This window comes from Undibacterium sp. MH2W, from assembly GCF_049340215.1.
Lineage (GTDB): Bacteria > Pseudomonadota > Gammaproteobacteria > Burkholderiales > Burkholderiaceae_D > Undibacterium.
Map to the genome: position 1 here is coordinate 748910 of NZ_JBMPPA010000001.1, position 57671 is coordinate 806580.

Sequence of the window (57671 nt, forward strand, 5' to 3'; positions counted from 1 at the left end):
TGGTCTTATGAAAATACAAGCGAAAACCCGTGCGCAGTTTAAGCATTTTCTTCCCATAACGACGCGCTGGATGGATAACGATGCATACGGTCACGTCAACAACGTCGTCTACTACAGCTGGTTTGATACGGTTGTGAATGAATTTCTGATTGGCCATGGCGTCTTGGACAGTGAAAAAAGTCCGGTCATTGGTCTTGTCATTGAAACACAGTGCAATTACTTTGCTTCCGTCGCTTTTCCCGAGCCCATCGTTGCCGGCTTGGCGGTCAGTAAGCTTGGCAATTCAAGTGTGCGTTACGAACTCGGTATTTTTAAAGGCGATGAGCAACGCGCTTCAGCCCAAGGTCATTTTGTCCATGTGTATGTGGATCGTGAAGATCGCCGTCCAGCGACGATTCCCGATCCCATGCGCAATCTCTTAACAACCATTCATGAGTGATAACGATGATTCATTCCCAAGTACAGCAATGTGTCGATGATGTAATTACCGGTCGCCGTTCGATCCGCGCTTTTCTGCCTGATCCTGTTACAGAAGAAGACGTGGAAAAAATACTTGATGTTGCACAGCGCGCACCTTCTGGGAGTAATACGCAGCCGTGGAAGGTCTATGTGCTCATGGGTAATCGGCTCAAGGCCTTGTCTTCAGCGATTTTAGAGGCCCATCAACATCCGTCTGCTGATTCACCGCATACCGAAGAATACAACTACTACCCTGTGTCCTGGGTGAGTCCTTACCTGGAACGTCGCCGTAAAGTGGGTTGGGACCTTTATGCATTATTGGGGCTTGGGCGCGAGAATAAGCAAGGAATGCACGCCCAGCATGGCCGTAATTACTCCTTCTTCGATGCACCTGTTGGTTTAATTTTTACGATCGATCGCGTCATGGAACAGGGCTCTTGGCTCGACTATGGCATGTTTTTGCAAAACATCATGATTGCGGCAAAGGCACGTGGACTTGATACCTGCCCGCAGGCGGCATTTACGCAATACCATAAAATTATTGCCGATCAGTTAGCTCTGCCTGCTAACGAAATGCTGGTTTGCGGCATGGCACTTGGTTATGCCGATCACAGTAAAATCGAAAATACCTTGATTACTGAACGACAACCAATCCAACAGTTTGTGACCTTTCTGAAGTAAGTCACTCCTTGAATACTTTGTGCTAAGTCTTTAATTCTCTTGCGATTTTCTTGAGATTTGCTACACTCCATTTAAATATTTGGCACATTTTATTCGAGGAGTTCTAGATAGTGAAATTTGCCCGTCAAGCATGTTTGTTGTCCATCGCGGTTTGCTTGCCGCTGATGTCTTTTCCGTTGGTGTCGTCTGCAACTGATACTGACACCCCGCCCCAAACGAAGCACGTCACACCCACAAAGCACACTGTTAGTAAAAAGCATACTGTCACCAAAAAGGTCGCCGCTCCGGCGCATGTCGCTGCCGCCAAACCAGTAAAACGGTATGTCATGGTCCATGGTAAACGTCGTTTAGTAACACAAAGCGTCGTAGCGGCGGCGGTCGTTGATAAGCCGAGCGTGGGCGATGCCGAGGGTTTAAATCGCTTCAAAGATCCATTGTCGTTGCAGTCAAATGTTGCCTACGTTGTCGATCAGACGAGCTCCAAAGTGTTGTTTGAGAAAAATCCTGACGTGTCCTTGCCCATTGCGTCGATCACCAAGCTCATGACGAGTCTGGTTGTTGTTGAGGCAAATCAGGACATGAATGAGGAAATCGAAGTCACGAATGACGATATCGATAAAGAAAAGGGAACCGGCTCGCGTTTGAAAATCGGTTCTAAGCTCTCCCGCGCAGACATGTTGCATATCGCGTTGATGAGTTCAGAAAACCGTGCAGCGTCGGCATTGGGCCGCAATTATCCGGGCGGACGTCCTGCTTTTGTTGCAGCGATGAATGCGAAAGCGCAGCAGTTGGGCATGATGGACACGCACTACGTTGATTCGAATGGGCTATCGAGCCAAAATCGTGCCAGTGCAAAAGACCTTGTGAAGTTGGTCAATGCGGCGTACCAGTATCCGATCATTCGCCAGTATTCGACGGATTCACACTATGTCGTCAATCCTGGTGGTGCGCCTTTAGAATATGGCTCTTCCAACAAGCTGGTTTCTAATCCATCATGGGAAATTGGTTTGCAAAAGACGGGTTTCATTAACGAAGCAGGGCGATGTCTCGTCATGCAAGCGATGATCGAAGGCCGCGCCGTTGTGATGGTATTTCTGGATTCAAAAGGAAAATACTCGCGTCTTGCAGACGCTGGTCGGATCAAGAAATGGCTTGAAACAACGAAACCGCAATTGTAATTGTGCGTAGGTTTCCAAATAAAAACCGGATCTCGATCCGGTTTTTTTGTTGGTGCGTTGTTGGTGATTCAATGTTCTGAGGATTCCTCTTCCGGAAAGAGGGTTAGCCATAACGCGCGTGTCGCCGCAGCTTCTTCAGCGATCTTTGTATGGGCAATGCGTGCCCGCTCTTCACCTTGCAAGCGGATACTATGTTGCAGCTTACGGAACCACCGGTAGGCGGTTGCCGTGCGTGCAGCAAGATCTGCATCAATCAATCCTAACTCGCCACACCGTTTTAATAAGGCGATGTTGCCACTATTGGCGGTGAGTTGGGGATATTGGTGGGCATAGCGCAAGACCAGATGTTGCACCATGAATTCAATATCGATCATTCCTCCTGCATCATGTTTCAGATCAAATAGCGTCGTGCGATTGATATGCGCATCATGCATTTTTTTACGCATCGATAAAATCTCATGGGACAAGGTATTCACATCGCGCACTTGTCGTAGAACCTGATCTCGGATCTGCTCGAAACGTTCTCCGATACGACTGTCGCCAGCGCAGTAGCGGGCGCGTGTCAGTGCTTGATGTTCCCAGAGCCAAGCAGATTTTTCTTGGTATTTAGCAAAGGAGTTCACCGATGACACCAACAAGCCGCTTGCGCCATCTGGCCGCAGCGCGATGTCAATATCAAACAAAATGCCTGCAGGCGTATGGCAGGTCATCCAGGTGATAAAGCGCTGTGCGAGTTTGGCGTACAGAGCGGGGGCTTCCTGATCGTCATCATCGTATAAGAAGATAACATCCAGATCCGACGCGTAGCCTAACTCTTTTCCGCCCAGTTTTCCGTAAGCGATCACTGCAAACTGCGGCACTGGACGATGACGATTGGCGATCGTTTCCCATACGGCCTGTACGGTGGCGGCGACAATGTGATCAGCGAGCTGCGAGAGTTCATCAGCAAGATGCTCGACACTCAATTGTCCTTCCAGATCCTGCGCAAGTAGACGGAATTGCATGGCATGATGAAGTTCGCGCAGCACTTCCATTTGTCGTTCGGTGTCACCAGCATGTTGCGCTAGCTGATGTTCAAGGTCGCGTTTAAATGCGGCCCAGTCGGGGCGTTGGTGTAGCGAGGATTCGTCCAGTAACTCATCCAGCAAAATAGGATGCCTGGTCAGAAAGATCGCCGCCCACTCACTAGCACCCATCATTCGGACGATACGCACCAAGGCATGCGGATATTCGGTGAGAAGGGACAAGTAGGCAGAGCGACGTGCAATGGCTTCCATGAAATCAAGCAAGCGATTCCAACACACCAGATGGTCGGTTTCTTGGCTGGCGATGAGCGTTAATGCGCTGTTGACCAAGGCAACTAGTTTTTGTTTGCTTGATTCTGATAGGGCTTGGATTTTGCTGGAATTCCAGGTTGCGGTCAGTCGGCGTGCCGCGCTGATTGGATCGGAGAAGCCGGCTTTACTCAACTGGGTTGCGAGTAAGTCATCATTGTCAGTACTGGCAAGATTGGCAGCCAGTAGATCCTGTTCTGCTTCGTCACTACTATTGGCCTTGTCTTTAAACATGGCATCAAACTGTTCCGCGACAAAGGTGCGGTGCGGGTGTAATTGTGCCAATAGCGCCGGGACATCGGCACATTCCATCATGTGCGCGATTTTTAACTGGTCTTCATGGTGCACGGGGAAGGTATGCGTTTGTGCATCATCCAGATATTGCAATCGATGTTCGAGGTTGCGTAGGAAGGTATAAGACGCGAGTAGTTGCTCAACAATGGATGGCTCGAGTATGCCTTTTTCGGCGAGTGTGGTGAGGGTGTTACGCGTTGACCGGTCTCGTAAACTCGCTTCTCGACCCCCACGTATCAATTGGAATACTTGTGCGAGAAACTCGACCTCGCGAATCCCGCCGCGCCCAAGTTTGACGTTGTTGCTGCGCTCAGGATGTTTCGTTTCTTGCCGCACGACTTCCGCTCTGATTTGTGCATGCATTGAGCGTAACGAGTCGATGGCACCATAATCGAGGTAGCGACGATACACAAAGGGCCGAATTATTTTATCGAGCGCTGCAATATCGTTCGGTGTGCCAGTAATTGCGCGCGCTTTGACCCAAGCATAACGTTCCCACTCCCGCCCCTGAATCAGAAAGTATTCTTCAACCATGCCAAAACTGGCCACTAAGGGACCTGAATTCCCGTTCGGACGTAGTGCCATATCGACTCGAAAGCTAAATCCATCCTCCGTGATTTCAGAGATCGCAGCGATGAGTTTTTTGCCAAGTCGATTAAAAAATTCGTGATTGGATAGGCTTCGTTGTGTGGCATTGGTCGTTTTTGTTTCACCATCTTCGGCATAACAAAAAATCAAATCGATGTCAGATGAGACATTGAGCTCATGTCCTCCGAGCTTTCCCATCCCTAAAACGATCATTTCCTGCGCGGTACCACTCTCATCGCCAATCGGTGTTCCGTACAAAGCCGTGAGTTCTGTATGCAATTCTCGCAAGTGATTTTGGATCACAAAGTCTGCAAATTCGCTGATTGTTGTTATAACTTCGTTTAAATCAGCGTGATGTTCCAGATCCCGTTTAATCAGTGTACAGATCACTAGGTTGCGTAGACGGCGCATTGCTTTGTTGAGTGTGGCGCCGCTTTGAATCTCTTTTTGTAAAATTTGAGCAAAAATGGCTGGGCTCAAGGATAATCTCGAGATCTCATTCAATGTTGCCTCTCGTTCCGGGCTTGCCGCAAGCCAACGTTGTAAAAAACGAGAGGCCTCAAGTGGGGCAGCAGGGCGGGATAAGGTCGTTGTCATGGCGCCATTGGTCACGTTGAAAAGTTTTGTTTTAATTTTAAGTCATCTCACGGTGACTGGTGTTGCATTTCTGAAAGAATCGACGAAAATGTCAGGTGGTTTTTATATACTGCAGAGACGTTTTTATTTGCTGGTTTTAACACGTACATGTCATAGGGGAGTAAGTTGAAAATAAGGGATCGTTCAGTGACTTTGACCATTGTTACTGCAGTCAATAGCTACTGCCCGGAATGACATCAGAGATCGCTCACTCAGCGTCTGAGCCTGATCCGCATGCAAACCCACCCGTTGCTGATGTACGCGGTTGGGGGAAGATGCGACGAATCTTTGCACATACGACTCGTGCTTGCCATAAAAGCATGATGGTGTTTTTGCGTCTGTTGTTCGCTGTCTACGTCCTTTTTTGCTGTGTCGTATTGATTCTCCGTTATGTTGTGCTTCCTCATGTTGCAGACTATAAGCCGGAAATTGAACAAGCCATTGGTAAAGCCGTAGGGCGTCAATTACATATTGCATCGTTGGAGGCGTCTTGGCATGCGCTCAATCCCCGTCTTGCATTAAAAAACGTCGTTTTGCTCGACACGTCGGGGCAGCCTGCATTGACCTTGCCAGAGGTGAACGCAACGCTATCTTGGTTATCAGTTGCTGTCGTTGATCTTCGTTTTGAGTCGATTGAACTGATTCGACCTGATCTTGATATCGTTCGTGATACCGCTGGGAAAGTTTATGTTGCAGGATTTTTGATCGACACAAAAAGTGGAAATCGTGCCGATAGCAAAGGACTTGATTGGTTATTAGCGCAGCGCCAGATTAGTATTCGTGATGGTGCCGTGCGATGGAATGATCACCTTCTTGGTGCACCTGAGCTGGACCTACGTCAGTTGAATTTTGTGCTTCAGAACAGGTGGCGCCATCATCAGTTTGCTTTGCATGCGACACCCCAAGCATCCATCGCTGCACCGCTCGATATCCGAGGCGATTTTCAGCATAAGGCATTTGCAAAAAGATTGACCGATATTGGCGTTTGGAGCGGGGAGCTTTATGCCGATCTTCGCCAAGCGGATTTACATGCACTCAAAGCGTATATCGATTATCCCTTGCAGATCGATAAGGGATTTGGCTCAGTGCGGTCATGGTTGCACTTAGATGCCGGTCGGATCGCCGACTTCACCACCGATCTGCGTGTCGCGGATGTGCAGGGTAAGTTTCCTGATAACGGCTCAGAGCTTGATATGACGGAGATACGCGGTCGCGTATCCTTGACGGAAAAAGTCGATCTAGGAAAAAAATATCTACCTTCTATTTTTGGTAAGGCTGGTCATACTATTTCCGTCAGTGGTTTCTCGATGCTAGCGCGCGATGGTTCTTTGTTGCCCGCTACAACGATCACAGAGAGCTTCACGCCAGGAGAAAAAGGTCAGCCAGAGAGTGTTGAACTTTATGCCAAATACCTTGATTTACAAGTACTTGCTAATTTTGCTTCACATCTTCCTTTGCCACAGGATCAACGAGAGATGCTCGCTGATTTTTCGCCTTCTGGACAGCTAAAGGAGTTCACCGCTACGTGGCAGGGGACTTATCCCAATATCGCTGCGTACAAAGTCAAAGGATTGTTCACTAATCTGTCAATGCTCGCTCAGCCAGCCCAGCTCGGACACCCAAAAACAGCAACGACACCAGCGAAGGCGGCGGTTCCAGCCATCCCAGGATTTAACCATTTATCCGGTAGCCTCGATGCCAGTGACAAAGGGGGGCGTTTTATCCTCGACTCTAGCGACTTGACCTTGAACTTGAGTGGTTATTTTGTTGATCCGTTGATGCCATTTAATCGCTTGCAAATGGACGCGGATTGGCGGTTTGCGCCGGGTGATCAACTCATTTTTCATGTCGCAAAGATGGAAGCGCAGCAAGACAAAATGCACCTGAGTCTTTCTGGTAAGCATATCCTGCCACTGCTCAAGTCATCGACTTCTCAACCGGGCGAGGCAGATATCACTGCGCAAATCACCGGTTTTGACCTCAAAGAACTGGATCGTTACATTCCTGCTGATACGGAGATCAACCTCCGAAACTGGTTAGTGAAGGGCATTCTTTCCGGTACGGCCGACCACGTGACTGCGCGGATTAAAGGTGATCTTGCTTATTTCCCCTTTTCCTCGAACGACACCAAGGCGCGGAGCAAAGGCGAATTCATCGTCAAAGGTAATCTGATTGATGCCAAGCTGGACTTTACAGCGGGCGCGTTGTCCGATTCCGGTAATGCCCCGCTGTGGCCTTTCATTGAAAATATCAAAGGTACTTTCGTTTTCGATCGCAATCGGATGGAAATCGACGGGAAAACGGCGAAAACGCAGGGGGCAGACCTCCGCGACGTCAAGGCCATCATCCCTGATTTATTAAGCCATAATCCGCTACTGACGATCGATGGCAGCGTGAATACGAACCTGCAAACGATGTTGTCTTATGTGGCTGCGAGTCCCGTCGACAATTGGCTGGGACACTTTTTAAAGGACACCAAAGCAACTGCCAATTCTGGATTGCGACTCAAGTTACAGTTGCCGTTGCAGCACAGCATTGACGCCAAAGTATCCGGTACGTTGCAATTCGCAAACAACGATGTGCAACTCCAGCCCGATATCCCATTATTAAAATCGGTCAATGGCAAACTGGAATTCAATGAGCGTGGTGTCAGCATTGATATGCTGAAAGCCAACGCCCTCGGTGGCCCGGTCGTGATCAGTGGTGGCAGTCAGCGTGATAACAGTATTCGAATTCGTCTTGACGGGACAGCAACCGGAACGGGTCTTGTCGATTATTTACCTACTAATGTAAGACCGCATCTGAGTGATAAGCTCACTGGCGCTACTCGCTATTCAGCACTGATTGCGGTTCGTCAGCAGCGACCAGAAATCACCATTGAATCGGCGTTGCAAGGCTTGGCGATGAATTTCCCTGCGCCGCTGAAGAAAACGAGCAATGAGCTACAACCTTTGCGGATTGAATTACTTCCAGTGATTAACAGCGGAGTAGATTCGTCGAAATTCATTCAGGATGATCTGAAAATTCAACTTGGCTCCATGTTACGTGCCCGATATCGGCGACAAAAAAATGTCGATAGTGATAGCGACTGGCGGGTGTTGTCAGGCGGCATTGGCGTCAATGTTCCCGCGCCAGAGCCAGACAAGGGGCTGTCGGCCAATATTGAGACCAAAGTCTTGAATGTGGATGAATGGCGTGCTTTGTTCAACTCGACCGGCGGGACGCCGTCGGCAGGAGGGAATGCTAGTAATACATCGACCTTTGATCTGAGTCCGTATGTGAGTGCCGATACCATCGCGGTGCGCACGGGTGAGTTGCACATCGTTGAAAAGCAGTTAGACAATGTGGTACTTGGCTTGTCTCATCGCAATGCAACGTGGCAGGCAAATATCGATGCCAAACAAATTTCAGGTCATGTGAATTGGAATGAAGGCACGCCTGGCAAAGAGATGGGTAACGTCACTGCACGGTTAAGCCAGCTCACTATTCCGCAGTCGGCGGCCTCAGATGTCAATGATTTATTGACGGGTAAGGCGACAGGAATGCAAATGCCGGGCCTTGATATCGTTGTTGAAAATTTTGAGCTTTTCAATAAGAAAATGGGCTATCTCGAATTGGCTGCCAGTAATCAAATGAATGCTGGCGTCAGCGAATGGATGCTCGGTAAGGTCATATTAAAAAATCCCGATGCCGAGCTCAAAGCGAGCGGGAAATGGACGAGCCGAGAGGGTGTGGGAACGACGCAGCTTGATTATGCGCTGGAGTTGATGAATACCGGTCAACTCTTAGACAGGCTGGGATTCGCCAATGTCATGCGAGGTGGTCGGGGCAAATTAAGCGGTAGCTTGCAATGGCATGGTCTTCCCTACGATATCGATATTCCGAGTTTGGGCGGGAAGATTGAGTTAGATCTTGCCGCTGGGCAGTTTTTGAAAGTCGATCCTGGTGCGGCTAAATTGCTTGGCGTGTTGAGTATGCAGGCGTTGCCGCGCCGTTTGACCTTGGATTTTCGGGATGTGTTTTCGGAAGGATTTGCATTTGACGCGATCACAGGTACAGCCCTGATTGAGCAGGGGACGGCAAAAACTGATAATCTGAAAATGCGTGGCGTCAGCGCGACTGTGTTGCTAGGAGGAACGGCCGATATTGCCCATGAGACGCAGCAAATGCAGGTCGTTGTCATTCCCATCGTGAATGCGGGTGCGGCGTCCGTTGTGTATGGCTTGGCGGTCAATCCGGTGATCGGCGTTGGAACATTTCTTGCACAATTGTTTCTACGCGAACCATTAGCGCGCGCCTTCACATTTGAATATGCCGTCAGTGGTCCGTGGTCAGCACCTTTGGTGACCAAGATTGATCACCAGCAAGCAATTGATGCAGCCAACGCCATGCGTCAGGGACAAACAAAGAAAGGTGAATAATGAAAGTCGCAGCAATTCAAATGGTTTCTACCCCCGATGTCCACGAAAATATGGCGACGGCTAAGCGTCTGCTTCAGGCCGCTGCACAGCAAGGGGCGCAACTCTTATTGCTTCCAGAATATTGGCCTTTAATGGGGATGAACGAAACAGATAAGCTTGCGATTGCAGAACAACCCGGTCATGGTCAGTTGCAATCATTTTTGTCTGACATGGCACAAACCCTGGGCGTGACCATAATTGGCGGCAGTATTCCATTGATTTCTGATGTCGAGGGGAAGGTACTCAACACGACCCTCGTGTATCAGGCGGATGGAAAGACCAGTGGGCGCTACGATAAAATGCATCTGTTTGGTTTTCGGAAGGGCGATGAGTCGTACGAAGAGTCTCGAACGATCAGCGCAGGAGATCAGGTCGTGGTGGTTGAGACAGCCGCGGGGCGCGTCGGGTTGGCAATTTGCTATGACTTGAGGTTTCCAGAACTGTTTCGCGCGATGGGGCAATGCAATCTCATTGTCGTCCCCTCTGCTTTCACGTACACCACTGGAGAGGCACATTGGGAGATTCTGCTTCGTGCACGGGCCATCGAAAACCATTGCTATATCCTCGCGTCTGCACAAGGCGGAAAACATGTCAACGGACGTCGTACCTGGGGACATAGTATGCTGATTGATCCTTGGGGCAAGGTGATTGATGAGGTTGCCGAAGGGGAGGGTGTGGTCTGTGGTGATATCGATTTACAATTCATCGAGAATGTCAGAACGAGTCTGCCAGCATTGCAACATCGTAAATTAACCTCATCCCTTGGTTGAAACGTCTCATGCACTGAGGCGATTCAAGACTTCTCTTGACTAGTGCTTCATTGTCACTCCGACGAGTGTTGTAAAAATAATACTAAGCGGCGCGTCGGATGGCGACTTGTTTTTGGCTCCGTTTTCTTACTCCTCGGGGATGAAATCAAGTGCAAATCGTTTTTTGCCTGGGTTGTCTTTTTGTTCGATGAATGTGGATGATCAAGTGATCATGATGCAGTAAGTCGCTATACAAGGTAGACTGGCTCTGATGAGCTTCATTTTTATATAATGCGTTAAATATTTTTAGTATTGGTTAGTGTCTATGATTCTCTATGATCCCTCTCTGAGCCACCTGGCGATTGCCCGTGATGTCTTGTTGACGCCTTTTGGTTTGGATGAGCATCATTTGTCGAAAGTGCTGGGCTCGATGTTCACGCACAAGGTCGATTATGCCGATTTGTATTTTCAATTCACCCGCAGCGAGGGCTGGAGTTTAGAAGAAGGTATCGTTAAAACCGGTAGTTTTTCGATTGATCAGGGTGTCGGTGTACGCGCCATTTCTGGCGATAAAACAGCGTTTGCCTATTCAGATGAGATTTCTGAAAAGGCCTTGTTTGATGCCGCGAAAGCGACCCGTACTATTGCAACGCAAGGCAAAGGCAAGATCAAAGTTGCCTCTGCTTTTCAACCGAGCAATGGTCGCAACCTCTATTTACGGGATGACCCCCTGCATTCGCTCGATGCCAATCAAAAAGTGTTATTGCTGGAACGGATTGAGAAAATTGCACGTGCCAAAGATCCGCGAATCGTTCAGGTGATGGCTGGTCTGGCAGGCGAATATGACGTCGTATTGGTTGCTCGTAGTGATGGCTTGATTGCAGCGGACATCCGTCCTTTAGTGCGCATTTCCGTTACTGTCATCGCTGAACAAAATGGTCGCCGCGAAACCGGTTCGAGTGGCGGTGGCGGTCGGTATGATTATGCCTATTTCACTGATGCGTTGCTTGAGCAATATGCCGATGAGGCGGTCAAGTCTGCCCTAGTGAATCTGGATGCGCGACCAGCCCCTGCGGGTCCTATGACGGTGGTACTTGGCCCTGGTTGGCCGGGCGTGCTGCTGCATGAAGCGATTGGACATGGACTCGAAGGAGATTTTAATCGCAAAGGCTCCAGTACTTTTTCTGGTCGTATCGGCGAGCGTGTGGCAGCGAAAGGCGTCACTGTGGTCGATGATGGCACGATGCAGAACCGTCGCGGATCACTGAATATCGATGATGAAGGCAATTCAACGCAATGCAGCACCTTAATCGAGGACGGTATTCTCAAGGGCTACATGCAAGATACGATGAATGCGCGACTGATGAAAATGAACGTCACAGGGAATGCCCGACGTGAATCTTTCGCACATTTGCCAATGCCTCGGATGACCAATACTTACATGCTCGCTGGAGATAAAGATCCTGAAGAAATTTTGGCATCGGTTAAAAACGGACTCTACGCCGTCAATTTTGGTGGTGGACAAGTGGACATCACTAACGGTAAATTTGTGTTTTCGGCAAGTGAAGCGTATATGATCGAGAATGGCAAAATCAGTTACCCCGTCAAAGGCGCGACGCTCATCGGCAACGGACCCGAAGTGCTCAATCACGTCTCGATGATCGGTAATGATTTAAGACTCGATTCTGGTATTGGTGTCTGCGGCAAAGAGGGCCAGAGTTTGCCGGTAGGTGTTGGTCAACCAAGTTTGCGCATCGAGGGGCTGACTGTTGGCGGTACTGCTTGAGAGCGGGCTTGATCCCTACCGCTGAGGAAATGCTACTGCACGTGTCTGCATCTGGTTGACGGAAAAATTTGTCACGCTTCTTGATGTGCCTCAGTATCGAAACGAAGGATACGTGCATTATTGTTATTCATTTTGATTTTGGAAATCTCCCATGTTTGTAATCGCCGTTGTTTCCGCTAAAGGTGGTGTAGGCAAAACTACGATATCGGCAAATCTAGCTGCCGCGATTGCGTTGACAGGGCGTCCTGTGCTGGTTGTTGACCTTGATCCTCAAAATGCCATGCAGTGGCATTTAGGCGGATTGAATCAGAATGACTGCAAAGGGATTAGTGCATTAAGCACTCAACGGATGGGTTTGGCTGAGGTATCACACCTTAGCCCCTACGGCGTTAGCTTTACACCCTACGGAAATGGCGGCGAGTCAAATCGTATCCGGTTTGAGGCAGTGTTGGAGGAGCAAGAAGGCTGGTTGTTGCAGGTGTTGAAAAGTGCGCAGTTGAGGCACGATACCGTTGTTATTTTAGATACGCCTCCGGGGCCTTCCGTTTATCTCAAACAAGCAGTCAATGCGGCACAGCTATTGCTCGTCGTGATGCTCGCGGACGCTGCCTCGTACGCAACGCTGCCCGAAATTGAGACATTAATTGCCTCATATGGTCGAGACGCACATAAGCGGATGGACTCTGCTTTTATTATTAATCAAGGCACCAATCATCAACTGGCAAAGGATGTGACTACCTTGTTTGCCGAACGACTTGGCACGCGTATGGTTCCTTTCGTTGTACCGGAAAACCCCGCCGTTGAGGAAGCACTTGCTTGCGAGAGACCTCTGTTGTCCTATCAACCCGAAAATCCTGCCGCTACATCGCTGCGCGCGGTCGCAAATTGGCTTTTGCCTCGCATCGGAACGTGATTCTCCAACGCTTACTCTCTGTCCGAACACCTGATGACACGATCATTCTGTTAAGCAATTGAAAATTATCGTCACATTATTTATCTTTTTAGAGCATTTGTTGAATTTTTTGCTTATGCTGACGTTAACAAAAAAACGTTGCTCGCTGACTGTATTCAGCTATCTACGAGGGGATATGGCGAGAGTAATGCAGTCTCGGTTGTCAGCAAATTCGTGTCATTTTTGCTTCTTTTTTTGACCAGAGTCGATTGCCTTGTAGGTTGCCACAAAGACGAAAATGATTTATTAATTTGGTAATTAAATAGTCATTTAGTTGACAATCGATGTTTAAATGCACATGTTAGTAAGAAAATGATCGAATGATGATTTTCTTTACCGTATTAAACCGTCAAACTACGGGATGAGCGCTCATGCTGCGCATGACTGAGATGTATTTCGAAAAATAAAGAATTTGTTTCTCAAAAGTATGATCTTAGTACGAAATTTACTTTAAAAATGCACGTGAGCACTATTTTTATTACAAACTGTTACTTTTTATAAATGATTAACATTTCTTCAATGAGGGTAGGTATACTTTCAATAAGTTGGAATGATAGAGTGACAACTAAATTAGTTTTGTTCATCAGTATGTTTTTCACCACAGAATTGATACAGGGAATCGCGCAACCATGTCGATAAAAAATGTCAGTTATTACGAAGCTCAGCAATGCTCGCTCCAATGGAAAGCATTCCTGAGAGCATTTTCGACTGAATTTGCATCCAAAGGCGACGTCAAAGATCTTCGGGCCTTTATGCACCAGATGGGTAGAACGATGGCGGCTAGCTTTTCGATCGGTGACGGCAGCAGTCTCATCGCATTAGAAGACGGCATGAACCGCGTGTGGTCTGAATTGAACTGGGGCTGGGTTGAAATTGGTGAAGAAGTCGATTGTTTGTTAGTCGTGCATCATGCGTCTCCGTTAAAGGTCGCTTTTGGTGAAGACGCGCTGACATGGTCACCTGCGCTTCTAGAAGGAATTTATTCTCAGTGGTTTGAAGGGTTGGGCATGGATAAAACATTGCGCTTAACCCAACGTGGCACCGCTCTCGAGGATGGGCAGTTATTTGTTTATGAGTTGAAAAAGCAAGTTGAAGAACCGTCTTATTTCACACGTCGCTAATCGGTATCTACGACGTAATGAGAAATTGAAAAGAACTGGTGACAATGATGGATGATGACGTAAAGAACCTTTTTCAAAAATTTGGACAGTCAACAAGTGCTTATCGCGAGGTGAATCGTGATCTCGACAGCGAGCAAGCGAAACAGCGTTGGCCGTTACTACGTGATATCAGGGTCTCTGAAGTGCCTGCTCATTTCAGTCATGACGCCGATCCACAATCAATTGCGCCCGCCGCCACCCCTGAGGCAGGAATGGCTACGCCAAAAGCAGCGTCTCCATTCTTAAAACACCAACCACCAGTGCCGGCGGCAAGCGAGGCAAGGGTGCCAGCGGCACCAGGCCCATTTGCTGCAAACTTGTCCACGACCGTTGGGTGGGAGAAACCAGATCAGCAGCTTTATCCGGCTGTCGCGCAATCTGCAGAGAACCGGGTAACGTCACCGCTCTTTACGGACGTATCTCGCACTGATGTGAGTGGAATAACGCCAGGAGCATTTGCTGCCCAGCCAGTGTCGCCAACACCTCAGCAGCCAATGAACTTGACTGAGCCATCGTCGGTAGTAGCACCCCAGGGTGTTCCTGCATCGACGAAGTCGAAGTCTGTCACGGATGTCTTTCAGCGATTGGTTGATCAAAAGAAACCACAGGCGGCGAGTGAGTCGCCAGTTAACTCGTTTTTCAAGAAAATTTTTAGGTCATGAGGGTTGTCGCAGTAATTTCTCCCAAAGGAGGGGTGGGTAAAACGACTGTGACTGCGAACCTTGCTGTTTCTTTACAGCGGCTTGGTGGCAAAGTGACTGTTGTTGATCTCGATCCTCAAAATGCACTTCGCTTGCATTTCGGGATGGCGCACGACGATCCCCTTGGGATAGCGTCAGAGAACCTGCCAAACAACCAATGGCAATATGCATTAATGGAGAGCCGTTACGGCGTTGATTTTTTACCCTATGGGATTGTCAACGAGCGTCAACGAGATCGGTTCGAGCAGGCGATCAAAGCGAACCCAGACTGGCTGTTGATGCACTTGAATTCTCTTGGTCTCGGTGAGACGGACGTGGTGCTTATTGATACGCCACCAGGACCAGGGATCTATTTACAGCAAGTATTACGGATTGCCAATATCGGTATCGTTATCCTCAAGCCTGATGCTGCCTCGTATTCGACTGTGCCGGCGATTGAATCTTTAATTGCACATTACACCAAAGATCGTCGGGATTTTCTGGGACATTGTTACGTGTTAAATCAGATGGATGCCTCGAAACAGTTAAATCGTGATGTGTTCGGGATGTTGCGTGCACAACTAGGATCACGATTTGTGCCATCCGCGATACACCGTGACGAAGCGGTCAGTGAGGCGCTCGCATGTCAATCACCTGTTTCTTATTATGCGCAATACAGCTCGGCGACACACGACGTTCAGTATTTGTCAAACTGGATACAACAAAACTTTGGACTGGTTGACTAATGCGTTCAATATTAAATTCTCGCTATGTGTACGGTCGGCTCAACGAGCTAGGACTGTCGTTAGTCAACTGGCCAGGTTGGGAGCTTAAGCTTCCAAGAACAATAGCCACGATTGTTGCGGGATTACTCTATTGGACCGCGATTAGCGTACCGATGGATTTGCCTTTACAGACATTCTTTTCTGTGGCGATCTTTTCTACCGCATTATTTATTCGTCGTTATACCGGCACGCTCGTCTCCTTAATTATGGTGATGTTCTCGGTATGTGCGACGAGTCGTTATATTTATTGGCGTATTAATTACACGATCGATACAACGAACATCTTTGATTTGTTTTTTGCGCTTGTGTTGGTTGGTGCCGAAATCTACGCGTGGCTGGTCTTGTTGCTCGGATATTTGCAAACGGCATGGCCACTCAAACGTAAGCCAGTCATGATGCCTGCCGATACATCAACATGGCCGACGATTGATTTATTTATTCCAACGTACAACGAAGATTTGAGCGTTGTGAAGCCGACTGTGATGGCAGCGATGGGGATCGATTGGCCGCGTGATAAATTAAATATCGTCATTCTCGATGACGGTAGGCGTCCTGAATTTGCTGAATTTGCTCGAGAAATCGGTGTTCAGTGCTTTACACGTAGCGATAACCGCCACGCCAAAGCCGGTAACATTAATGCGGCACTCAAACGGACGAATGGTGAATTCGTTGCGATTTTTGATTGCGATCACATGCCAACACGATCATTTTTGCAATACACCATGGGCTGGTTTTTGGTGGATCCGAAACTGGCAATGATTCAGACGCCCCACCATTTTTTGTCGCCTGATCCATTTGAGCGTAACTTGCAAACATTCCGCAATGTACCCAATGAGGGTGAACTCTTTTACGGGTTGATCCAAGATGGGAATGATCTTTGGAATGCAACGTTTTTCTGCGGCTCATGCGCAATTTTGCGTCGCACTTGTCTTGATGAAATTGAAGGTATTGCGGTCGAGACGGTCACAGAAGATGCACATACCGCACTAAAGATGCAACGTTTGGGGTATAACACGGCCTATCTCTCTTTGCCTCAGGCGGCGGGATTGGCAACGGAAAGTTTGTCGGCACACGTTGGGCAACGTATCCGATGGGCGCGTGGGATGGCGCAGATTTTTCGGGTCGATAATCCCTTATTGGGCAAGGGGCTGAGTTTTGGTCAGCGCCTTTGCTACAGTAATGCGATGCTGCATTTCTTTTATGGCTTGCCGCGTATGGTCTTTTTGCTGGCGCCAATTTCGTACTTATTTTTTGAAGTACATATTATCAAGGCATCTGCTTTATCGATCGCGGCCTATTCCTTACCGCATTTATTACATGCCAACTTAACCAACTCTCGAATTCAAGGTGCACATCGGCATTCTTTTTGGGCTGAAGTGTATGAAGCCACACTTGCTTGGTACATTTTCCGTCCTACGCTCGTCGCATTAGTGAACCCGAAAGCGGGTACCTTTAACGTGACGGCCAAAGGTGGTCTTGTTCAGGAAGAGCATTTTGACTGGGTGATTTCTAAACCCTATCTGGTGATGCTGGCACTCAATGTATTGGGATTTTTGATCGGCATCGGGCGAGCGATTTGGTGGAATACGTTTGAGCTTGATACGGTGATCCTGAACATGCTGTGGACGATTTATAACCTGGTTATTTTGGGCGCGACTTTGGCAGTGGCGACTGAAGCGAAGCAAGTTCGCCGTACACATCGTGTGAGAGCAATATTAAACGCGACATTACGCTTACCTAATGGCCATTCGATTGTTTGTCAGACGGAAGATTTTTCAATGGGTGGAATGTCGTTGAAAGTGCCTGACGGATTTTCGATGCAAAAAGGCGAAGAACTCATGGTGTCGTTGTACGGTACAAACGGTGAGTGTTTATTTCCATCGAGAGTCATTTTCTCGAAAAAGAGCGTATTAAGCGTACAGTTTTTAGCATTAAATCTCCAGCAAGAAAAAGAGTTAATTAGTTGTACCGTGGGACGCGCCGACGTTTGGCTGAACTGGTCTGATAGTCGGGATATTGATCATCCTTTAAATGGTTTGAAAGAAATTGCTTCTCATAGCCTCCAGGGTTTCGTCAGGTTTGGTGATGGCCTAAGGCAACAATGGGAGAAGAGGTCGTAGCGTATGAATACTCAACATAAAACTGACATCGTGAAAAAAGACAAAATGAAGCTATCTTGGAAACGTGCGGCCAAAAGCACACTCGTTCTCGCACTTGCAGCTGGACTGTCAGTCTCAGGTCATGATCAGGTTTACGCGAAATCGAAACAAAGTAAATCAAGTCATCAGGAGAGTGTGGACAAGGATGCTGATGCATCGACTGACACTGCCGCATCTTCTGTGGCAGCTAAGCCGTCAGCGGCTGTTGCCAACCAAAAGGTCTATACGATCAGCTTAAAGCAGATGGGACAGGACTCCAGTGTTGAGATTCGTGGTATCGAAGGCGAACGCAGTTTTCCGTTCACGGTTCGCAGTGATGAAGTGATTACGTCTGCGAAAGTAAAATACGGCATTTCTTATTCGCCCGCCTTGTTGCCTGACTTGTCTCACATGAAGGTATTGGTAAACAACGAGTTGGTCAGTGTTGTTCCCTTACCGCACGAGACATCTAAAGGCATTGTGCGTGAAGATTCCATTGATCCGCGTTTTTTTGCCGATTTTAATCAACTCAAATTTAAACTGATCGGTCACTACACTCGCGATTGTGAAGATCCTTATCACTCGAGTTTGTGGGCGCATCTCAGTAATACGAGTTATCTGGAGTTGACGGTCAACGCGATCGATTTGGCTAACGATTTATCCATCTTACCTGCGCCCTTTTTTGATCGTCGGGACTCAACCTTATTAGAGTTACCATTCGTGTTGCCGCAGCAAGCATCGTTAGATATGTTGCGAAATGCGGGTTCTGTCGCTTCTTGGTTCGGTCATCTTGCGTCTTACCGTGGTGCCAATTTCCCAGTCGCTACCGACGGGTTACCGAAGAAACATGCGATCGTCTTTGCAACAAGCAAAGAAGCGCCCGCAGGCATTCAATTACCAGTCATTAATGGTCCGACATTAATGGTTGTTCCTAATCCCGCCAATCCGAAATACAAATTATTGCTGGTGTTGGGACGGGACAATGCTGAATTAAAAGTCGCAGTACAAGCCTTGACCTTGGGACAATCTGTTTTGTCTGGGCCAAGTGCTGTCATTAAAGATTTTAAAGAGCCGGAATTACGTCAGGCTTATGATGCCCCTAATTGGTTGCCTACCAATCGTCCCGTGAAGTTTGGTGAGTTATTGCGCAATGAAGAGTTGCAGGTAAGTGGTCTCAATCCTGATGCGATTCGTTTGAATATGCGCGTTGCACCAGATTTATTTACGTGGCAACGTGATGGTGTGCCGATTGACCTGCGCTATCGCTTTACACCACGTCCAACGCTCGATAAATCAACGCTGAATATCGGTATCAATGGTGGCTTCGTGCGTTCGCTGTCGTTGTCGGGTGCTGAGACTGAATCCGGTAAGATCAAAGAATCGGTGATGCTGTTCTTTAAAGAAGGCCATCGTTTCGCACAAGAAGAAGTGCAAGTGCCGTTGTTCCGCATTGGTGCAGAAAACCAGTTGCAATTCCAGTTCTATTATGACTATCCGAAGCAGGGTGCATGTAAGGATGTCTATCTGGATAATGTCCGGTCTGCCATCGATCCTGATTCGACCATCGATTTTTCGCAGATGCCACATTACGCTACCTATCCTAATTTAGCGTATATCGCCAATGCGGGATTTCCATTCACAAAGTATGCAGACTTGTCTCAGTCGGCGGTGGTGATGCCTGATCGACCAACTAATGAAGAAACGCAAGTATTTCTGAACTTGATGGGGCGTATGGGCGAATCGACCGGCTACCCAGTAATTAATAATTCAGTCATTCGTTCTGTCGATGTCGATAAACACAGCGATAAAGATTTGCTGATTATTTCGACGAATGGCAATCAGCCGCTCTTGAAACAGTGGGGTAAATATATGCCACTGTCCATGGATGAGACGGGCAATCATTTACAAATACCGCGTGGATTTTTGAGAGTCCTGTACCGTTGGGCGGGTAAAGACCTGGATGAAACGGCGCGTCGTTCTGGCGAAATGTTAGCCAAAACGGGTAATGCATTTGGTGCCATGATGCAATTTGAATCGCCTCTTTCTTCGGGACACTCGGTGATTGTCGTCACAGGAGGCGATGGTGCAAGTTTGCTGGATGTCACGAATGGCTTGAATAAGGCTGACCTCCGCAGTAAATTCCAAGGTGATTTGGTGTTGATCAAGGGCGACAAAGTCGTGGATGCGCTGATTGGAGATACCTACTACTCTGGCCACTTACCTTTATGGACTTGGGTGAAGTGGAGCCTCTCGACGCGTCCAGTCGTGTTGATTTTGTTCTTAATGATTGCTGCGTTAATTGTGGCAACGATCTTGTTCCGTTTCCTCAGAGCGAAAGCGGCGAAACGTTTGCAAGTGGATGATCACGAATAACATCATCAAAGCAACACAATTCTGAACGGTTGCAAGCAAGTTCACTAATAAGGCCGCTTTAACGCGGTCTTATTAGTTAAAATATCAAGAAAAGCGGAAAGCGGGTTTGACTGTCATTTCAAGAAACGAGGAGGTTGCGATGCAGTCCGCACCCGTCGTTATTGATGCGATGTCAGCCAAGTACGTTGCAGTAAATTAGGTACCTAACAGGGGATATGAATGGTTTTCAAAAGAAAAGCGATGGTATTGGCGCTTTTGTCAATGTACATTGAGTCTGATGCTGCTTTTGCAAACTCCCCGTTGCAACAAAAATTACTTGAACAGGCGCAATTTTGGGAGCAGCGTGGACGCGATGATAATGCGGCCGATGCTTGGGCGAAATTGCTGAAAGTCGATCCCGATAATATCGATGCACTGGTCGCCCTCGGTATGCATGAAGCACGGACCGGTCATCCAGAGCAAGCGAAGATTTACTTAAATAAACTCAAAGACCTGAAGGCGAGCCAAGCACAAATCCGCCCCGTCGACGAAGCCATTCGACGTGGTGCTGTGAATCTCAATAGCCAATTGAATGATGCACGTAAGCTGGCGCAGCAAGGCGACGTCGAGGCTGCGGCCGATAGCTATCGCTTGCTGGGTGATCCTGGACGCCTGAAGGGCGATGCTGCACTGGAATATTATCAAGTGCTGGCAGGGACAAAAAGCGGGTATAACGAGGCGAAACAGGGATTAGCTAAGCTCGTCAAGGATAATCCTGGCAACGTGAAATACGCGTTGGCATATGCACAGGCACTGACGTATCGCGATGCCACTCGCCATGAAGGCATTGCCATGCTGGATAACTTGAGCACCAAGCCAGAAGTAGCGCGCCAAGCCAATGAATCCTGGCGTCAGGCGTTAATCTGGATGGGGGCAGAGCAGAGTAATAGTAAATATTACCGCGCTTACCTTGATCGCCATCCAGACGATAAATCGATTAAAGATAAACTCAACAGCGCTGGGAAGACAGTGAAGTCGGATGCTGTTGAGCCGCGTCGACCACAGAATAAACCACAGGTTGAAACTGCATTTGCCCGCGGGCAGTCAAAAGGCTTTGCGGCCCTCGATGCCAACGATGTGCCGGCAGCGGAAAAAGAATTTCAGGTATTAATCAAGTCGCATCCCAAAGATTCTGTCGGCTACGGCGGCATGGGTCTCGTCAAAATGCGGCAGGAAGAATTTATCGAGTCACGTAAATATCTCGAAAAAGCCGTCAAGCTCTCGTCCAAAAAAGGCAAATCAAATTGGACACAAGCTTACGAGGGAGCCAGTTATTGGGCGATCGTCGAGGAAGCACGTACCGCATTTGAAGATGATGATAGTGCCAAAGGTATTGCGTTATTACGCAAGGCCATTGCGCTCAATGGCAAGGAGCATTCAGGCATTTTGCAATTGGCGGATGCGCTCAAGGCTGATAACGATATGGCAGGCGCGGAAGAAAATTACAAGCGGGTCTTTAACGAAGATAAGACCGACATGCGCGCATTGGATGGTCTGGTTGGTATTTACGATACGCAAAAACGACTTGCCGACATGGAGGCACTCACGCCTTACATGTTGCCTCGTCAGTTGGCGATTTTGGATAACCTCAAAGCCTCTATCCTGACTGAGAAAGCCAAGCAACTCGAAGCATCGGGCGATATCAATGGTGCACAGCGAGCGCTGGAGGATGCGATTCTGATCAAATCAGATGATCCTTGGTTGCGGATGGCATTGGCAAAAATCTACCTCAAGCGGAATATGCCCGGTCAGGCGCAAGCCCTCTTGGATGCCCTCACCAATGTCGAAAAACCCGAAGCTGAGGCACTGTACGTGAGTGCACTGCTGAGCCAGTTGCAGCAGTTGTGGTGGGAGGGGATGATTACCTTGGAACGCATTCCCCCCAATGCACGCAGACCAGAAATGTTCACGTTACAAAAACGGTTGTGGATCCGCGTTCAGCTTGATCGGATTGACGTGTTAAACAAGCGTGGTAGAACCGATGAGGTCAAACAGATTCTTGGTGCTATCGATGCTGCGGCAGGAAAAGACCCTGAGTTTATTGGCACGTTAGCGGCACTGTATATCAAGTTGGGTGATACCGACCGTGGCTATGCCATGATTCGTCAGGCGGTACAAGATAGTCCTAAACCCTCTGCCAGCCTGCTGTTAGAGTACGCGACGACATTGATGCAAGTGAATCAGGAAGCAGAGCTTGAGGCGGTGATGCGCAAAGTGGCAGCGATGCCTAATCTGACTGAAGACGAAGTCAATTCGTTTAAACAGTTGCAAAAATCCCTCGCAATGCGTTACTCAGAACGTGCTCGCGAGGCAGGCGATTACGCGTCAGCGTATACCTATATTCAGCCTATGCTGATCGCGACACCTGATGACAACTTGCTGTTGCTAACGCTGGCACGGATTTATTCGTCATCTGGCGATATTGATTCTGCCACCGAGTTGTACACCAAAGTATTGAAGACTGAACCTGACAATCCGGAAGTATTGCAAGGTCTCGTTTTCGCCGCCATTCAGGTTAAAGACTTTAAAGGGGCGGAAGAGAATCTGGATAAGTTGATGACCTTGCAACCGAATAATCCACGATTTGTTGCCCTTGCGGGTAACGTTGCACGAGCGCAAGGACAAAATAGCAAAGCATTGGGCTATTTCAAAAAATCACTCGCCATGGAACAGGCGCAACGCCCACTGTCCTCTGGCTCGGCAACAACAGGCGCCGGTGGGTTACGCTTGGTCGAGCCTGCACCGACGGTCGTTAACGTGGGTGATTTTAAAGTCAATCCATTTGCCGATCGCAAAGCAGATGCGACCCAAGACAAGCAGACGCCGGGTCCCGTCTTGCGCGACGTGCCACAGTTGGCACCGCAATACCAGTTACCCGCACTCACTGCGGCCAAGGCAACGCAAACAGCATCCGTTGCCTCTGCACCAGCGGTGGCAAATAGTACTGTAGCGCCAGCCTTGCGAAGTGTACCGAGTTTGCCTGCGTCGACGCCTGTGGGGACTGCTAGTGCCGTTTCGCCAGTACCATCCGCACCGAAACCAGTGAGTTTAACGACTGCATCCACCACGTCGACCGCTGGGGTTGCTTCTAGCGCCGTAGCCATCGCCAACACAACCCCACTGAACACGACGTCCAAGTTAGCAAGTACAAAGTTGGCGAGCAGCGGGTCGGCATCGCCATCGTCAAACATCAGTCCGCAGGAAGAGGCGTTGATGAAAGAAATCGACTCCTTAAATGAATTGAATCGTTCTGAGGTGACTGTCGAAGTGACATCGCGCGCGCGGAGTGGGCAAAGTGGTTTGTCACAATTAAAAGATACAGAAGTACCCATCGAGGGGCATCTCTCCACATTGGGTTTGGGGCAATTTGGTTTGAAAATTATTCCTGTTGTCCTCGATCCGGGTAACCTCAATATCAACGATCCGAATTCTGGTGGTTTGTTCGGCAAAAACGTGATCCTCAGTCAACAGGCGCAATTTGCAAGTGTTCCGTTGACAACCATTGCGCAGCAGCAGGGGCTTTCTAATATTGCCTCACTAGACCAACGCACCAGAGGCGTTGCCTTGAGTCTGAGTTATGAATTGTCTGGCTTTAAACTCGATATTGGTTCTAGCCCGATCGGCTTTCCGCTGAGAACCGTTGTGGGTGGCGTGCGGTGGAGTGGTCAAGTCGATGATGTCAGTCTGACCGCAGAGCTTTCACGTCGCTCAGTGACCGATAGTTATCTCTCTTACGCTGGTGCCAAAGATACGCTTTATGGCTTGTCGTGGGGTGGCGTGACCAAAAACGGCTTACACCTTGATGCTGGCTACAATGGCGATGAGGGGGGCGTCTATGGTGGCCTTGGTTTCGCAGAATTGCGAGGAACGAACGTCGAAAACAATTCAATGCTCGATCTGGGGGCGGGCGGATATTGGCGCGCTTACAAAACCAAGAACTCACAATTGACCATCGGCGTGAATCTGACGACGATGTTCTATAAAAAGAATCTGCAAAACTTTACCTACGGCAATGGCGGGTATTTCAGCCCGCAATCTTATTATGCGATTAATCTGCCTGTAGAGCTGACGGGACGTAGCGGTAAGTTGTCGTATCAGTTGGACGCGGCAGTTGGTGTGCAATCCTTTAGAACCGATGCGGCACCGTATTATCCGTTAGTGAGTGCCGACCAGACCGCGCTGGAGCTGTTTGCTGCAGCGAATCCAAAGGTGAATATTGCAACGACCTATGCCGGGCAATCGCATACAGGCGTGCAGTACAAGTTAGCAGGCGCTGCCGAATATCTGTTGTCACCGCATTTTGCCCTCGGTGGTCGTGTGACGGTCGACAATTCCGGTGATTTTACGGATGCTTCTGCGCTGGTGTACCTCCGTTATACTTTTGAGCCAAAACGCGGGCCTGTGTCCTTTCCACCGGTGGCACCAAAACCGTATTACTCAGGAAATTAATGCGTATGCGCCCATTATTAGTATGTCTTACCCTTGGGGTGTCGTTGTCACTTGCTGCGAGTCCGAGTAGTGCGGCGGATTTGCAAGCCGAAGGTCGATTGCAGTTGTCGCAAGGCGACAATGCCGAGGCGAGTAAAAAATTCGCTGAAGCGGCAAAGGTGAATCCCTTTGATCCTTCGGCACTGAACAATCAAGCCGTTGCTGTCGCCGCACAGGGCGATTATGAGAAAGCGCTCAGTTTGCTCGAACGTGCTGTGAGACTGGGGCCGGGGCGAGCGGATATTGTTGCTAACTTGCAAGAACTGCGTCGGTGGGTGGGGCGTAATGCGCCACAAATTAAAGTGATCGATAAAAGCAATCCAGTCATGAACGTTTATCCTGATGGCGACATTCCGCCCGAACCGCCACCACTTTGGAAAAAATAAGCGAGATTTATGGTCTTTGGGCTTGCTAATTGCATTTTTTTGATGCAATATCATTCTGTACCTTTTACCGCTTTATCAGAATTTAATACAGACAATTAAGCAAAGTACCTAATTTCATGAAAATGACGCATTTCTTTTTCTTTTTTTACTTTAGCTATTCCCAGCCTCAGGCGGTCGGAAGAAGGTAAGCACGCAAAGAAAAAGAGCTCAACCAGAATTCGTAAAAACCGCCAGATGTGGCGGTTTTTTTTTGCCGCTAAATTTGAGGTATCTCGTTGGTGCTGTGAAAGAATCGACTTGAATCAAGCGACTTGTTTTCTTCGAAATGACGTATTGCTAACGCCGTATTTATTCATTGTTATTTATTTAAAATTACTTATTTGCATTCACTTCCTCAGGAGAAACCATGCAGCGCACAGATGATTTACGTATTCGCGAAATGAAGGAACTGGTTCCACCCTCACATCTGATTCGTGAGTTTTCTTGTTCAGAAAAAGCCTCTGAAACAGCCGCCAATGCACGCACCGCATTACATCGTATTTTGCACGGTCAAGATGATCGTTTGATGGTGGTCATTGGGCCATGCTCTATTCACGATACCAAAGCAGCGATGGAATATGCGCGTCAACTTGCAGAGCAGCGTCAGCGGTTTGCAGGCGAATTGGAAATCATTATGCGAGTGTATTTCGAAAAGCCACGTACGACGGTCGGATGGAAGGGTCTGATTAATGATCCGTACATGGACAATAGTTTCCGCATCAATGATGGTCTGCGGATTGCACGCGAGCTGCTGCTCAATATCAATGAATTAGGCTTGCCTGCAGGGACGGAATACCTTGATGTCATTAGCCCACAGTACATTGCTGATTTGATCAGTTGGGGCGCGATTGGTGCGCGCACAACAGAGTCGCAGGTACATCGTGAACTCGCATCCGGGCTTTCTTGCCCCGTTGGCTTTAAAAATGGCACCGATGGTAATGTGAAGATTGCTGTTGATGCGATCAAAGCATCGTCACAACCACATCACTTCTTATCGGTCACAAAAGGTGGCCACTCTGCAATCGTGTCGACGAACGGTAATGAAGACTGCCACATTATTTTACGTGGTGGTAAAACGCCGAACTATGACGCAGCCAGTGTTGAAGCTGCCTGCAAGGATATTGCGAATGCGGGACTTGCCGCACGTTTGATGATCGACGCTTCTCATGCCAATAGTTCTAAAAATCCAGCCAATCAAATCCCGGTGTGCGCCGATATTGCTCACCAGATCGCCGGCGGAGATACGCGCATTGTTGGTGTGATGGTGGAGTCGCATCTGGTGGCAGGTCGTCAGGACCTGGTACCGGGTAAAGAGCTCGTGTATGGTCAGTCGGTAACGGATGGCTGCATTGACTGGCAGTCGAGTTTGACCGTGTTAGAAGGGCTGGCCAATGCTGTTAAGCAACGTCGTTTAGTGAAATCGGCTGAGTAATTTTTTGCTGGTTTCACTCAGCTTTCATACCGCGAAATTACTAAAATTCTAAGTGTGCCATACCCTGATCAAAATCGTTTGGTCAGGGTCATTTGATTCCCTTCGCGCCGCATTTCCATACGGTTTAAAAATGACATGCCCAACAATGGGATATTTAAACTTGTCTCAATGACGATCGCATCGACTTGATAGAGGACGATGTCGCCGATTTTTAAACTGTCTATTTTTACCGCGTAGGCATTGACGTCACCACCTGCTGTATTGACGTGCCCACGTGTACCCTTGACGTAGTTGATGCCGAGTTTGATGGCGTCTGAGGCGGGAAGTGTGACGAGGCTGGCTCCCGTATCGACCAACATCTTGATCCCCACGCCATTGATGATTGCATCCGCCATGAAGTGACCGTGATCACCCGCTTGCAAAATCACTGACCGGCGACCACTAGGGGGGCTGTGTTGGACGGCTTCCCCCATTTTTAGCGTATAACGCTTGCCATTGACCGCGATGGTTGCGGTTTCGCTGTCCGCCGCTACCAGTTGGGTGTCGGGACTGAGCATACTTCCCACTTGGTACGCTTTTGCTGTTGCACCATCAACGACGAGGATCGCCTTGCCAGGAAATAATCCCACCACATCTACATCCGTCGCGTTTGCCTGTCCGATGGTGAGCATAAGCAAGACAATGAATAAAGACTTCATAGCAAATCCTAGAGGCGAGCATTGCAAGCAACGAAGAGAGTGGAGTGCGAGAGCGGCCGCTTGGCGGGGCAGGCGTCATTATTTTTGCATGCCCCGTGTTGCGTGATCCCGCACGAGATCGAGGATGGTTTAATCCCGGAAATTATTAAACTCTAATGGTAAATCTTTGATTTCTTTACGCAATAATGCCATGGCAGCTTGCAGGTCGTCACGCTTGGCGCCTTGGACACGCACGGCATCGCCCTGAATACTTGCTTGCACTTTCATTTTGCTTTCTTTGATGACTTTGACGATTTTTTTGGCGTCTTCGGTCTCAATACCATTTTTGACTTTAATGACTTGTTTGATTTTGTCGCCGCCGATTTTTTCGACTTTGCCTAAATCCAGGAAACGGATATCGACTTTCCGCTTGCCTAAGGTTTGGTTCATTTCCAGAATAACTTGATCTAAATGAAATTCAGAATCGGCAAAAACGACGATTTCGCGCTCTTTGTCTTTCAGTTCGATTTTGGCGCTGGTTCCTTTGAGGTCGAAGCGATTGGTGATGACTTTATTCGATTGCGCTACCGCATTCTTGACTTCTTCCATGTTTGCTTCAGAGACGGTATCAAATGAGGGCATAGTACTTCCTAGGTGAAAAAATAAACATACCGCATTTTATCAAATGCAGGACGATCACAAAGCCTACCAGCTATAATTTACGGTATATGAGCACACTTAACACCCTTTCCCACGATGTTTCCCTGCAAAAACTCAATACGTTCGGTATCGATGCGCGGGCTACCCTGTTTTTACCGATTGTTGATGTCGCACAACTGCGCGCCGTTCGTGATGATGTATCTTTATCGACAACACCGAGATTAATTGTCGGTGGAGGTAGTAATCTGGTGCTATCAGACCATATTGACGCGTTGGTACTGCATATGTGTTTGCGTGGAAAAGCGCTGACGGCGGAAGATGAGGATTTTTATTACGTGACAGCGGCTGCCGGTGAAAATTGGCATGCATTTGTGACATGGACCTTGGGTCAAGGCTGGGCGGGATTAGAAAATTTATCCCTGATTCCGGGAACGGTCGGTGCCGCGCCAATCCAAAACATCGGTGCATATGGTGTCGAGATTCAAGACGTTTTTCATCGTTTAGAAGCCTTTGATTTTGAGACGGGCGACGTTGTTGTGATGGATAAAGCGGACTGTGCATTTGCGTACCGAGACAGCATCTTTAAACAGCAATATCGGGACCGTCGGGTGATTTTGAATGTCACTTTTGCGCTGCCGAAGCGCTGGATGCCCAAATTAGCCTACGCCGATGTGGAAAAATGGCTTTTGCAAGCGGGCGTCCAAGCGCCCACTGCGACCGATGTCAGTGAGGCAATTATCGCAATTCGACAGGCGAAATTGCCAGATCCGCAAGTCATTGGAAATGCTGGTAGCTTTTTTAAAAATCCCGTGGTGACTGCGGCGGCGCGTAACGATTTGCAACAACGTTTTCCGGCATTGGTGAGTTACCTTCAACCCACCGGCGATTACAAATTAGCCGCTGGATGGTTGATTGAACAAGCGGGCTGGAAAGGGCGTCAACTCGGTACGGTCGGCGTTTATGAAAAACAAGCACTGGTGTTGGTGAATCGCGGTAACGCTACTGGGGCCGATGTTCGCGCGCTCGCGGAGCGGATTCGTTCTGATGTCAAAAAGCAATTTGCCGTTGAGTTAGAAGTAGAGCCAAATTTTTATTGAAATTCCGAAACGGGTGACTTGGTTCGAGATGTTGGTTTTATTGACATGGGAAAGTCTTGTGAATTAATGTCAAAACGCTTATTTATTTCGGATCTGGTGCGATAATAAGGATGAGTTTTGTTATTGTTTGGCAAAATGAGCCATCAGCGCAACGAAGTCGTTGAATACCATGTGGCTTAGCGGTCATGTTGACATTCGGATCGTCCGCTTTACTTATTCATCGAATTTGGTTTGAAGTCCTTCATCTGACGTGATACACGAAAAAAGAAAATTACGCGATTCGCTGTTGATCAGTATCAGTGATCTTCGCGTTGGTATGTTTATTGCCGAGCTGGATCGGCCGTGGGAAAAAACACCCTTCATGTTGCAAGGCTTTTTGCTCACGGAGTTGCTTGATTGCCAGACACTGCAGGGAATGGTACGTGAACTGACCATTGACCCGAGCCGCAGCGACCCTTCGTCGCTCTTACATCTCCCTTGGGATAGCTTTCATCTTCCGTTAGAAGAAAAAGAAAACACACGTGTCCAAGAGTCAACGGTGCGCGTGACTTACAGCGCGCCTCCTTCTGATCTGGATGTCAATGAAGGTTTGCCGGCCGTTGCCGCCTCGCTCAAACAAATGTGGAAAGCGGTACGCGGTGCGCCACAAGAGGCGAATGCACGCAAGAAAGTATTTAAGCCGATTCCTGAAAACAAGGTCACAGCACAGCCTGCACCGTTTTACTTGCGTTATGCCAGCGTTAACAGCGTGCCTGTTTCAACAAGTAAAGCCGAGCGGAGCACCCAATTAGTGCCGCCTTCCACGGCGTCGTTCAGTCAATTGATTGAAGGACTCTATCCGCGTGACGTTGTCTACGCGCCGCTGACGCTCATTGAACGCGTTCAAAGCATGATCATTAAATGGCGTGCGGCCAAACCTTATAAGCGTTCTACCGTGAAGCAAAACCGATTTGTTGCACGTAAAGTACGGCCTGAATACATTCCGCCAACGCTCAATTTGGTTATCTACAAAGACCGTGCGCCGATGCAGGAAGAGATCAAGCACGCTACGGTCGCCTTTGCGCGGACACAAGAATTTCTAAATAAGATGTCGCAAGACATCGATGCCGGTAAAGAACTTGAGTTAGAGCAAGTGCGGCCAGCGGTGCAGTTGCTCACAGAGAGCGTCATCGCCAATCCGGCTGCGCTGATGTGGTTAGTCCGCATGCAAAGCGAAGATAGCCAAACCTATGCCCATGGGCTCAAAGTGGCGGTGTATATGATGGCACTTGGTCGCCACCTCGGGTTCGCTCGCGAACAACTCAATGATCTGGGAATGATTGGCTTATTGATGGATGTCGGCAAACTGAGTCTGCCCGACGAAATTCTCAAAAAGCCGGCCAAGCTGGATGACCAAGAACACCAAATCATGACACAACATGTTGGTACGAGCTTGGACAAATTGCAGCAAAATGGTCCGTTGTCACAAAGCGTTTATTTGGGTATTAGTCAACACCATGAGCGCCTTGATGGTAGCGGTTATCCGGCGGGCTTAAAAGCGGCGGAGATTAGCATCTATGGACGAATGGCCGCCATTGTCGATTGTTTTGCTGCGATGACCTCCACGCGTTGTTATGATTCAACGCGCTCGGCATTCGATGCGATGAAAGAATTATTCAGGCTGGCTGAAAATAAACTGCATGCCCCGTTGGTGGAAGAGTTCGTCCAGGCGATTGGGATTTTTCCGATTGGTAGCCTGATTGAATTATCAACGGGCGAAGCGGCGATCGTTCTCGAACACAACAAACTACGACGCCTTGAACCGCAGATTTTGGTGTTGACGAATGCCGACAAAGAGCCCCTCGCACAACCTCATGTCTTTAATTTGATGCTGCAGGAAAGACAGCACGGCGAAGTGCCGATCCGTATTTTGCGTGGTCTGCCTGACGGTGCTTACGGGATCGATAGCCGTAGTTTTTATCAGGCAAAAACATGACATCCACTTCCGTCTCTTTAACACCGAGCGGTGAACCTTTACGCCTGAAATCGTGCGCTGATTTCTCTGCACGTCTTGATAGTGCGATTGCTGAAGCGTCTCCCTCGCAGATTCTAGGACTTGCTGTTATTAACCTGCAGCGTAATGATCGGATTGCTTCGCTTATTTCAGACGCACATGCGAGACACATTGAAGATCGTATCTGGTTAAGTCTCAAGCCTATTCTACGTTCTTCCGATCAACTGATTTTTGTGAGTGGTAACGAATGTTGGTTGATGATGCCAGGCTTGGCAGCGCCCGCATTAGCCATGCTCGCCGTGCACCGGATTTTAACGGTGTTAGAAGCGCCGTTGCCGATGAATCATGGCAGTGTCTACTTTAGTCCGTGTATTGGGATCGTCTGTGCGCCAATGCATGGTCTGAATGCATTAACGATGCTGCGTCTGGCAGATAACGCACAAAAAAAAGCGATGCAGGAACACCAGAAATTTTCTTTTCTGAGTGGTGATATCAACGCGAACTTGTTGCCAGAAAATTTGCCAAAGTTAGTTGCTGAAGTCATTGATGCCAATGCACTTCAGGTTGTTTATCAACCCAAAGTCAATTTGGCGACGATGCGCGTACAGTCCGTCGAGGCGCTCGTTCGTTGGCCATCTGATCATGCTGAATACATTCCAGTCAACGTATTGATCGATACCGTGGAGCGTTGCGGCCTCGTTGAAGCATTGACGTTGCAAGTATTGAGCACGGTGTTACGTGAATCGTCTCTCTGGAAAGATCTTGGCATTGATTTGCTAATCTGGGTCAATCTGTCTGCAGGGTTATTATCCCAACCGCATCTGGTGGCAACCTTGGCACATAAAATGGCCTTATGGATGAGTTCTCCCTCCAATATTGGTCTTGAGATTACCGAAAGCGCGCTGATCGAAGATGTCGGTCAAACGACAGAAGTCTTATTTGAATTAAAGAAATTAGGCTTTCATTTGTCGATCGATGATTTTGGTACGGGCTATTCTTCATTTGCCTACTTGCGCCGTTTTCCGATCGATGAATTAAAGATCGATAAAATGTTTGTGCAGGGAATGACAGAATCGATCCAAGATCGGCAGATCGTTAAAAGTATCATCGACTTGGCGCATAACTTTGGTTTGCCGGTCGTGGCAGAAGGTGTCGAGGAAGAAGCCACGCTCAACGCACTTAAGGCACTTGGCTGCGAACAAATTCAGGGGTTTTATTTCGCCAAGCCGATGCCGGCAAATGAGCTCATTCCTTGGTGTCATGCGTTTCATCAGGCGCAGCATTCATAGATGAGGCGTGTGCGTCGCTGACGTTTGAATTGAAGATAAAAAAAGGTGTTCCGATCTTGTATCGAAACACCTTTTTTATTTGTCACAGCGTTGATTGCAACGCTGATTCTTTTTAGTTTTTCGAGCTCAACGAGCTCAACGAGCTTATTGCGTTAATGGAGCTTAGCCTTTGGTTTTTGCCTCAATGGTTTCCCATTTGTCTAACGCTTCGAGCAATTGCTCATCAATCTCGGCAAAACGGGCATTGAGTTTATTCGCAGCATCAGGACCATTTTTATACAGTTCTGCATCGGCTAACTGCTCGGTAATTTGCTGTTGTTCAGCCTCGAGTTTGGCGATCAGCACTGGTAATTCCTCCAGTTCGCGCTGCTCTTTGTAGCTGAGTTTTTTTCCTTTGCTTGCTTGTGCCGCAGGTGCTGTTGCACCGTTATTGGTTGCGGTAGCGCCTACTTTGGAATCAGCCTTTGCGCTCGATTTGGTTGATGTGACAGTATTGCGATAGCGTTCCCAATCACTGTAACCACCAATAAACTCGCGCCATTGTCCTTCACCCTCAGCAACAATTACTTGGGTCACGACGTTATCGAGGAAGGTGCGATCATGGCTGACCAAGAAAACCGTTCCTGTGTATTCTTCCAATAACTCTTCCAGCAATTCGAGGGTGTCGATATCGAGATCATTGGTTGGTTCGTCAAGGACCAATACGTTCGCTGGTTTCGCAAACAATCGTGCCAGCAATAAGCGGTTACGCTCGCCACCCGAGAGAGATTTCACTGGTGAACGGGCACGTTCAGGGGCAAACAGGAAGTCACCAAGATACGACATAACGTGTTTGCGTTGACCGTTGACCTCAACCCAGTCACTGCCTGGTGCAATCGTATCCGCCAGACTCGCGTCTTCGTTGAGCTGTGCACGCATTTGATCAAAATACGCGATCTGTAATTTGCTACCTTGTTTGATGGTGCCACTATCAGGCTGATCTTCACCCAGAATCATTTTCAGCAGTGTCGTTTTACCGGCACCATTCTGACCAATGAGACCGACTTTGTCGCCACGCAGAATAATGCTGGAAAAATCACGGACGATGACTTTGTCACCAAAACTCTTGGAGATGTTTTCCATCTCGGCGACGATTTTGCCGGAACGCTCACCAGACGACACATCCAACTTGACCTGACCTTGCTGTTCACGGCGCGCACTCCGTTGCAGTCGTAACTGCTCCAGACGTTTGACACGACCCTCATCGCGTACGCGACGGGCTTTCACACCTTTGCGAATCCATACTTCTTCTTGTGCCAGAAATTTATCAAACTTCGCGTTTTCCACTTCTTCGATCTCTAATTGCTCCGCTTTACGCGTTTGATATGTCGTAAAGTTGCCAGGGAATGAAGTCAGTTTGCCACGATCAAGTTCGATAATGCGGGTCGCAACGTTGTCCAAGAAACTACGGTCATGGGTGATGAACAGGACGCTACCTTTGAAATCTTTTAACAAGCCTTCAAGCCATTGGATCGATGAAAAATCGAGATGGTTGGTGGGTTCATCGAGCAACAATACGTCAGGACCGCTGACCAATGCGCAGGCGAGGGCCACGCGTTTTTTCATACCACCAGACAAGGTTCCCATGATCGCGTCTTTCGCGAGATTGAGCTTGTCGAGGGTTGTTTCGACTTTGTTATTCAGGCTCCAGGCATCTGCTGCATCGAGTTTTACTTGAATATCATGCATGCGTTCCATGAGCGCATCATCGTTATCGCCACCGAACTGACCGGTCAGCGCTTCGTATTCTTGCAACAATGCAGGTAATTCACCTAAGCCGGAAGCAACGGCATCAAAAACGGAGATGTCTTGCGCAAACTGCGGCTCTTGTTCCACATAGGCAATGTGGATGCCTTGCTGCATGACCAATAAGCCGTCATCAATTTTGGAAGTGCGGGCGATGATTTTTAACAACGACGATTTGCCTGTACCGTTGCGACCAATTAAACCAACTCGTTCGCCGGCTTCAATAGAAAACTCTGCATGGTCGAGCAGGGCAACGTGACCAAATGCCAATTGGGCATCGCTTAATGAGATAACTGCCATAAATACCTGTGAGGTCAGCGGCGAGAAAAGCCGGACTAAATGAGAGAAAAGCCGTATTGTACGCGAGACAGACCCGCATGCCACATCTGCGGTGATGTGCGACGCAGATAAAGGGCAAATGCGTGCTTTGTCGTCATCTAGAGAAGTTGATTCGCCCCTCAGCCACGCCCATGCCGCAAAGGCAGCGGGGACAGCCTTCAATTGATTGTTCTGCCATGGTCAGGTAAGATGGCGGGCTTGTTGAATGGCTGTTAAGTCTGTTCACACCGTGTCTCGCCGTAGTTCAATGGATAGAACGTATGCCTCCTAAGCGTAAGATGTGGGTTCGATTCCCGCCGGCGGGACCAGTGTTTCCCTGATCCTCCTCCTTGTTTTCTCATGTTGATTCGTCGCAATTTTCTTGCCTTTCATGGCTTTTTATGCAACGATGCCATCACCGTATTTCGACCTCCTTGCAACATTATCCGACATAACCTCTTTTCGTAAAGGCGTGGCGTTTTGACTACCGAACAAGCGACAACCATGCCTGACTTTACGCAGGTTTCTCTTGATACACCTCGGTTACGATTGCGTCCATTGCATTTTTCAGATTCCTTGGACATGTTGGATGTCTATTCTGATCCCTTAGTGATGCGCTATGGTAGTTCACCTCCATGGACGTCCATCAGCGATGCTAATACCTCCTTAGTACGTACCGACCTTGGCATGCGCACGGGGCAATTCCTTCGATTGGCATTAACCGATCCACAGCATGATCAGTTTATCGGTGATTGCTGTTTGTTTAAGTTTGACCATCAATGTCGACACGCAGAGGTTGGCTATAGCCTCGCCGCACGCTACTGGGGGCGTGGTTACATGCAAGAGGCATTGATTGCATTACTGAACTATGGATTTGATCATCTTCACCTCAATCGTATTGAAGCGGATGTCGATCCACGTAATACCGCATCGATGGCATGCCTTGAGCGGTTGGGATTTGTAAAGGAAGGGTATCTTCGGGAACGCTGGATCGTGGATGGCGTGTTATCGGATACCGCATTATTTGGTTTGTTGCGTCGTGAATGGAAATACGCAACGAAGTAACGTCTGTTGTTTAATTAAAAAATAAAAGGGGTAGTGATGGTATTCAAGCGTACGGCAATGTTAGCGGTGTTATGGGCAGTTTTTCCATTCTCCGCAATGGCAGAAGATATAGTCATTAGCAGCACCTTTAATAGCGTGTCGACGATTTCAGAGCAGGCGCAAGAATTTGCAAACAAATGTCTCCCTACCACCGCTGCAGCCTTCCTAAAAATGGTCAGGGATGCCGGCACGGCATCAACGGTGGTCACACGTAACAGTGATCGCATGAAGCCATTTTTGGTGGTCAATGGCACGCGGACTATTTGTGTTGCCCAATCCTCGAAAGGCTACCCTATATTGCCTACTGAGGTGTTTGAGCAAACGATTAATTTTAACGAGATGCCAGCAGAGGACCAAAAATCCTTGCAAACATCGTTGGCACGCCAACTGGCGTTGACAGGTGCTGCAAACGCATTGATTAAGACAGAGGGCGGTAATGCGATGGGTGTGTATTACATGTTTACATCCGATAACCCACTCAAGTTTTACTATCATCTGGCATTTTTAAAGCTCAATGAAATTGATGAGTCCAAGTTTGCCTTTGTGACCAGCTCAAAGGGACCGGTTTCTTCTACGGCACGTAACCAACCGCCGGAAAGTTTTAAACCGCTTTATCAAAAATAAGCCTCACTATCGACGCGAGCTGATGTTGTGCCTTACTCAGCTCGCCGTCCATTATGTGATCTTGATCGCGTGTTCTATCCACTTTTGACGCCAAAGCGTTATCGCCTCGTTCCAAAAATCGCTGATCGTCGTGCAATGCGGGTTCACTGGCAATTGCAGAAAATGCGCGGCTGGGAGTAAAGCATCGTGCAGGAGATCATTGTCGCCACGATCAAAAGCCAATGCCCCTGTTTGCTTCGAGAGTTTTTCGCCGAGCGCGTTGTTCACCACCGGTACGTGCAAGTACCTTACCCTTGGTAATCCTAAAACCTGTTGAAGATAAATTTGCCGCGCGGTGGAGTCGAGCAGATCGGCACCTCGGACGATATCGGTCATCCCTTGTTCTGCATCATCAACAACAACAGCGAGTTGATATGCCCAAAAGCCATCGGCGCGTTTGAGAATAAAATCGCCAACCTCGGTGCTGATATCCTGTTGTTGCGGACCAAGGTAGCGGTCTTCAAAATGAACAACGTGATGCGGTTGGGGTAAACGTAGCCGCCAAGCGCGCGGTACTTTTCCGGCGACTAACCCATCACGACAGGTGCCGGGGTAAATTTGGCTGACTGGTTCACCTCGGCGTAGGCGGGAGTCGGCAATTTCTTTGCGCGAACACCCACAAGGATACACTTGATCGCCGAGTCGTTCGATGGCCTGCTGGTAGAGCGACTGTCGCTGGCTTTGCCACGTGACGTCACCGTCCCACTGCATGCCGCAGCGTTGTAAGGAGTGCAGAATATGGGAGTCAGCACCTTGGACGTTGCGGTCAAAATCCAGATCTTCGATACGGACAAACCATTGTCCACCATGGGCTTTCGCATCGAGATAACTGGCCATGGCGGCGACCAGCGAGCCTTGGTGTAAAGGACCCGTCGGCGAGGGTGCGAAGCGGCCCCGATAAATGGGTTTATGCATGTGAGTGATTTCCAAGCAACAGACTTTGTACAACGGGTTCTTTGAGTTTTTGTAAAAACCAATGCAGTGCCTTGCCTTTATTGGTTTGCCGCCAGACGTAGCAACAGGTTTCTGTCGGACGTTGATGATCGGTGCGCTTTTCAACTAACTGATGGGATTGCAAATAGCGGGTAGCCATCGCGCGGGGGAGGTGCCCGCATCCTAAGCCCGATAGCTGGGCGGCGAGTTTTGCTTCGACCGAGGGGACTGTGAGGGTATCTTGCCCACTCAACAAACCTGCAGTCATGGTAGGAAGACTTCGTCCGGTGTCACCAATGGCAATGGCGCGGTATTGCTGTATCAATTCAGTACTGAGGGGTTCGTCAGCGCGTGCCAGTGGATGGTCTGGGGCAACCGCGAAAACCCAATCGATGGCACCGAGCACGCGGGTTTGTAAGTCGCCTTGCATACGAATCGCATCTGGACCGTCATAGGCCGCACCGATCGCCAGATCAGCGCGACCGGTGATCATTGACTCCCAGACGCCAGATAAAATTTCTTGAGAAAATCGTAATCGCGTACCGCAATTTTGTTGTTCAAATTCTTTGATTAAGGGGAGCAAGTGATCAAATTGAATGATGCCATCGAGGACAATTCTGAGCTCTGATTCCCAGCCGGTTGCTGTTCGTTTGACGCGGTTTTCGAGTTCTTGCGCCGCATTGAGCAGATGTCGTCCCTGCGACAAAAGCTCCGTGCCAGCAGGCGTGAGCTTGGCGCGATGTCCTCGGCGATCATAGAGTAAGACGTCGAGATCTTCTTCTAGTTTTCGGATGCTGTAGGTAATGGCAGAGGGCACTTTATCTAAGGCCATGGCTGCGGCCGCAAAGCTACCTTTACGGTCAATCGCATCAAGAATTTGTAGTGCTTCGAGGGTGATGTTCATTATTGTTCAAAATTTCTGAATGATTCGTATGAAATTTTACCCTTATATTGGATCTTGTCCTTGTATATAGTACGTACATTCATCAAATAAACTGAATTGGAGCGAATATGATTACCCTTAGATTGTCTCAAGACCGCGGTCCTGCGAATCACGGTTGGCTCAAGTCTTTCCATAGTTTTTCATTCGCTGAGTATTATGATCCACAACACATGGGTTTTGGACCACTGCGTGTGATCAATGATGACTGGATTGCGCCGGGCATGGGCTTTGGTACACATCCGCACAAAGACATGGAAATCATCACCTATGTCTTAGAAGGCGCGATCGCACACAAAGACAGTATGAACAACGGCAGTACGATTCGTCCTGGAAACGTGCAATACATGAGCGCAGGCACCGGGGTGCGCCACTCTGAATTCAATCCATCGACAACAGAACACACCCAGTTGTTGCAAATTTGGATACAACCTAATGTCTTGAACGTGCCGCCGCTGTACGAAGAAAAAGAATTTAGCCGTGAGCAAAAAGAAGGTAAATTATGCGTAGTGGCGTCCTCCGATGGCGCAGAGGGTTCGATTAAAATTCGCCAGAATGCCCGCTTACTGATCGGCTTGTTTGATGGTGAGCAGCAACAAGAAATGGCATTGCACCCTGATCGCCTGACGTATGTTCATTTGGCGCGCGGTGAGTTGACTGTGAATGGTGTTGTTCTGAAGACGGGCGATGCCATGAAATTACAGAATGAGCAGTTGTTGCAGTTAAGTGCAGGAAAACAGGCAGAAGTATTGGTATTCGATCTGCCAAAGTAATTGATTCACATTAACCGATATTGATCGTTTTCATCCTAGGAGAAAAACATGACAAAAGTAGCGATTGTGTACCACTCAGGTTACGGCCACACCACCAAAGCAGCGGAGGCAGTGCAGGCAGGCGCGATTGCAGCGGGCGCAGAGGCAGAACTGATTTTGATCGATAAAGACGGCAACATCACGGACGACCAATGGGCATCGTTAGCAGCGGCTCAGGCGATCGTTTTTGGTTCGCCAACTTACATGGGAACAGTATCGTGGCAGTTCAAAAAATTTGCTGATGCAAGCTCTAAGCCTTGGTACACCCAAGTGTGGAAGGATAAAATCGCCGCTGGTTTCACAAACTCAGCAACGATGAACGGTGACAAACTGTCGACCTTGCACTATTTGTTCACGTTCTCCCAACAGCACGGCATGATCTGGGTTGGCACAGGCCTGATGCCATCGAACAGCAAAGCAGCGCAGCGCAATGACATTAACTTCATTGGTAGCTCAAGCGGTTTGATGACGCAGTCCCCATCCGATTCTTCCCCAGAAGAAGGTCCATTGCCAGGCGATTTGGAAACAGCAAAATTGTTCGGTCAACGCATTGCGACTGTCGCTAAAAAGCTGGCGTAAGTAAATAACAAAGGTGGAGCTTGCTCCGCTGATGGCGTGAGACTGAAGTTGGTGTCACGCGATGATAATCAAAACGGCCCTGTCACTTCTCCCTGACAGGGCCGTTTTTTATTGCGCATCAATTGCATCAACTTCACGCTCACCATCATTTACCGCTACAATCGTTATTGGTTTTTCATCGACTATTTCCTCATTTTTTACCATCGCCATGACAAGAACAATGATCAGACAGTGTAAGCAAATTGGAGCCGGACTCATCCTCAGCGTGATGTCTTCACAGGTACTTTCTCAGCAACCAGCAACAGCCGTTGTCAGCGAACCTGTCTTACGTGCCCATTTAGCATTTTTAGCCGATGATCTATTGGAAGGGCGCGGTACCGGGCAGCGTGGTGGTGATCTGGCAGTGCGTTATTTGGAAACGCAAGCCAGTCTCATTGGCCTACAGCCATTACCATCGGATCAAGTGAAAGGATTCAGACAGCCGGTCCGTCTTGTGGGGAGTAAAACCCTCCCTGAAAGCACCGTGAGATTTGAAATTAATGGACAAGCGTACTCGCCGCAATTAGGCACAGACGTTGTCTTTGGCTCATCAGGTGGTAAAACGGATGTTGCCTTTGATGCGCCGGTGGTCTTCGTTGGCTATGGCGTGCGTGCGCCCGAAGAGCATTGGGATGATTTCAAAGGCACGGACCTCAAAGGTAAATTACTGGTGATGATGGTCAATGACCCACAACCTACAGCAGAAGAACCGAATCGGTTTGCAGGTAAGGCGCTCACCTATTACGGTCGTTGGACGTATAAATTTGAAGAGGCCGTTCGGCAGGGCGCAGCGGGTGTTTTGCTCATTCATACGACGCCATCTGCTACATACGCATGGAATGTGCCACAAACCAGTTTTAGCCATGAGCGTTTTAGTATCGCCAATACGGGTAATGCCTTCGAAGGTTGGATGCAAGACGCGGTCGCTCAGCAATTGTTCAGCAAGGCTGGTCAACAGTTAGACGAGTTGCGGGCACGTGCGGAAACCCGTGATTTTTCGCCGGTGAATCTCAATGCGATCGCTCATGTCAAACTCAAGAGCGAGGTACGTCGCGTCGAACAGTTTAACGTGATAGGGATGGTGCCAGGTACTGACCCGATACTGAAAAAAGAAGCGGTGGTGTATTCGGCACATTGGGATCACCTAGGCATCGAGACACGCGCTGATGGCTCAACCCATATTTTCAATGGTGCGGTCGATAACGCCTCCGGTTCGGCGGCGTTACTAGCCATGGCGCAAGCGGCCGTTCATCATCCAGCAAAACGGACACAGATTTTTTTCTGGCCAGCTGCCGAAGAGCAGTATTTACTGGGCAGTGCTGCCTATGTATCTAACCCGCCGTGGCCCTTAGCGAAAACCGTAGCTGATCTCAATTTGGATAGCATGAATTTTGTGGGCAAAACGCGTGATATTGGCATCGAAGGCAGCGAACGTAGCAGCCTCCATGCCAACGCCGTCAACGTTGCCAAGAAAATGGGCTTACAGATTGCGCAGGCGGCACCCGATTTAGGTGGTGCATTTTTCCGAGCCGATCACTTTAACTTTGCGCGAGCTGGCGTTCCTGCATTTAATGTTGGATCTGCTGTGTTTTCAGGCGATGGCCACTTTGATTTCGACCAACATGGCATAGCAGATGCCAACAGTAAAATGTTGGGCTTTAAAAATGATTACCACACAGAACGCGATAAGTATTACCCCGAATGGGATTTGAGCGGTATGCAACAGCAAGCGCAATTTACCCTCAACCTTGGATATGACGTTGCTAATGCGAAGTCAATGCCGGTATGGAATAAAGGGGACGCGTTTGGTCAGCAACGACAAGCCGTTTCTGCGAAATAGAGCGACGAAATAGAACGCGTCTCTCACTTCAATCGTGAGAAAGTGAAGGATAGCAGCGCAGTCACATTCGTGTGCTGCGCTGTTTTTTTGGGGTACTTTAGCGTTGCGAGAGCGCGAGTTTTACCGCTAAGCCAGCAAACACCACTGCTGCTGTGCGGTTCATCCAGCGTTGTGCTCTTGCTGAACTGCGTAATCGTTGTCCTGCCGTTGCAGCAAAATAACTAATGCTGCCAAAGGCAATGATGGTAGCAACAATAAAGACTGCCCCAAGTTCGATCAATTGCATCGCAACGGATCCTCGGTCTGCAGACACAAACTGCGGTAAAAACGCCAGAAAGAAGAAGACGACTTTGGGATTTGTTAAATTCATAATCACCCCGCGCAAATACAGTTGGCGGGTTTGAAGTTGTGTCGCGGTGATGCTGGTATCTTCACTTACCGGAGCCCAAAACGCCCCCCAAGCAAGATAAGCAAGATAGGCCGCGCCTAACACTTTCAGAATCAGAAACGCCATCGCCGACGCGGCGAATACGGCCGCAAGACCCAATGCAATCGCCAGCGTATGTACGACTAGTCCGGTACATAAGCCTAGCACGACCAACATGCCTGCTTTGCGTCCTTGCGTTGCTGACTGCATGAGCACAAAAATATTGTCTGGGCCAGGAGAAAGGCCTAAGACAAGTGAGAAACCAAAAAAAGTCAGCGCGGTTTGAAAACTCAGCATGGAAATCCCTCAAAGTAAAATTGCATGATGCCAAAGACATTATGCAATTTTTTTTGAGGAATTAGCGAATTTGATTGGCGCGGAGTAAGACGCGTTCAGTAATTTTGTTTGGAACGCCTTTGCCTTGCAGATATTCAATAGCACAGCTTGTACCGTACGATTGCTGAAGACCGAGTCCAATATTGATGTAGTCTTGGGTGAGTTCATCGATGCTGATGGGGGCTTCTTCGATGAAATAGTGACGATTTGCTTTTAATGCTGTTGTTGATGGGACCATCATGTCAGACTCCATATTCATTCATACTGCATTGCATCAAACATACTGAAAAAACATTATTTCTCTGGTGTAACTAGCGAAATGATCTGTCAGTGGCACAAATGGTTTGCGCCGTGAAACAAGAAAAGAAGCATTGTTGAATGTGCGCCAATTATAGTCGTCTTACGTCTAGAAAAATGTGTTTCGCTGCAAAATAGTCACAGAAAAATATTTCTACGACGAGAAGTTTATACAGGAGAATGATTTCTGTTGATCTTCTTGATATAGGTTGTTGCGCTGCATCAAAAAGGCATGAGAAAGGCGTGAGGAGTGGACGAGGAATGGACGAGGAATGGACGAGGAATGGACGGCGAGCGGCTGATGAGTGATCAACGACGCTGCGAATAGCGTACGAGAAGGGGGATTTGACGCCCCTATGTAGGCAGGGGCGCCAGTCACCTGCTGATATACAAATCGGCAGGTGATGCACGCTTTATAGTGCAGTGCGCAAGGCAAATAATTCAGGGAAAAGAACCACATCGAGCATTTTCCGGAGGTAACTGACGCCAGCGGTGCCACCTGTGCCAGTCTTAAATCCGATAATCCGCTCAACGGTCGTTACATGGCGGAAACGCCAGATACGGAACGCCGTTTCCATATCGACAAGTTTTTCTGCCAACTCATACAAAGACCAATGTTGCTCAGGTGCTTGATACACCTGTAGCCACGCTGCTTTCACCGACTCATTGGCTTCGACAGGTTGCGTCCAGTCGCGTTGTAAGCGTGACGGATCGATCGCGAAACCATTGCGCGCCATCAGCATGATCGCTTCATCATAAATGGAAGGTGTCCGCAAGGCTGAATCCAGTGTCGCGTGGATCTCTGGCTTACTTTCATGGACGGTAAGCATCGTGGCGTTTTTATTGCCAAGCAGATACTCTAATTCACGATATTGATGCGACTGAAAACCCGACGAGGCACCCAAGTAAGGACGAATGGCCGTATATTCGCTCGGCGTCATGGTTGCTAACACATCCCATGCATGGACCAACTGATCCATAATCCGTGCAACGCGCGACAGCATCTTAAATGCGGGTGGTAAATCATTGTGGTGAATATGCTGACGCACCGCATGCAATTCATGCAGCATCAGCTTGATCCACAACTCGCTTGTTTGATGCTGAACGATAAACAGCATTTCATTGTGATTCGGAGAGCGTGGGTGTTGCGCGCTTAAAATCTGATCGAGACCGAGGTAGTCCCCATAACTCATCGATTCTGAAAAATCGAGTTGTGCACCGTGCCAGGACATGGGGCATTTGCCAGCGGCTTCATTGTGATTACTCATGATGGTTCTTTCTTAATTCTGTGAAGAAGAGCGGTGAATGCGGGTTCAAGTCACTGCATTACGTTGCAGGTTGGTGTCATAGGCTTGTTGATCCAAGATATCACGCAAGGTCTCAACTGCATCCCACACATCGACATACCGCACATATAACGGTGTAAACCCAAAACGCATAATCGCTGGTTCACGATAATCACCAATCACACCACGACCAATCAAAGCCTGAATCACCGCGTAGGCATGTGGATGCTTAAAGCTCGCTTGGCTACCGCGTTGATGGTGATCTCGTGGTGTCACGAGTTCTAACGGATGGGCGGCACAACGTTGCTCAACCAAAGCAATAAACAGATCGGTCAGTGCCAGCGATTTCTGACGAATCGCCTGCATGTTGGTCTTACCGAAAATATCCAATCCACAACCAACCAGCGCTAAAGACACAATGGGTTGTGTGCCACACAATGCACGGCGAATCCCTGGTGTTGGTGCAAATTCAGGTGCCATTGCAAACGGACTTGCATGTCCCCACCACCCTGAGAGAGGATGATTAAATGCCGCTTGGTGACGCATGGGTACCCAAATAAATGCGGGCGCACCTGGGCCGCCATTGAGGTACTTATAAGTGCAACCAACTGCGAAGTCAGCATGGGCCGCATTGAGTTCAACCGGCAGGGCGCCGCCGGAATGCGCTAAATCCCATAACGCCAGCGCACCGTGTTGATGAACGAGTGCAGTGACCGCTGCCATGTCATGTAAATAGCCAGTGCGATAATTGACATGCGTGAGCATCACAAGTGCGGTCTCGTTATTTAGAACCGTTGCGAGTTCTTCAGGCGAATCAATCAACACAATACGGTAGCCACGATCGAGCCACTGTGTGATCCCTTGTGCCATGTAAATGTCGGTCGGGAAGTTGCTGCGCTCGGTAATGATGGTTTTACGCTGGCTGTCTGTCGATTGTATTTGCAGCGCGGCTGCAATCGCTTTAAACAAATTGATCGATGTGGAATCGGTCACGACCACTTCATTTTTTTCAGCACCAATCAAGGGGGCAAGTTGATTCCCCAATGTCGAAGGCAAGTCAAACCAGCCTGCTTTGTTCCAACTGGTGATTAAATCATTTCCCCATTCTTGCGCGATCACCTCTTGCGCCCGTTGCAGTGACGCTTTCGGGCGCGCGCCCAAGGAATTGCCGTCGAGGTAAATAACGCCTTCTGGCACAATAAATTCGTCCCGTAATGGGGCTAAAGGATCTAACTGATCCAGACGTTCGCAATCAGCGCGGGTGGCAATGGTGGTCATGAGGGCTCCTGAGTTTCAATAGGCTATGTGTGATGGTGGTGATGGTGGGGCATTCATCTCATCGCGAGCGCAACACTGCTCGCACTGGACTCGCGTCCAATCCCGCTAGTTTTAATGGCAGGCAAATCAATTCGTAATCACCCTCTACAACGTCGTCGAGAACAACGCCTTCTAAAATCGCCATCTGATGTTTTTTGACGCATAAGTGGGCATCCAGTGTTTTTGATTGCTCTGGATCGAGTGAGGGACTATCAATACCAATGAGACGAACACCATGCGCGGCCAATACATCAATCGCTGCAGCGGATACCGAAGGGAAATGACTATCCCACTGTTTGAGTGGTGCTGTTTGGTACGTGCGGAACAAAACGCGAGGAGGAAGCTGTTGAAGGTGCGGCGCAATGTGTTCTGGTAGGACTTGTGCCGCGCCAATGCAATGAATCACGCGGCAAGCACCGATATACGTGTCAAGATTCACTTCATCGATAGACTTCCCATCGACATCATAGTGCGACGGTGCATCGCAATGCGCACCGGTGTGCGTTGACATCGTGATCTTACTGACCTTGACGGGGCAGCCATCAGCAATCTGCCAGGTCGTTTCAGCGACATAGGCACTGTCTCCCGGCCAGACCGGAATCCCTGTTTGGATTGTGGGACTGATATCCCACAATTGAGAGGACGTTGACATACATTCTCCTGTTCAAATCATGCAGAGATTTTATGTCGGATCGTCTGAATAATTCTTGCAAAGTTGGGGCGTAAAGTGATGTGTTTCGGCATATACTGCGAATATTTAGTCAATTATTGAAATAATTATCGTTATTCGACTTTTGCATCGCATCATTTGCTGTTTTTGTGATGTTTTGTGCGGGAAAATTCTAAATGCATCCTTGGTTTGACGATCCATGGAGGATGACATGCACTAATCGAGAGTGAAACCATGCAACTTGACCCAACTGATTTAAAAATTCTGCAACAACTGCAAGAAGATGGTCGCATTAGCAACCAAGATTTAGCCGATAAAGTATTTTTATCCCCTTCCTCCTGTCTTCGCCGCGTACGTATGCTAGAAGAGGCCGGTGTCATTCATCATTATTGTGCGGTAGTGGATGCGACGAAAGTCGGTTTGGAAGTGGATGCCTTCGTGCAGGTCACGATGCGGCGAGATGTCGAACAATGGCACGAAAATTTCTCAAAAGCACTGCTGCAATGGCCGGAAGTGATTGGTTCCTACATCATTACAGGTGAAGCAAATTACCTACTCAGAGTCCGTGCGCGCAATTTGAAACACTATTCCAGTTTTGTCTTGGAGCGTTTGTACAAGACGACTGGGGTATTGGATATTCGGTCGAATATTGTGTTGCAGACGCTGAAGGATACGCACCAGATTGATGTGGGGTTGATGCGGGACGGGAGCTAATTTCTACTGCGTCCCTCCTGTGAAGTTGCAAGCCCAGCATCTCCACAATTCGTCGCTCCCACGAAGGCGGGAGTCCAGCAACTCCAAACACCGTCGCTCCCGCGAAGGCGGGAGCCCAGTGGCGCGGTAGCGCCTTGTTGGATGGGGAATGTTTATTTCAGCAGAAAAGCGCATTCGCGCACTGGATACTCCGCCTGCGCGGAGTATGACGAAATTTGAGGTGCGCGGAGTATGAAGGAATTGAGGTGCACGGAGTATGACGAAATTGAGGTGCACGGAGTATGACGGGGTTAAATTGCGTAGTGAGTCCAGTTACGTCAAATACCGTCGCTCCCGCGAAGGCGGGAGTCCAGTGGCGCGGTAGCGCCTTGTTAGAAGGGGAATGTTTATTTCAGCAGAAAAGCGCATTCGCGCACTGGATACTCCGCCTACGCGGAGTATGACGAAATTTGAGGTGTACGGCGCATGACGAAATTGAGGTATGCGGCGTATGACGAAATTGATTTGTACGGAGTATGACGAGGTTATGGCACGCGGAGTATGACGGAGTTGAGTTTCGTGGAGTATTGCGGGGTTAAGTTGCGTAGTGAGTCCAGTTACACCAAATACCGTCGCTCCCGCGAAGGCGGGAGCCCAGTGGCGCGGTAGCGCCTTGACCTTAATTACTGCCCCCAAAAAATCCCAACATCAACATCCCGCACTTATTGACTGAGCAATAACGCTTTCAATAGACCAGCTGCTGGCCCTTTGTTGGCCCACGTTTGCGTCAGGTCGAGGTCGCCGTTGGTGCTGACGATGATGAGGATGTTGCCGTTTTGAACGTCGACAAGGTTCAAAATTCGGATGCCGGCAATCCAGCCTTGGCGTTCGACGATGACGGTAGGATTCTTTTCGTCTGCACCGTTGAATGGATAGACCCACACCCCAAGTGCGCCGCCGACGGCGTTAGGCTTGATCATCTCTGCGCGTGATTTAGTGGACAAATACTTCCCTTTGATGAAGGCTCGATCAAACGCGAGGAGATCTTTTAAGGTCCCAAATGAGGAACCTGCTGCACCGTAGCTCGCAAAGTTCACTTCTGGTTCTGGCTGACCGCCGAGGCTGCCATGCACATGGTCTTTGTTATCGGGCATCGCGGCTGTATAAAAACCTGCACTGTTCATGCCTGCCGGCACGAAAATGCGTTGTTTCAACAAATCGGCATACGTTTGTTTGGTGATTTTTTCTAATAAAGCACCCAATACCATGTAATCACAATTGTTGTAATCAAAGGTAGTGCCCGGTTGGGAGTTCATCTGACCAGCACACATGCCAGTAGCAAATTTTTTCATATCGTCGCCATTGTTCGCGTTCAGCATATGAAATGTTGGCACAGCATTGTCGTTAAAAAGGCCAGAATAATGCGTTAGAAATTGGCGCAGTGTGACCTTGCTAACAGCGGGGTTGGGATAGTCTGGCCAATACGTACCCAATGGTTGATCTAGTTGGAGATGCCCCGCTTCTACTTCCTGCATGACCATGATCGCTGTCATCTCTTTCGTGATAGACGCAAATCGGAAGGTGCGATTGATATCGCCAAAATCGCCAATGGCAGCTTTGTACAAGAGCTTGTCACCGCGCGCCGCCAGAATTGCCCCTTGAAAGCCCGTTTGTTGCAATGCTTTCGCCGCGAGCTCGATGTCGTTATTGACGTTTGTCGTTGCTGCAAATACGGTATCACTCGACGCACACAAACCAGCGAACACCAATGTGAGGGTACTGACAACATGGCGGGAATACTGATAAAAACGGGACATGAACTTTCTCCGAGTGGGAATAATGTCTAACATGCAATAAAATCCAATATAGTGTAACAAATCATCCCTCACAGGTGGTTGGTTTAGCGGAGAGTGATAGCACTTTGTTCCCGAGAAATATTTTCTGATAATCGTCTGACTAGACACATTGACCAAGTCGCCACCATGATTTTTAGTAATAAATTCGTCACGACTCAAAAATATCGTCTCGCCCCCGATATATAATGCGGCACCATGAATTTAATCAGAACTCTCGCTTCCATTAGTGGCATGACCATGTTGTCGCGCGTTTCGGGCCTCGCCAGAGATGTGCTGTTCACAACGTATTTTGGTGCCAATTCAATGACGGATGCATACAACATTGCATTCCGGATTCCTAACCTGTTACGTCGCTTGTTTGCGGAAGGGGCTTTCGCGCAGGCGTTTGTTCCTATTTTGGCGGAATATAAGACCCAGCAAGGTAATGAGGCTACAAAGAATTTGGTCGATCATGTGGCGACTTTACTGACCTGGGCGCTTCTTATTACCTGTTTTTTAGGCATTGTCGGTGCCCCTGTGATTTTGTATTTTGCGGCCAGTGGGTTGGTGCATAAAGACGATATATTTCAAGCCACAGTGTTGATGACGCGGATTATGTTCCCGTACATTGGATTTATGTCCATGGTCGCATTGGCAGGGGGGATATTAAACACATGGCGCGAATTTAAAATTCCGGCTTTTACACCGGTGATTTACAACCTGACCTCGATTGCAGCAACCTTGTGGTTGTCGCGTTTCATGGAGCAGCCGATTTATGGACAGGCGATTGGTGTCTTTATCGGTGGCGTCTTGCAACTGTGGATACAAGTACCTGCGCTGGTAAAAATCGGGATGTTGCCGCGCATTGGCTGGCGTCCTGCCGCTGCGTGGCAAGATGAGGGGGTGCGGCGTATCGTTCGCAATATGTTGCCGGCCATCGTTGCTGTGTCGGCGTCGCAGATTAGTATTCTGATTAATACCAGTCTCGCTTCGCGGATGGTGGCGGGCAGCACCAGTTGGCTTGCGAGTGCAGATCGTTTGATGGAATTCCCGACAGCGTTGTTGGGTGTTGCACTTGGAACCATTCTGTTGCCGGGTTTATCGAAAGCGAACGCTGATGGTGATACAGCCGAATACTCTGCCTTATTGGACTGGGGCTTACGTTTAACGTTTTTATTGGCCATGCCAGCAGGTGTTGCATTGGCAACGATTCCAGTGCCCTTGACCGCGACCTTATTTCATCATGGTCAGTTTGATGCTCATGCCGTCAGCATGACGTCGAATGCGCTTGTGGCCTATGGTATTGGCTTAATCGGTCTGATCGTCGTCAAGATTCTGGCACCGGGATTTTATGCGCGACAAGATATTCGTACTCCTGTCAAAATTGCCGTGAGTGTCATGATTGCGACGCAATTGATGAATCTGGTTTTTGTACCGATGTTTGCACACGCTGGGCTGGCTTTATCCGTCGGTTTGGGGGCATGCGTCAATGCCAGCTTTTTGTTTTTTGGTTTGCGTCGGCGTGGTATTTTTCATCCGCACAAAGGATGGGGGATGTTTTTGCTCAAACTCTTTGCTGCCTTGTTGTTGATGGCTTTTGTTTCCCTTTGGATCGCTGATCAATTTAATTGGTTAGCCATGCGTGATACACCATTCCGTCGGATTGGCGCTTTGTTGATGTTGATTTTGGCATCCATGGCGACGTATTTCGCTGCACTTGGTGTCATGGGATTCCGTCCGAAGGATTTCAAAAAAATGGCAAAGACGTAACGACGTAGAAGATCTTCTTCCACAAAACGTTCATCCTTTTCATGTGGCTTGTGTTCGTCGCCGATCAAGCGACAGACCGTTACAAGAAAACACCGACACGATGTCATCGGCGATGATGGTTGCCCCGTTAATGGCTTATGTGTTTCAGATGTTAAAAAGGATGTTCATCATGTTAAAACGTATTTTTGCCCTCGGTGCTGTTATCGCTGCTGGCGCTGCTTTCAGTTCTGGTACTGCCAATGCACAAGGCGTTAATCTCTCCGTATCGGTTGGTGAACCGGGATTCTACGGTCAGATCGATATTGGACATGTTGGAGCACCAGCCGTTGTCTATTCTCAGCCAGTCATCATTGCGCGACCAGCGGTCGGGTATATTGCTGAACCACTCTATCTTGTCGTACCACCAGAACATGTCAGACATTGGAATCGCTATTGCGACTACTACCATGCCTGTGGACGTCACGTTTATTTTGTACAGGAGAGATGGTACTCACAAGTCTATGCGCCGCAATATAGAGCACATGCTCATGAGTGGTATCCAGAACGCGGACGTGGATACTATGAAGGACGCCATGAGGAGCGTCATGAAGAGCATCGGGATGAGCGCCGCGATGAACGTCGTGATGATCGACATGATGATCGGCATGATGAGCACCGTGAGGGCCGTGGAGACAATCGTGGCGAACATGGTGACCACGGCGATCACCGAGAAAATCAGTGGCGCTAATGTAAGAAATGAAGTTGATTGCTGACGTCGATATGCTCACTTCAGCAATCAAACGACTTTACATTAAACGAAGTGACAGACGTAATCTAAGGTCTCTACCGTTTCAATCTCAAAACTGGCATTGGCTGGAACATTGAACTTCTGGCCGCCTTCATACGTTTTCCATTCACTTTCGCCTTGAATGCGGATGTTGCATTTGCCCGCATTGAGTTCCATGATTTCTGCAGCGCCGGTATTAAAAACTAGGCTAGATGGGAAAATAACGCCGATCGTTTTTTTGCTACCGTCTGCAAATAATACTGTGTGCGAAACGCATTTGCCGTCAAAATAAATATTCGCTTTTTTGACAACGCTGACTTGATCAAATTGAGAGTCCATGTTGTTTTCAGTGTAAAGAGTAAAAGAAAAAAGGCCAGACGAAAAAAAGCCTGCGTCAACGGATGTGCGCAGGCTTTATTCATCGGACGTTGTGACGTCCGATCGGTTGCTGCGTTATTGGCCGCGTTTTGCGCGTGCGTTTGCTGCGATACGCATACGTAAAGCGTTGAGCTTAATGAAGCCGCCAGCGTCTGCCTGGTTATAGGCACCACCGTCTTCATCGAATGTTGCTATGTTCATGTCGAACAGGGAATCTGTTTTGGAATCACGTGCAACTGTGATGACATTGCCTTTGTACAGCTTAACGCGTACCCAGCCATTGACCGTTTGTTGTGTGTGGTCAATCAATGTCTGCAATGCCAGACGTTCTGGTGCCCACCAGTAGCCGTTGTAAATCAGGCTGGCGTAACGTGGCATCAAATCATCTTTTAGATGCGCTACTTCGCGATCCAAAGTGATCGATTCGATCGCACGGTGTGCGCGCAACATGATCGTGCCGCCTGGAGTTTCATAGCAGCCGCGTGACTTCATGCCAACATAGCGATTTTCGACCAGATCCAAGCGACCGATACCGTGTTTTCCACCGAGGCGGTTCAACTCTGTCAGCACCGTTGCTGGCGACATACGTACGCCGTTCAATGCAACGATATCACCACGTTCAAATTCGATGTCCAGGTATTCTGGCGCATCTGGTGCTTGTTCTGGGCTGCAAGTCCAACGCCACATTGTTTCTTCGGCTTCAGCACTTGGGTTTTCGAGGTGGCGACCTTCAAAGCTGATGTGCAACAAGTTGGCGTCCATCGAGTAAGGAGCGCCACCGTTTTTGTGCTTTTGATCGATTTCGATGCCAGCATCTTCGGCATACTTCATCAGTTTTTCACGTGACAACAAGTCCCATTCGCGCCATGGAGCGATGATCTTGACGCCTGGCATCAAGGCATACGCGCCCAATTCAAAACGAACCTGATCGTTACCTTTGCCTGTCGCGCCGTGAGAAATGGCGTCGGCACCTGTTTCTTTGGCGATTTCAATGAGGCGCTTAGCGATCAATGGGCGGGCAATCGATGTACCCAGCAGGTATTCACCTTCATAGATGGTATTAGCACGGAACATCGGGAAGACGAAGTCACGGACAAATTCTTCACGTACGTCATCGATATAGATGTTTTCTGGCTTGATACCAAATTTGATTGCTTTCGCACGTGCTGGTTCGAGTTCTTCGCCTTGACCCAGATCGGCTGTAAAGGTGACGATTTCGCACTGGTAGTTATCTTGCAGCCATTTCAGAATGACGGAGGTGTCCAAACCGCCTGAGTAGGCGAGGACGACTTTTTTAATATCGCTCATGATGTACTTTCGAAAAAAATGCTGTCAAAAAAATGCTGTCTATACAAGCGGATGGATGGGCATCAGGATCCGAGGATTGTGTCCACAGCATTTGCTGACGTGAACACATGATCCTAGGACTGATGCGCTGCTGGCTTAACGGATTTCGCCGACGACCAGATATTCCAATAACGCTTTTTGCACGTGTAGACGGTTTTCTGCTTCGTCCCAGACAACAGATTGCGGACCGTCGATAACACCTGCGGAAACTTCTTCACCACGATGTGCTGGCAGACAATGCATAAACAGCGCGTCTGGATTGGCGCGTGCCATTTTTGCTTCATCGACAATCCAGCCATCAAATGCTTTTAAGCGTGCCTGGTTTTCGGCCTCGTATCCCATGCTTGTCCATACATCGGTGTTCACCAGATCAACGCCTTCGCAGGCATCCGATGGATTGTCAAACACGGTATATTGTGATGGATCAGCGGTGACGAGCGACATGTCCATGTCGTAGCCCTTCGGGGTCGAGATATGCAGGTGGAAATTAAATACCTGCGCTGCCTGCAGCCACGAATAGAGCATATTGTTCGCATCACCTACCCAAGCTACTTTTTTACCTGTGATCGAACCGCGGTGTTCAATATAGGTGAATACGTCTGCCAATACTTGGCAGGGGTGATGTTGATTCGTCAAACCATTGATGACCGGAACACGAGAGTTCGCGGCAAAACGCTCGATCATCTCTTGTTCAAACGTACGAATCATAATAATGTCGCACATACGCGACATGACCTGTCCTGCGTCTTCAACGGGTTCACCGCGTCCGAGTTGGCTATCACGGGTATTCAGATAGATGGCTGCGCCGCCAAGCTGGTGCATGCCAGCCTCAAACGACAGGCGGGTACGTGTCGAATTCTTTTCAAATACCATGACCAATGTTCGGTCCAGCAATGGATGATAGGTCTGGTAAGCCTTAAACCGTTGTTTAATGATGCGTGCACGCTGCATCACATATTCGAACTCGGTGAGCGTGAAATCGGAGAATTGCAGGAAGTGTTTGATAGCCATAAATAAAAACGGGCAGCACTTAAGCCTGCCGCCGCTGATCGTAACTGCTTAATTATAAGGGATTAAAATCGCTTTCCCATATTAAATTCTGAGAAATTGCAATTTGAACGGTATTTCGCTTAGTTCTACTCAAAAAACGCAGCGAAGTGTCAAATGTAACACACGGCAATTACCCTAACCCGATTTGTTAATTCCCGTCAATTAGTAAAAAAACGTAATTCTCCTTGCAAAACTTATTCTTCTGGCAGTGTTTTATTGCTGTATCGTATTTATAATGCTGATACCAAACTGGCAAAACTAGCTTGGTCTGGTTTGTGTTGTTCGTATTTCTTCGGACGACATAGAATTCATCCATCAACTTTTACTCAATCATAAATCAACTATGAGCGCACTCTTAGCTGGACTGACCGTCCTGATTATCGGCGATAGCCACATGTCTACACCAGATTATCTGATTACGACATTACATGACGATCTGATGAACAAAGGAGCGGTTGTCTATTCATTCGGCGCCTGCGGTGTAGCGGCTGGTGAGTGGATGGTGAAAACCCAATCATCTTGCGGTGGCGCAGAGCGGATCAAAGATGGTCCGGTTGAGGTGAAGTCTGGTGCCGATGCGGTGACGCGTCCGTTTAACGATTTGGTGAAGACGTATAAGCCTAATCTGGTGGTAGTCGTGAATGCCGACACCATGGCGTCTTACAATCAACCAGAACTACAGAAAAACTGGATTTGGCAGCAGGTGTCGCGTTTAACCAAGGGTATCAAGAAAAATGACGTGAGCTGTGTATGGGTTGGTCCAGCATGGGGCACAGAAGGTGGTAAATTTGGCAAAACTTATGCCCGTGCAAAGGAAATGTCAGGGTATTTGTCTGAGATCGTTGCACCTTGTACATACGTCGATTCGCTGAGTTTCTCCCAACCAGGTGAATGGGGCACGATTGATGGTCAGCACTTTGATGGTGCTGGTTACAAGTCCTGGGGATCTGCCATTGGCAATTTCATCTCCTCACCAGCGGTGCTGAAAACAATCAAGCACTAATGCTGCTTTGATGGCGACCGGAGAGTGTGTTGCGCGCATGCGACTTGCTCTCTGGTAACGAGGTCGTATTTCCGGCCTGACCATGGTCTTAACTACTTATTCAAAAAATGAAAAAATTGATCCTGACTTGTGTCGCCGCTGCATGCTCATTTGCCGCGTATGCTGATAATCCCCTATATGAAACTGGCCCAGGTCAGGATTCGTCGTTTGTCAGATTTTTGAATGCCAGCAGCGATAAAGCAACCATCGTCAATGGTGCTGCCAAAGTAGTGCTGGATGCAAAAACAGAAGGGCGTGTCTCGCGTTTTTACCCTGTCAAAGCCGGCGACAAGTTGACTGCTATCGTGCAAGTAGGCGGTGTGAAAACATCCGTCGAAGTCGTCGCGAAGCCAGGTGAGTTTGTGACGGTCGCGGTCGTCAACAAAGGCGCAAGTCTCGACAATCTCTTGGTTCGCGAAACACCGACCGATTTCAATGCCATGCGCGCTTCCATCTCGTTATTAAACGCGGATCCATCGTGTTCGTCAGCCGGTCTGACTGGCGGCGCAAAAAATGCGATGATCTTTGAGGCCGTGAAGCCAGCCACCACCAGTCGTCGTCTGGTCAATCCTGTGAGCCTCACCGTTCAAGCGCAATGTGCCGGAGAAGCAGCTGGTGCTGCCGTTGATATGTCTCAGCTCCAAGCGGGCGAGCGCTATAGCGTGATCGTCATTCCAGGCAAGAAAGGTCGTCAGACATTTTTTGTACGCGATTCCACTTCTTAATCTGATATCGCCTATCCACCATGGTATTTGCCTCTCTTGAGTTCCTGACGCTGTTTTTGCCGCTGTTTTTTGCGCTTTATCTGATTACTCCACAGCGGTTTCGTAATCACACTTTATTAGTTGGCAGTTGGCTGTTTTATGCATGGTGGACGCCCAAGTTTTTGTTATTGATTATTGCCCTGACCATCCTCGCATGGGGGGCAGCGATCTTGATCGACAAAGCGACCGAAGAGCGTATCAAAACACGGCTGATGGTGGCGACCATTGTGCTCAATCTGGCATCCTTGGTGTGGTACAAATATACGAATATGGTCGTTGGATCCATCAACAGCCTTCTTGCCGGGCATGACTTGCCTGAGATACCGTGGGTCAAGTTGATGTTGCCTATCGGCTTATCGTTTACGGTGTTGCACGCGATTTCATACATCGTTGATGTACGCCGTAAAACGGTCCCAGCGCAATATAGCTTTATCTCGTTCAGCGCTTATATGGCGATGTTTCCGCATCTCATTGCTGGACCGATTGTTCGTTACAAAGTCATCGATAAAGAGTTACGTGAACGTGTCTTTTCGATCGATAAATTCGCGATCGGTGTCCGCCGGTTCATGATTGGTTTTTCGATGAAGGTGTTGATAGCAGACACCCTCGTACCGGTGGTCAGTCTCGTTTTCGGTATGAAAAATCCTAGTTTTCAGGATGCGTGGATTGGCTGTATTGCCTATACCTTTCAGCTTTATTTTGATTTTGCTGGGTATAGCGCCATGGCGATTGGCCTCGGTTTAATGCTCGGTTTTCATTTTGAAGAAAACTTTAACCATCCCTATCTGGCTGTCTCCATTCAGGATTTCTGGCGTCGCTGGCATATGACCTTGTCATCTTGGCTGCGCGATTATTTGTACATCAGTTTGGGTGGCAATCGTCGTGGTGCTTACCGGACGTATGTGAATTTGATGTTGACGATGGCCATCGGGGGACTGTGGCACGGCGGAGACAATTGGAATTACTTGATTTGGGGCTTTATACAAGGCGCTGCCTTGTGTTGTGATCGTGCGTTCACGCAGCGTGGTTTGTCGATGCCTAATTATGCTTCCCGCGCCTTAACCATGCTGACTGTGATGTTGGCGTGGACGGTTTTCCGTGCAGCTGGTTTCGACCATGCCATGACCATGTGGGCGGGTCAGTTTGGCTTCCACGGATTTGCCATGGGAGATGAAGTGATCTTGGCGCTCCGTCCAAGTATCTTGTTGACCTTTGCGATTGGTTTGGTTTGTGTCGTTTATCCTGCTACTTCCATCGGAAAACGTGGCGGATTCGGCATCATGAGCTGGAGCATGGTATGGCCGGTTATCACATTCGCTTATGCGGTGATTGTTTTGGTAGGCCAAAAAGCGATTCCGTTTTTATATTTTCAGTTTTAAGGAAAAATCATGAGCGAATCTTTTTCCTTTGACGCAAAAAAAGCGGGTGCTTGGCGGTTTGTCCCTGCAGCCGCCTTTGCGGTGATGATGGTGGTGGGGCTGGGGGTTACTGTCTCGTCGTTACGCGACGTCAGTTCTGCTGACTGGAAGGAAATGGCACCGTGGTCTCGGATCATCCAAGGTGAGTCAACAAGCCGATTTACGTCGCAGTTAAATACCCATTTCATTTGGAGCAAACCGTTTTCCAAGATTCAACGTGCTGTTGACTGGAATCTCGCTCGTGATACTGGGTCTGCTGTCACTGCTGGGTGTTCAGGTTGGTTCTTTCTAACAGAAGAGCTGACGACATTTGATGGTGGTGAACAAAATGCGAATGCCCGTGCTTACATGGTCGAGCAAGTAGCGAAACAATTGCAGCAACGGGGTGTGAAGTTGGTGATGGCGGTGGTGCCAGATAAAACGCGCATTGAAGAGGCCCATTTATGTGGAGTCCATCGTCCCTCCGCTTTTGCTGCTCGGGCAGAGAATTGGATCAACACATTGCGCTCCAATCAGGTCGAAGTCATTGATTTACGTGCACCTTTGGCATCTACCCAAGGCGAACTATATTACCGCACGGATTCTCACTGGAATGAGACCGGTGCCAATGCGGCCGCTGTGGCCATCGCAGCCCGTCTACAGGCACTTCAGTTGGCGGAGAAAACCGATTTGCAACCTGCACCCGGATCGATTAAAACAGTCACCGCAGAGCGTCCTGGTGACTTGTCCCATGTCTCCAATCTGGAAGGTCTTCCCGCTCTATTGCGTCCAGCCATAGAGCAGGTAGCCACGAGCACGGTGGCTCCCGTTGTGAATAAAAGTGATGACTTATTTGGTGATGGCGGCTTACCTTCCGTGGCGTTAGTCGGCACTTCGTTTAGCTTGCGCGGTAATTTTGTGCCCTTCATC

General features: G+C 48.7%; 45 protein-coding genes and 1 tRNA gene (1 of these 46 cut by a window edge). 31 read left to right on the plus strand and 15 right to left on the minus strand.

The window, feature by feature from the left end; genetic code table 11:
- The first annotated feature begins 7 nt into the window (after positions 1 to 7).
- The 3 genes from ACO0K2_RS03165 (at position 8) to pbpG (ending at position 2318) form a co-directional block, all read left to right on the plus strand.
- A complete protein-coding gene (locus tag ACO0K2_RS03165) occupies positions 8 to 439 on the plus strand; it encodes an acyl-CoA thioesterase (protein WP_423015647.1) in 432 nt (143 codons plus the stop codon).
- A gap of 5 nt (positions 440 to 444) precedes the next feature.
- Positions 445 to 1140 (plus strand): nitroreductase, encoded by a 696-nt coding sequence (locus tag ACO0K2_RS03170; RefSeq protein ID WP_423015649.1) that lies wholly within the window; start codon positions 445 to 447, stop codon positions 1138 to 1140.
- A gap of 110 nt (positions 1141 to 1250) precedes the next feature.
- On the plus strand, positions 1251 to 2318 hold the full coding sequence (gene pbpG, locus ACO0K2_RS03175; RefSeq protein WP_423015651.1) for a D-alanyl-D-alanine endopeptidase: 1068 nt from the start codon (positions 1251 to 1253) through the stop codon (positions 2316 to 2318).
- A 68-nt stretch (positions 2319 to 2386) separates the two neighbouring features.
- Here pbpG and glnE read toward each other — a convergent pair whose 3' ends face one another.
- The gene (gene glnE / locus ACO0K2_RS03180) at positions 2387 to 5131 is read right to left on the minus strand and encodes a bifunctional [glutamate--ammonia ligase]-adenylyl-L-tyrosine phosphorylase/[glutamate--ammonia-ligase] adenylyltransferase (RefSeq protein WP_423015653.1); all 2745 of its coding nucleotides are present in this window, start codon (positions 5129 to 5131) and stop codon (positions 2387 to 2389) included.
- Positions 5132 to 5361: 230 nt separating this feature from the next.
- Here glnE and ACO0K2_RS03185 point away from each other — a divergent pair, with 230 nt between their 5' ends.
- The 12 genes from ACO0K2_RS03185 to aroG all read left to right on the plus strand — a co-directional run bounded on the left by ACO0K2_RS03185 (position 5362) and on the right by aroG (position 26637).
- Complete coding sequence (locus ACO0K2_RS03185; RefSeq protein WP_423015655.1) at positions 5362 to 9591, plus strand: YhdP family protein; 4230 nt, start codon at positions 5362 to 5364, stop codon at positions 9589 to 9591.
- The gene (locus ACO0K2_RS03190) at positions 9591 to 10400 is read left to right on the plus strand and encodes a carbon-nitrogen hydrolase family protein (RefSeq protein ID WP_423015657.1); all 810 of its coding nucleotides are present in this window, start codon (positions 9591 to 9593) and stop codon (positions 10398 to 10400) included. The genes ACO0K2_RS03185 and ACO0K2_RS03190 overlap by 1 nt, the downstream gene beginning before the upstream one ends.
- Before the next feature lie 304 nt (positions 10401 to 10704).
- Positions 10705 to 12165, plus strand: a complete 1461-nt coding sequence (gene tldD / locus ACO0K2_RS03195; RefSeq protein WP_423015659.1) for a metalloprotease TldD — start codon at positions 10705 to 10707, stop codon at positions 12163 to 12165.
- A gap of 151 nt (positions 12166 to 12316) precedes the next feature.
- The gene (gene bcsQ / locus ACO0K2_RS03200) at positions 12317 to 13078 is read left to right on the plus strand and encodes a cellulose biosynthesis protein BcsQ (protein ID WP_423015661.1); all 762 of its coding nucleotides are present in this window, start codon (positions 12317 to 12319) and stop codon (positions 13076 to 13078) included.
- A gap of 668 nt (positions 13079 to 13746) precedes the next feature.
- On the plus strand, positions 13747 to 14238 hold the full coding sequence (gene bcsD / locus ACO0K2_RS03205; protein WP_423015663.1) for a cellulose biosynthesis protein BcsD: 492 nt from the start codon (positions 13747 to 13749) through the stop codon (positions 14236 to 14238).
- 47 nt (positions 14239 to 14285) lie between these two features.
- Complete coding sequence (gene bcsP / locus ACO0K2_RS03210) at positions 14286 to 14939, plus strand: cellulose biosynthesis protein BcsP (protein WP_423015665.1); 654 nt, start codon at positions 14286 to 14288, stop codon at positions 14937 to 14939.
- The gene (gene bcsQ, locus ACO0K2_RS03215; protein WP_423015667.1) at positions 14936 to 15703 is read left to right on the plus strand and encodes a cellulose biosynthesis protein BcsQ; all 768 of its coding nucleotides are present in this window, start codon (positions 14936 to 14938) and stop codon (positions 15701 to 15703) included. The genes bcsP and bcsQ (ACO0K2_RS03215) overlap by 4 nt, the downstream gene beginning before the upstream one ends.
- Positions 15703 to 17862, plus strand: coding sequence for a UDP-forming cellulose synthase catalytic subunit (bcsA, locus tag ACO0K2_RS03220; RefSeq protein WP_423015669.1), 2160 nt, complete (start codon positions 15703 to 15705; stop codon positions 17860 to 17862). The genes bcsQ (ACO0K2_RS03215) and bcsA overlap by 1 nt, the downstream gene beginning before the upstream one ends.
- 3 nt (positions 17863 to 17865) lie before the next feature.
- The gene (gene bcsB, locus ACO0K2_RS03225) at positions 17866 to 20253 is read left to right on the plus strand and encodes a cellulose biosynthesis cyclic di-GMP-binding regulatory protein BcsB (RefSeq protein ID WP_423015671.1); all 2388 of its coding nucleotides are present in this window, start codon (positions 17866 to 17868) and stop codon (positions 20251 to 20253) included.
- A gap of 219 nt (positions 20254 to 20472) precedes the next feature.
- Positions 20473 to 24741 carry a cellulose synthase subunit BcsC-related outer membrane protein gene (locus ACO0K2_RS03230; RefSeq protein WP_423015673.1) on the plus strand — a complete coding sequence of 1423 codons (4269 nt, stop codon included), beginning with the start codon at positions 20473 to 20475 and terminating at the stop codon, positions 24739 to 24741.
- A 5-nt stretch (positions 24742 to 24746) separates the two neighbouring features.
- Positions 24747 to 25166 carry a tetratricopeptide repeat protein gene (locus ACO0K2_RS03235; RefSeq protein ID WP_423015675.1) on the plus strand — a complete coding sequence of 140 codons (420 nt, stop codon included), beginning with the start codon at positions 24747 to 24749 and terminating at the stop codon, positions 25164 to 25166.
- A gap of 406 nt (positions 25167 to 25572) precedes the next feature.
- Positions 25573 to 26637: a 3-deoxy-7-phosphoheptulonate synthase AroG gene (gene aroG / locus ACO0K2_RS03240; RefSeq protein WP_423015677.1), complete on the plus strand. Its 1065-nt coding sequence runs from the start codon at positions 25573 to 25575 to the stop codon at positions 26635 to 26637.
- A gap of 68 nt (positions 26638 to 26705) precedes the next feature.
- Here aroG and ACO0K2_RS03245 read toward each other — a convergent pair whose 3' ends face one another.
- Entirely contained in the window at positions 26706 to 27335 is a 630-nt protein-coding gene (locus tag ACO0K2_RS03245) for a retropepsin-like aspartic protease family protein (RefSeq protein ID WP_423015679.1), read from the minus strand.
- 129 nt (positions 27336 to 27464) lie between these two features.
- On the minus strand, positions 27465 to 27956 hold the full coding sequence (locus tag ACO0K2_RS03250; protein WP_423015681.1) for a YajQ family cyclic di-GMP-binding protein: 492 nt from the start codon (positions 27954 to 27956) through the stop codon (positions 27465 to 27467).
- An 86-nt stretch (positions 27957 to 28042) separates the two neighbouring features.
- Between ACO0K2_RS03250 and murB the strand changes: the two genes are divergently transcribed.
- The 3 genes from murB (at position 28043) to ACO0K2_RS03265 (ending at position 32353) form a co-directional block, all read left to right on the plus strand.
- Positions 28043 to 29071, plus strand: coding sequence for a UDP-N-acetylmuramate dehydrogenase (gene murB / locus ACO0K2_RS03255; RefSeq protein ID WP_423015683.1), 1029 nt, complete (start codon positions 28043 to 28045; stop codon positions 29069 to 29071).
- Positions 29072 to 29321: 250 nt separating this feature from the next.
- Entirely contained in the window at positions 29322 to 31046 is a 1725-nt protein-coding gene (locus tag ACO0K2_RS03260; RefSeq protein ID WP_423015685.1) for an HD-GYP domain-containing protein, read from the plus strand.
- Entirely contained in the window at positions 31043 to 32353 is a 1311-nt protein-coding gene (locus ACO0K2_RS03265; RefSeq protein WP_423015687.1) for a putative bifunctional diguanylate cyclase/phosphodiesterase, read from the plus strand. The genes ACO0K2_RS03260 and ACO0K2_RS03265 overlap by 4 nt, the downstream gene beginning before the upstream one ends.
- Positions 32354 to 32515: 162 nt before the next feature.
- On the opposite strand, the gene ACO0K2_RS03270 is transcribed toward ACO0K2_RS03265, so the two are convergent.
- Entirely contained in the window at positions 32516 to 34438 is a 1923-nt protein-coding gene (locus ACO0K2_RS03270; protein WP_423015689.1) for an ATP-binding cassette domain-containing protein, read from the minus strand.
- Positions 34439 to 34710: 272 nt separating this feature from the next.
- Here ACO0K2_RS03270 and ACO0K2_RS03275 point away from each other — a divergent pair.
- From ACO0K2_RS03275 to ACO0K2_RS03285, 3 genes are all read left to right on the plus strand, one after another.
- Positions 34711 to 34785 (plus strand) — tRNA-Arg (locus ACO0K2_RS03275).
- Between the two features lie 151 nt (positions 34786 to 34936).
- Complete coding sequence (locus tag ACO0K2_RS03280; protein WP_423015691.1) at positions 34937 to 35521, plus strand: GNAT family N-acetyltransferase; 585 nt, start codon at positions 34937 to 34939, stop codon at positions 35519 to 35521.
- Positions 35522 to 35557: 36 nt separating this feature from the next.
- Positions 35558 to 36184: a hypothetical protein gene (locus ACO0K2_RS03285; RefSeq protein WP_423015693.1), complete on the plus strand. Its 627-nt coding sequence runs from the start codon at positions 35558 to 35560 to the stop codon at positions 36182 to 36184.
- Between the two features lie 51 nt (positions 36185 to 36235).
- On the opposite strand, the gene gluQRS is transcribed toward ACO0K2_RS03285, so the two are convergent.
- Both gluQRS and ACO0K2_RS03295 read right to left on the minus strand, forming a co-directional pair.
- On the minus strand, positions 36236 to 37138 hold the full coding sequence (gluQRS, locus tag ACO0K2_RS03290; RefSeq protein ID WP_423015695.1) for a tRNA glutamyl-Q(34) synthetase GluQRS: 903 nt from the start codon (positions 37136 to 37138) through the stop codon (positions 36236 to 36238).
- On the minus strand, positions 37131 to 38060 hold the full coding sequence (locus ACO0K2_RS03295; protein ID WP_423015697.1) for a LysR family transcriptional regulator: 930 nt from the start codon (positions 38058 to 38060) through the stop codon (positions 37131 to 37133). Before ACO0K2_RS03295 ends, gluQRS begins: the two co-directional genes overlap by 8 nt.
- Before the next feature lie 107 nt (positions 38061 to 38167).
- Here ACO0K2_RS03295 and ACO0K2_RS03300 point away from each other — a divergent pair, with 107 nt between their 5' ends.
- The 3 genes from ACO0K2_RS03300 (at position 38168) to ACO0K2_RS03310 (ending at position 41366) form a co-directional block, all read left to right on the plus strand.
- Positions 38168 to 38869 (plus strand): pirin family protein, encoded by a 702-nt coding sequence (locus ACO0K2_RS03300; protein WP_423015699.1) that lies wholly within the window; start codon positions 38168 to 38170, stop codon positions 38867 to 38869.
- Positions 38870 to 38917: 48 nt separating this feature from the next.
- Positions 38918 to 39487: a flavodoxin family protein gene (locus tag ACO0K2_RS03305; protein WP_423015701.1), complete on the plus strand. Its 570-nt coding sequence runs from the start codon at positions 38918 to 38920 to the stop codon at positions 39485 to 39487.
- Between the two features lie 268 nt (positions 39488 to 39755).
- Positions 39756 to 41366 (plus strand): M28 family peptidase, encoded by a 1611-nt coding sequence (locus tag ACO0K2_RS03310; protein WP_423016153.1) that lies wholly within the window; start codon positions 39756 to 39758, stop codon positions 41364 to 41366.
- Between the two features lie 97 nt (positions 41367 to 41463).
- On the opposite strand, the gene ACO0K2_RS03315 is transcribed toward ACO0K2_RS03310, so the two are convergent.
- The 5 genes from ACO0K2_RS03315 to kynB all read right to left on the minus strand — a co-directional run bounded on the left by ACO0K2_RS03315 (position 41464) and on the right by kynB (position 45681).
- Positions 41464 to 42090: a LysE family translocator gene (locus ACO0K2_RS03315; protein WP_423015703.1), complete on the minus strand. Its 627-nt coding sequence runs from the start codon at positions 42088 to 42090 to the stop codon at positions 41464 to 41466.
- A 61-nt stretch (positions 42091 to 42151) separates the two neighbouring features.
- Positions 42152 to 42370: a hypothetical protein gene (locus ACO0K2_RS03320; protein ID WP_423015705.1), complete on the minus strand. Its 219-nt coding sequence runs from the start codon at positions 42368 to 42370 to the stop codon at positions 42152 to 42154.
- Between the two features lie 469 nt (positions 42371 to 42839).
- Positions 42840 to 43694 (minus strand): tryptophan 2,3-dioxygenase, encoded by an 855-nt coding sequence (gene kynA / locus ACO0K2_RS03325; protein WP_423015707.1) that lies wholly within the window; start codon positions 43692 to 43694, stop codon positions 42840 to 42842.
- Between the two features lie 45 nt (positions 43695 to 43739).
- Positions 43740 to 44981: a kynureninase gene (kynU, locus tag ACO0K2_RS03330; protein ID WP_423016155.1), complete on the minus strand. Its 1242-nt coding sequence runs from the start codon at positions 44979 to 44981 to the stop codon at positions 43740 to 43742.
- 67 nt (positions 44982 to 45048) lie between these two features.
- Positions 45049 to 45681, minus strand: a complete 633-nt coding sequence (gene kynB / locus ACO0K2_RS03335; protein WP_423015709.1) for an arylformamidase — start codon at positions 45679 to 45681, stop codon at positions 45049 to 45051.
- Between the two features lie 252 nt (positions 45682 to 45933).
- Here kynB and ACO0K2_RS03340 point away from each other — a divergent pair, with 252 nt between their 5' ends.
- Positions 45934 to 46413: an Lrp/AsnC family transcriptional regulator gene (locus ACO0K2_RS03340; RefSeq protein WP_423015711.1), complete on the plus strand. Its 480-nt coding sequence runs from the start codon at positions 45934 to 45936 to the stop codon at positions 46411 to 46413.
- Positions 46414 to 47114: 701 nt separating this feature from the next.
- Here ACO0K2_RS03340 and ACO0K2_RS03345 read toward each other — a convergent pair.
- A complete protein-coding gene (locus tag ACO0K2_RS03345; RefSeq protein ID WP_423015713.1) occupies positions 47115 to 48209 on the minus strand; it encodes a serine hydrolase domain-containing protein in 1095 nt (364 codons plus the stop codon).
- Between the two features lie 234 nt (positions 48210 to 48443).
- Between ACO0K2_RS03345 and murJ the strand changes: the two genes are divergently transcribed.
- Both murJ and ACO0K2_RS03355 read left to right on the plus strand, forming a co-directional pair.
- On the plus strand, positions 48444 to 49997 hold the full coding sequence (murJ, locus tag ACO0K2_RS03350; RefSeq protein WP_423015715.1) for a murein biosynthesis integral membrane protein MurJ: 1554 nt from the start codon (positions 48444 to 48446) through the stop codon (positions 49995 to 49997).
- 169 nt (positions 49998 to 50166) lie between these two features.
- Positions 50167 to 50724, plus strand: a complete 558-nt coding sequence (locus ACO0K2_RS03355) for a hypothetical protein (protein WP_423015717.1) — start codon at positions 50167 to 50169, stop codon at positions 50722 to 50724.
- Between the two features lie 63 nt (positions 50725 to 50787).
- Here ACO0K2_RS03355 and ACO0K2_RS03360 read toward each other — a convergent pair whose 3' ends face one another.
- From ACO0K2_RS03360 to argF, 3 genes are all read right to left on the minus strand, one after another.
- The gene (locus ACO0K2_RS03360; RefSeq protein WP_423015719.1) at positions 50788 to 51102 is read right to left on the minus strand and encodes a pyrimidine/purine nucleoside phosphorylase; all 315 of its coding nucleotides are present in this window, start codon (positions 51100 to 51102) and stop codon (positions 50788 to 50790) included.
- A 114-nt stretch (positions 51103 to 51216) separates the two neighbouring features.
- Positions 51217 to 52449, minus strand: a complete 1233-nt coding sequence (locus ACO0K2_RS03365) for an argininosuccinate synthase (protein ID WP_423015721.1) — start codon at positions 52447 to 52449, stop codon at positions 51217 to 51219.
- Between the two features lie 135 nt (positions 52450 to 52584).
- The gene (gene argF, locus ACO0K2_RS03370) at positions 52585 to 53499 is read right to left on the minus strand and encodes an ornithine carbamoyltransferase (protein WP_423015723.1); all 915 of its coding nucleotides are present in this window, start codon (positions 53497 to 53499) and stop codon (positions 52585 to 52587) included.
- Positions 53500 to 53881: 382 nt separating this feature from the next.
- On the opposite strand from argF, the gene ACO0K2_RS03375 reads away from it, so the two are divergent.
- The 4 genes from ACO0K2_RS03375 to ACO0K2_RS03390 form a co-directional block, all read left to right on the plus strand.
- A complete protein-coding gene (locus ACO0K2_RS03375; RefSeq protein ID WP_423015725.1) occupies positions 53882 to 54541 on the plus strand; it encodes an SGNH/GDSL hydrolase family protein in 660 nt (219 codons plus the stop codon).
- 107 nt (positions 54542 to 54648) lie between these two features.
- A complete protein-coding gene (locus ACO0K2_RS03380; RefSeq protein WP_423015727.1) occupies positions 54649 to 55305 on the plus strand; it encodes a hypothetical protein in 657 nt (218 codons plus the stop codon).
- Positions 55306 to 55325: 20 nt separating this feature from the next.
- Complete coding sequence (locus tag ACO0K2_RS03385; protein ID WP_423015729.1) at positions 55326 to 56723, plus strand: MBOAT family O-acyltransferase; 1398 nt, start codon at positions 55326 to 55328, stop codon at positions 56721 to 56723.
- Positions 56724 to 56732: 9 nt separating this feature from the next.
- On the plus strand, positions 56733 to 57671 hold the 5' portion of the coding sequence (locus tag ACO0K2_RS03390) for an alginate O-acetyltransferase AlgX-related protein (protein WP_423015731.1). The gene runs 207 nt beyond the window's last position; only the first 939 of its 1146 coding nucleotides appear in the window; its start codon is at positions 56733 to 56735; the stop codon falls past the right edge of the window.

What these genes read in the sequence shown, in the direction of transcription:
- bcsB (WP_423015671.1), top strand. Translation starts at nt 17,866, where the DNA reads ATGAATACTCAACATAAAACTGACATCGTGAAAAAAGACAAAATGAAG.
- ACO0K2_RS03235 (WP_423015675.1), top strand. Translation starts at nt 24,747, where the DNA reads ATGCGCCCATTATTAGTATGTCTTACCCTTGGGGTGTCGTTGTCACTT.
- ACO0K2_RS03300 (WP_423015699.1), top strand. Translation starts at nt 38,168, where the DNA reads ATGATTACCCTTAGATTGTCTCAAGACCGCGGTCCTGCGAATCACGGT.
- ACO0K2_RS03190 (WP_423015657.1), top strand. Translation starts at nt 9,591, where the DNA reads ATGAAAGTCGCAGCAATTCAAATGGTTTCTACCCCCGATGTCCACGAA.
- ACO0K2_RS03170 (WP_423015649.1), top strand. Translation starts at nt 445, where the DNA reads ATGATTCATTCCCAAGTACAGCAATGTGTCGATGATGTAATTACCGGT.
- bcsA (WP_423015669.1), top strand. Translation starts at nt 15,703, where the DNA reads ATGCGTTCAATATTAAATTCTCGCTATGTGTACGGTCGGCTCAACGAG.
- kynB (WP_423015709.1), bottom strand. Translation starts at nt 45,681, where the DNA reads ATGTCAACGTCCTCTCAATTGTGGGATATCAGTCCCACAATCCAAACA.
- bcsD (WP_423015663.1), top strand. Translation starts at nt 13,747, where the DNA reads ATGTCGATAAAAAATGTCAGTTATTACGAAGCTCAGCAATGCTCGCTC.
- ACO0K2_RS03320 (WP_423015705.1), bottom strand. Translation starts at nt 42,370, where the DNA reads ATGATGGTCCCATCAACAACAGCATTAAAAGCAAATCGTCACTATTTC.
- ACO0K2_RS03310 (WP_423016153.1), top strand. Translation starts at nt 39,756, where the DNA reads ATGTCTTCACAGGTACTTTCTCAGCAACCAGCAACAGCCGTTGTCAGC.
- ACO0K2_RS03265 (WP_423015687.1), top strand. Translation starts at nt 31,043, where the DNA reads ATGACATCCACTTCCGTCTCTTTAACACCGAGCGGTGAACCTTTACGC.
- ACO0K2_RS03185 (WP_423015655.1), top strand. Translation starts at nt 5,362, where the DNA reads ATGACATCAGAGATCGCTCACTCAGCGTCTGAGCCTGATCCGCATGCA.
- ACO0K2_RS03245 (WP_423015679.1), bottom strand. Translation starts at nt 27,335, where the DNA reads ATGAAGTCTTTATTCATTGTCTTGCTTATGCTCACCATCGGACAGGCA.
- bcsQ (WP_423015667.1), top strand. Translation starts at nt 14,936, where the DNA reads ATGAGGGTTGTCGCAGTAATTTCTCCCAAAGGAGGGGTGGGTAAAACG.
- ACO0K2_RS03375 (WP_423015725.1), top strand. Translation starts at nt 53,882, where the DNA reads ATGAGCGCACTCTTAGCTGGACTGACCGTCCTGATTATCGGCGATAGC.
- ACO0K2_RS03230 (WP_423015673.1), top strand. Translation starts at nt 20,473, where the DNA reads ATGGTTTTCAAAAGAAAAGCGATGGTATTGGCGCTTTTGTCAATGTAC.
- ACO0K2_RS03295 (WP_423015697.1), bottom strand. Translation starts at nt 38,060, where the DNA reads ATGAACATCACCCTCGAAGCACTACAAATTCTTGATGCGATTGACCGT.
- murJ (WP_423015715.1), top strand. Translation starts at nt 48,444, where the DNA reads ATGAATTTAATCAGAACTCTCGCTTCCATTAGTGGCATGACCATGTTG.
- ACO0K2_RS03270 (WP_423015689.1), bottom strand. Translation starts at nt 34,438, where the DNA reads ATGGCAGTTATCTCATTAAGCGATGCCCAATTGGCATTTGGTCACGTT.
- ACO0K2_RS03380 (WP_423015727.1), top strand. Translation starts at nt 54,649, where the DNA reads ATGAAAAAATTGATCCTGACTTGTGTCGCCGCTGCATGCTCATTTGCC.
- kynA (WP_423015707.1), bottom strand. Translation starts at nt 43,694, where the DNA reads ATGAGTAATCACAATGAAGCCGCTGGCAAATGCCCCATGTCCTGGCAC.
- ACO0K2_RS03315 (WP_423015703.1), bottom strand. Translation starts at nt 42,090, where the DNA reads ATGCTGAGTTTTCAAACCGCGCTGACTTTTTTTGGTTTCTCACTTGTC.
- gluQRS (WP_423015695.1), bottom strand. Translation starts at nt 37,138, where the DNA reads ATGCATAAACCCATTTATCGGGGCCGCTTCGCACCCTCGCCGACGGGT.
- bcsQ (WP_423015661.1), top strand. Translation starts at nt 12,317, where the DNA reads ATGTTTGTAATCGCCGTTGTTTCCGCTAAAGGTGGTGTAGGCAAAACT.
- ACO0K2_RS03285 (WP_423015693.1), top strand. Translation starts at nt 35,558, where the DNA reads ATGGTATTCAAGCGTACGGCAATGTTAGCGGTGTTATGGGCAGTTTTT.
- bcsP (WP_423015665.1), top strand. Translation starts at nt 14,286, where the DNA reads ATGGATGATGACGTAAAGAACCTTTTTCAAAAATTTGGACAGTCAACA.
- ACO0K2_RS03355 (WP_423015717.1), top strand. Translation starts at nt 50,167, where the DNA reads ATGTTAAAACGTATTTTTGCCCTCGGTGCTGTTATCGCTGCTGGCGCT.
- glnE (WP_423015653.1), bottom strand. Translation starts at nt 5,131, where the DNA reads ATGACAACGACCTTATCCCGCCCTGCTGCCCCACTTGAGGCCTCTCGT.
- ACO0K2_RS03250 (WP_423015681.1), bottom strand. Translation starts at nt 27,956, where the DNA reads ATGCCCTCATTTGATACCGTCTCTGAAGCAAACATGGAAGAAGTCAAG.
- ACO0K2_RS03360 (WP_423015719.1), bottom strand. Translation starts at nt 51,102, where the DNA reads ATGGACTCTCAATTTGATCAAGTCAGCGTTGTCAAAAAAGCGAATATT.
- ACO0K2_RS03305 (WP_423015701.1), top strand. Translation starts at nt 38,918, where the DNA reads ATGACAAAAGTAGCGATTGTGTACCACTCAGGTTACGGCCACACCACC.
- ACO0K2_RS03365 (WP_423015721.1), bottom strand. Translation starts at nt 52,449, where the DNA reads ATGAGCGATATTAAAAAAGTCGTCCTCGCCTACTCAGGCGGTTTGGAC.
- ACO0K2_RS03165 (WP_423015647.1), top strand. Translation starts at nt 8, where the DNA reads ATGAAAATACAAGCGAAAACCCGTGCGCAGTTTAAGCATTTTCTTCCC.
- ACO0K2_RS03385 (WP_423015729.1), top strand. Translation starts at nt 55,326, where the DNA reads ATGGTATTTGCCTCTCTTGAGTTCCTGACGCTGTTTTTGCCGCTGTTT.
- argF (WP_423015723.1), bottom strand. Translation starts at nt 53,499, where the DNA reads ATGGCTATCAAACACTTCCTGCAATTCTCCGATTTCACGCTCACCGAG.
- tldD (WP_423015659.1), top strand. Translation starts at nt 10,705, where the DNA reads ATGATTCTCTATGATCCCTCTCTGAGCCACCTGGCGATTGCCCGTGAT.
- ACO0K2_RS03340 (WP_423015711.1), top strand. Translation starts at nt 45,934, where the DNA reads ATGCAACTTGACCCAACTGATTTAAAAATTCTGCAACAACTGCAAGAA.
- aroG (WP_423015677.1), top strand. Translation starts at nt 25,573, where the DNA reads ATGCAGCGCACAGATGATTTACGTATTCGCGAAATGAAGGAACTGGTT.
- ACO0K2_RS03345 (WP_423015713.1), bottom strand. Translation starts at nt 48,209, where the DNA reads ATGTCCCGTTTTTATCAGTATTCCCGCCATGTTGTCAGTACCCTCACA.
- murB (WP_423015683.1), top strand. Translation starts at nt 28,043, where the DNA reads ATGAGCACACTTAACACCCTTTCCCACGATGTTTCCCTGCAAAAACTC.